General features: G+C 50.3%; 49 protein-coding genes (2 of these 49 running past the window's edge). 29 read left to right on the top strand and 20 right to left on the bottom strand.

What is annotated here, in order from left to right; genetic code table 11:
- From thiH to JIN82_RS14150, 3 genes are all read left to right on the top strand, one after another.
- Nucleotides 1–394: the end of a 2-iminoacetate synthase ThiH gene (thiH, locus tag JIN82_RS14140; protein ID WP_200312311.1), read on the top strand. Its footprint begins 761 nt before the window's first position; the window shows 394 of its 1,155 coding nt (coding positions 762–1,155); the start codon falls outside the window, past its left edge; it ends in the stop codon at nucleotides 392–394.
- Complete coding sequence (gene thiS / locus JIN82_RS14145) at nucleotides 391–594, top strand: sulfur carrier protein ThiS (protein WP_200312312.1); 204 nt, start codon at nucleotides 391–393, stop codon at nucleotides 592–594. Before thiH ends, thiS begins: the two co-directional genes overlap by 4 nt.
- 185 nt (nucleotides 595–779) lie before the next feature.
- Nucleotides 780–2,222: a nitronate monooxygenase gene (locus JIN82_RS14150; protein WP_200312313.1), complete on the top strand. Its 1,443-nt coding sequence runs from the start codon at nucleotides 780–782 to the stop codon at nucleotides 2,220–2,222.
- A 467-nt stretch (nucleotides 2,223–2,689) separates the two neighbouring features.
- Here JIN82_RS14150 and JIN82_RS17345 read toward each other — a convergent pair whose 3' ends face one another.
- The gene (locus JIN82_RS17345; RefSeq protein WP_234042047.1) at nucleotides 2,690–2,938 is read right to left on the bottom strand and encodes a hypothetical protein; all 249 of its coding nucleotides are present in this window, start codon (nucleotides 2,936–2,938) and stop codon (nucleotides 2,690–2,692) included.
- A gap of 530 nt (nucleotides 2,939–3,468) precedes the next feature.
- On the opposite strand from JIN82_RS17345, the gene JIN82_RS14155 reads away from it, so the two are divergent.
- Entirely contained in the window at nucleotides 3,469–4,464 is a 996-nt protein-coding gene (locus JIN82_RS14155) for a M28 family peptidase (protein WP_200312314.1), read from the top strand.
- A gap of 221 nt (nucleotides 4,465–4,685) precedes the next feature.
- Nucleotides 4,686–4,901: a hypothetical protein gene (locus JIN82_RS14160; protein ID WP_200312315.1), complete on the top strand. Its 216-nt coding sequence runs from the start codon at nucleotides 4,686–4,688 to the stop codon at nucleotides 4,899–4,901.
- Nucleotides 4,902–4,981: 80 nt separating this feature from the next.
- Here the strand turns inward: JIN82_RS14160 and JIN82_RS14165 are convergent, their stop codons facing one another.
- Nucleotides 4,982–5,350: a hypothetical protein gene (locus JIN82_RS14165; protein ID WP_234042048.1), complete on the bottom strand. Its 369-nt coding sequence runs from the start codon at nucleotides 5,348–5,350 to the stop codon at nucleotides 4,982–4,984.
- On the opposite strand from JIN82_RS14165, the gene JIN82_RS14170 reads away from it, so the two are divergent.
- The 3 genes from JIN82_RS14170 to JIN82_RS14180 all read left to right on the top strand — a co-directional run bounded on the left by JIN82_RS14170 (nucleotide 5,349) and on the right by JIN82_RS14180 (nucleotide 7,374).
- The gene (locus JIN82_RS14170) at nucleotides 5,349–6,059 is read left to right on the top strand and encodes a ComFC family protein (protein ID WP_234042049.1); all 711 of its coding nucleotides are present in this window, start codon (nucleotides 5,349–5,351) and stop codon (nucleotides 6,057–6,059) included. The two genes, JIN82_RS14165 and JIN82_RS14170, sit on opposite strands and share 2 nt — an antisense overlap.
- A 62-nt stretch (nucleotides 6,060–6,121) precedes the next feature.
- Nucleotides 6,122–6,925, top strand: a complete 804-nt coding sequence (locus tag JIN82_RS14175) for an inositol monophosphatase family protein (protein WP_200312318.1) — start codon at nucleotides 6,122–6,124, stop codon at nucleotides 6,923–6,925.
- A 104-nt stretch (nucleotides 6,926–7,029) separates the two neighbouring features.
- Nucleotides 7,030–7,374 (top strand): zinc ribbon domain-containing protein YjdM, encoded by a 345-nt coding sequence (locus tag JIN82_RS14180; protein WP_200312319.1) that lies wholly within the window; start codon nucleotides 7,030–7,032, stop codon nucleotides 7,372–7,374.
- Nucleotides 7,375–9,147: 1,773 nt separating this feature from the next.
- Here the strand turns inward: JIN82_RS14180 and JIN82_RS14185 are convergent.
- Genes JIN82_RS14185 through JIN82_RS14195 form a run of 3 tightly spaced genes read right to left on the bottom strand, consistent with a single transcriptional unit; the run spans nucleotide 9,148 to nucleotide 14,208 of the window.
- Nucleotides 9,148–9,585, bottom strand: coding sequence for a 6,7-dimethyl-8-ribityllumazine synthase (locus JIN82_RS14185; protein ID WP_200312320.1), 438 nt, complete (start codon nucleotides 9,583–9,585; stop codon nucleotides 9,148–9,150).
- Nucleotides 9,586–9,594: 9 nt separating this feature from the next.
- Complete coding sequence (locus JIN82_RS14190) at nucleotides 9,595–12,054, bottom strand: BatD family protein (RefSeq protein WP_200312321.1); 2,460 nt, start codon at nucleotides 12,052–12,054, stop codon at nucleotides 9,595–9,597.
- Between the two features lie 48 nt (nucleotides 12,055–12,102).
- A complete protein-coding gene (locus tag JIN82_RS14195) occupies nucleotides 12,103–14,208 on the bottom strand; it encodes a VWA domain-containing protein (protein WP_200312322.1) in 2,106 nt (701 codons plus the stop codon).
- A 257-nt stretch (nucleotides 14,209–14,465) separates the two neighbouring features.
- On the opposite strand from JIN82_RS14195, the gene JIN82_RS14200 reads away from it, so the two are divergent.
- From JIN82_RS14200 to JIN82_RS14240, 9 genes are all read left to right on the top strand, one after another.
- Nucleotides 14,466–15,485 (top strand): lysophospholipid acyltransferase family protein, encoded by a 1,020-nt coding sequence (locus tag JIN82_RS14200; RefSeq protein ID WP_200312323.1) that lies wholly within the window; start codon nucleotides 14,466–14,468, stop codon nucleotides 15,483–15,485.
- A gap of 111 nt (nucleotides 15,486–15,596) precedes the next feature.
- Entirely contained in the window at nucleotides 15,597–16,214 is a 618-nt protein-coding gene (locus JIN82_RS14205) for an N-acetylmuramoyl-L-alanine amidase (RefSeq protein WP_200312324.1), read from the top strand.
- A gap of 392 nt (nucleotides 16,215–16,606) precedes the next feature.
- The gene (locus JIN82_RS14210) at nucleotides 16,607–21,121 is read left to right on the top strand and encodes an Ig-like domain-containing protein (RefSeq protein WP_234042050.1); all 4,515 of its coding nucleotides are present in this window, start codon (nucleotides 16,607–16,609) and stop codon (nucleotides 21,119–21,121) included.
- 286 nt (nucleotides 21,122–21,407) lie between these two features.
- Nucleotides 21,408–22,820 (top strand): lysophospholipid acyltransferase family protein, encoded by a 1,413-nt coding sequence (locus JIN82_RS14215; RefSeq protein WP_200312326.1) that lies wholly within the window; start codon nucleotides 21,408–21,410, stop codon nucleotides 22,818–22,820.
- Between the two features lie 9 nt (nucleotides 22,821–22,829).
- Nucleotides 22,830–23,933 (top strand): glycosyltransferase family 4 protein, encoded by a 1,104-nt coding sequence (locus JIN82_RS14220; RefSeq protein WP_200312327.1) that lies wholly within the window; start codon nucleotides 22,830–22,832, stop codon nucleotides 23,931–23,933.
- 86 nt (nucleotides 23,934–24,019) lie between these two features.
- Nucleotides 24,020–24,526: a septal ring lytic transglycosylase RlpA family protein gene (locus tag JIN82_RS14225; protein WP_200312328.1), complete on the top strand. Its 507-nt coding sequence runs from the start codon at nucleotides 24,020–24,022 to the stop codon at nucleotides 24,524–24,526.
- 78 nt (nucleotides 24,527–24,604) lie between these two features.
- Nucleotides 24,605–25,276 carry a DUF4230 domain-containing protein gene (locus tag JIN82_RS14230; protein WP_200312329.1) on the top strand — a complete coding sequence of 224 codons (672 nt, stop codon included), beginning with the start codon at nucleotides 24,605–24,607 and terminating at the stop codon, nucleotides 25,274–25,276.
- Nucleotides 25,277–25,335: 59 nt separating this feature from the next.
- The gene (locus JIN82_RS14235; RefSeq protein WP_200312330.1) at nucleotides 25,336–26,514 is read left to right on the top strand and encodes a cysteine desulfurase family protein; all 1,179 of its coding nucleotides are present in this window, start codon (nucleotides 25,336–25,338) and stop codon (nucleotides 26,512–26,514) included.
- 405 nt (nucleotides 26,515–26,919) lie between these two features.
- Nucleotides 26,920–31,374: a glucoamylase family protein gene (locus tag JIN82_RS14240; protein ID WP_200312331.1), complete on the top strand. Its 4,455-nt coding sequence runs from the start codon at nucleotides 26,920–26,922 to the stop codon at nucleotides 31,372–31,374.
- Nucleotides 31,375–31,394: 20 nt separating this feature from the next.
- Here the strand turns inward: JIN82_RS14240 and JIN82_RS17625 are convergent, their stop codons facing one another.
- Nucleotides 31,395–32,969, bottom strand: coding sequence for a S16 family serine protease (locus JIN82_RS17625; RefSeq protein WP_200312332.1), 1,575 nt, complete (start codon nucleotides 32,967–32,969; stop codon nucleotides 31,395–31,397).
- Complete coding sequence (locus JIN82_RS14250; protein ID WP_200312333.1) at nucleotides 32,951–33,691, bottom strand: SpoIIAA family protein; 741 nt, start codon at nucleotides 33,689–33,691, stop codon at nucleotides 32,951–32,953. The genes JIN82_RS17625 and JIN82_RS14250 overlap by 19 nt, the downstream gene beginning before the upstream one ends.
- A 218-nt stretch (nucleotides 33,692–33,909) precedes the next feature.
- Here JIN82_RS14250 and JIN82_RS14255 point away from each other — a divergent pair, with 218 nt between their 5' ends.
- Nucleotides 33,910–35,703 carry a chloride channel protein gene (locus JIN82_RS14255; RefSeq protein ID WP_200312334.1) on the top strand — a complete coding sequence of 598 codons (1,794 nt, stop codon included), beginning with the start codon at nucleotides 33,910–33,912 and terminating at the stop codon, nucleotides 35,701–35,703.
- Here JIN82_RS14255 and JIN82_RS14260 read toward each other — a convergent pair.
- The gene (locus tag JIN82_RS14260) at nucleotides 35,700–36,818 is read right to left on the bottom strand and encodes a DNA alkylation repair protein (RefSeq protein WP_200312335.1); all 1,119 of its coding nucleotides are present in this window, start codon (nucleotides 36,816–36,818) and stop codon (nucleotides 35,700–35,702) included. The two genes, JIN82_RS14255 and JIN82_RS14260, sit on opposite strands and share 4 nt — an antisense overlap.
- A 132-nt stretch (nucleotides 36,819–36,950) precedes the next feature.
- Here JIN82_RS14260 and JIN82_RS14265 point away from each other — a divergent pair, with 132 nt between their 5' ends.
- Nucleotides 36,951–37,874, top strand: a complete 924-nt coding sequence (locus tag JIN82_RS14265) for a transporter (protein ID WP_234042051.1) — start codon at nucleotides 36,951–36,953, stop codon at nucleotides 37,872–37,874.
- A 1,086-nt stretch (nucleotides 37,875–38,960) separates the two neighbouring features.
- Here the strand turns inward: JIN82_RS14265 and JIN82_RS14270 are convergent.
- Complete coding sequence (locus JIN82_RS14270) at nucleotides 38,961–40,247, bottom strand: hypothetical protein (protein WP_234042052.1); 1,287 nt, start codon at nucleotides 40,245–40,247, stop codon at nucleotides 38,961–38,963.
- Nucleotides 40,248–40,441: 194 nt separating this feature from the next.
- Here JIN82_RS14270 and JIN82_RS14275 point away from each other — a divergent pair, with 194 nt between their 5' ends.
- Complete coding sequence (locus JIN82_RS14275) at nucleotides 40,442–40,729, top strand: type II toxin-antitoxin system HigB family toxin (protein WP_343221747.1); 288 nt, start codon at nucleotides 40,442–40,444, stop codon at nucleotides 40,727–40,729.
- Between the two features lie 34 nt (nucleotides 40,730–40,763).
- Nucleotides 40,764–41,153, top strand: coding sequence for a helix-turn-helix domain-containing protein (locus JIN82_RS14280; RefSeq protein ID WP_200312338.1), 390 nt, complete (start codon nucleotides 40,764–40,766; stop codon nucleotides 41,151–41,153).
- A 104-nt stretch (nucleotides 41,154–41,257) separates the two neighbouring features.
- Here JIN82_RS14280 and JIN82_RS14285 read toward each other — a convergent pair whose 3' ends face one another.
- The 4 genes from JIN82_RS14285 to JIN82_RS14300 all read right to left on the bottom strand — a co-directional run bounded on the left by JIN82_RS14285 (nucleotide 41,258) and on the right by JIN82_RS14300 (nucleotide 45,029).
- Nucleotides 41,258–41,806, bottom strand: a complete 549-nt coding sequence (locus JIN82_RS14285; RefSeq protein ID WP_200312339.1) for a hypothetical protein — start codon at nucleotides 41,804–41,806, stop codon at nucleotides 41,258–41,260.
- Nucleotides 41,807–41,872: 66 nt separating this feature from the next.
- A complete protein-coding gene (gene rlmN, locus JIN82_RS14290) occupies nucleotides 41,873–42,925 on the bottom strand; it encodes a dual-specificity RNA methyltransferase RlmN (protein ID WP_325099521.1) in 1,053 nt (350 codons plus the stop codon).
- Between the two features lie 66 nt (nucleotides 42,926–42,991).
- Nucleotides 42,992–43,957 (bottom strand): hypothetical protein, encoded by a 966-nt coding sequence (locus JIN82_RS14295; protein WP_200312341.1) that lies wholly within the window; start codon nucleotides 43,955–43,957, stop codon nucleotides 42,992–42,994.
- A gap of 91 nt (nucleotides 43,958–44,048) precedes the next feature.
- Complete coding sequence (locus JIN82_RS14300; protein ID WP_200312342.1) at nucleotides 44,049–45,029, bottom strand: hypothetical protein; 981 nt, start codon at nucleotides 45,027–45,029, stop codon at nucleotides 44,049–44,051.
- A gap of 190 nt (nucleotides 45,030–45,219) precedes the next feature.
- Here JIN82_RS14300 and JIN82_RS14305 point away from each other — a divergent pair, with 190 nt between their 5' ends.
- The 5 genes from JIN82_RS14305 to JIN82_RS14325 all read left to right on the top strand — a co-directional run bounded on the left by JIN82_RS14305 (nucleotide 45,220) and on the right by JIN82_RS14325 (nucleotide 49,817).
- Nucleotides 45,220–45,648: a YchJ family protein gene (locus tag JIN82_RS14305; protein ID WP_200312343.1), complete on the top strand. Its 429-nt coding sequence runs from the start codon at nucleotides 45,220–45,222 to the stop codon at nucleotides 45,646–45,648.
- A 145-nt stretch (nucleotides 45,649–45,793) separates the two neighbouring features.
- A complete protein-coding gene (locus tag JIN82_RS14310) occupies nucleotides 45,794–46,741 on the top strand; it encodes a DUF2167 domain-containing protein (RefSeq protein ID WP_200312344.1) in 948 nt (315 codons plus the stop codon).
- 67 nt (nucleotides 46,742–46,808) lie between these two features.
- Complete coding sequence (locus JIN82_RS14315) at nucleotides 46,809–47,786, top strand: DUF2167 domain-containing protein (RefSeq protein ID WP_200312345.1); 978 nt, start codon at nucleotides 46,809–46,811, stop codon at nucleotides 47,784–47,786.
- Nucleotides 47,787–47,825: 39 nt separating this feature from the next.
- The gene (locus tag JIN82_RS14320) at nucleotides 47,826–48,683 is read left to right on the top strand and encodes a hypothetical protein (RefSeq protein WP_200312346.1); all 858 of its coding nucleotides are present in this window, start codon (nucleotides 47,826–47,828) and stop codon (nucleotides 48,681–48,683) included.
- A gap of 87 nt (nucleotides 48,684–48,770) precedes the next feature.
- Nucleotides 48,771–49,817 (top strand): DUF2971 domain-containing protein, encoded by a 1,047-nt coding sequence (locus JIN82_RS14325; protein WP_200312347.1) that lies wholly within the window; start codon nucleotides 48,771–48,773, stop codon nucleotides 49,815–49,817.
- Between the two features lie 6 nt (nucleotides 49,818–49,823).
- On the opposite strand, the gene JIN82_RS17355 is transcribed toward JIN82_RS14325, so the two are convergent.
- Nucleotides 49,824–49,997 carry a hypothetical protein gene (locus JIN82_RS17355; protein WP_234042053.1) on the bottom strand — a complete coding sequence of 58 codons (174 nt, stop codon included), beginning with the start codon at nucleotides 49,995–49,997 and terminating at the stop codon, nucleotides 49,824–49,826.
- Nucleotides 49,998–50,602: 605 nt separating this feature from the next.
- On the opposite strand from JIN82_RS17355, the gene JIN82_RS14330 reads away from it, so the two are divergent.
- Nucleotides 50,603–51,631: a restriction endonuclease gene (locus JIN82_RS14330; RefSeq protein WP_200312348.1), complete on the top strand. Its 1,029-nt coding sequence runs from the start codon at nucleotides 50,603–50,605 to the stop codon at nucleotides 51,629–51,631.
- 142 nt (nucleotides 51,632–51,773) lie between these two features.
- Here JIN82_RS14330 and JIN82_RS14335 read toward each other — a convergent pair whose 3' ends face one another.
- From JIN82_RS14335 to JIN82_RS14360, 6 genes are all read right to left on the bottom strand, one after another.
- On the bottom strand, nucleotides 51,774–52,043 hold the full coding sequence (locus JIN82_RS14335) for a hypothetical protein (RefSeq protein WP_200312349.1): 270 nt from the start codon (nucleotides 52,041–52,043) through the stop codon (nucleotides 51,774–51,776).
- A gap of 650 nt (nucleotides 52,044–52,693) precedes the next feature.
- Nucleotides 52,694–53,152 (bottom strand): rhodanese-like domain-containing protein, encoded by a 459-nt coding sequence (locus JIN82_RS17360; RefSeq protein WP_200312350.1) that lies wholly within the window; start codon nucleotides 53,150–53,152, stop codon nucleotides 52,694–52,696.
- 81 nt (nucleotides 53,153–53,233) lie between these two features.
- Complete coding sequence (locus JIN82_RS14345; RefSeq protein ID WP_200312351.1) at nucleotides 53,234–53,911, bottom strand: DUF1573 domain-containing protein; 678 nt, start codon at nucleotides 53,909–53,911, stop codon at nucleotides 53,234–53,236.
- A 127-nt stretch (nucleotides 53,912–54,038) separates the two neighbouring features.
- Nucleotides 54,039–54,575, bottom strand: a complete 537-nt coding sequence (locus JIN82_RS14350; RefSeq protein ID WP_200312352.1) for a hypothetical protein — start codon at nucleotides 54,573–54,575, stop codon at nucleotides 54,039–54,041.
- Between the two features lie 27 nt (nucleotides 54,576–54,602).
- The gene (locus JIN82_RS14355; protein ID WP_200312353.1) at nucleotides 54,603–55,208 is read right to left on the bottom strand and encodes an anti-sigma factor; all 606 of its coding nucleotides are present in this window, start codon (nucleotides 55,206–55,208) and stop codon (nucleotides 54,603–54,605) included.
- Nucleotides 55,192–55,851: an RNA polymerase sigma factor gene (locus JIN82_RS14360; RefSeq protein ID WP_200312354.1), complete on the bottom strand. Its 660-nt coding sequence runs from the start codon at nucleotides 55,849–55,851 to the stop codon at nucleotides 55,192–55,194. The genes JIN82_RS14355 and JIN82_RS14360 overlap by 17 nt, the downstream gene beginning before the upstream one ends.
- A 189-nt stretch (nucleotides 55,852–56,040) precedes the next feature.
- On the opposite strand from JIN82_RS14360, the gene JIN82_RS14365 reads away from it, so the two are divergent.
- The gene (locus JIN82_RS14365; RefSeq protein ID WP_200312355.1) at nucleotides 56,041–56,652 is read left to right on the top strand and encodes a UvrB/UvrC motif-containing protein; all 612 of its coding nucleotides are present in this window, start codon (nucleotides 56,041–56,043) and stop codon (nucleotides 56,650–56,652) included.
- Nucleotides 56,649–57,671, top strand: partial view of a protein arginine kinase gene (locus JIN82_RS14370; protein ID WP_200312356.1) — the 5' portion only. 99 nt of this gene lie beyond the right edge of the window; the window shows 1,023 of its 1,122 coding nt (coding positions 1–1,023); the start codon lies at nucleotides 56,649–56,651; its stop codon lies beyond the right edge, outside the window. The genes JIN82_RS14365 and JIN82_RS14370 overlap by 4 nt, the downstream gene beginning before the upstream one ends.

Genomic DNA, 57,671 nt, shown 5'->3' on the forward strand with positions numbered 1-57,671 from the left:
CCTCGACGATCGAATGTTCGTGCAGCTGATGTTTGCTTTCCGCATTTGTTTTCCGATGGTGGGCGTGGTGGTGAGTACCCGTGAGCCAGCTGCGATGCGCAATGCTATCATGCAGTTGGGGCCTACGCAGATGTCTGCTGAGGCGAAGACAAACCCAGGTGGATATACTGGCGCTGGCGCGGATGATTTGCACCTCACTGTGCGTGGCAAACGCAAGGAGCTGGAGGAAAAATCTGCCTGTAGCCAGTCGACTGAGCAATTTACCATCGACGATACGCGATCAGCCGCTAGCATGGCCGCAGAGCTTAGGAATCAAGCCTACGAACCGGTCTGGAAAGATTGGGATAAAGCGATTCTTGAGAACTCACCAAAAGCGAAAGAAATTTCATCATGACCATCCAGCTTAACGGCAAAGCTCACTCACTTGACGAACAAACCAGCTCGGTATCCGATCTGCTCGCATCGCTTGGATTAGCTGGAAAGCCAGTAGTGGTCGAACTCGACAAAGTAGCCCTATTTCCGCGCCAATACGCGGAGAGTCAGCTAGTTGAGGGGTCCTGTGTTGAAGTGATTTCCATAGCGGCGGGTGGCTAAGTAAAAAAATTTAGTATTCAATTGCTGATTTCTTGACTATGCCCCTTGTCGAAATACAAGAAACCGCGTGCGGTTGCGTTAATGATTTAGCGTGCTAAGATGCGGCCACCGGCCCCCGCACGGGAGCCAACAAACCAAACCATAAAGAGATTAGATCGCAGCTAATTGACAACGAAAACGAATCTATGAGTAGTACCACAACATGGCCTAAAATTATCCAAGGCGGCATGGGCATCGGCGTTTCCAACTGGGTGCTTGCGCGCGCTGTATCGATGAAAGGCCAGCTTGGCGTGGTCTCCGGCACCGCAGTAGACTCGTTAATCGCACGCCGTCTGCAAGATGGCGATCCGGAAGGACACGTGCGCCGCGCGATCTCGCATTTCCCATGGACAGACATGGGCAAGCGCATCCTTGATAAGTACTTTGTAGAAGGCGGCAAGCCAGCTGACAAAAAGTACAAACTTATCCCAATGGCGACGCAGAAGCTGAAGACCGCCACCGCGGAGATGCTGATCGTATCCAACTTTGTGGAAGTTTTCCTCGCCAAAGAAGGCCACGACGGCGTCGTTGGTATCAACTACCTGGAGAAAATCCAGCTGCCTACCATGCCCTCCATTCTTGGAGCTATGATGGCTGGCGTAAACTACGTGCTGATGGGCGCGGGTATCCCTACAGGCATCCCTGGCATCCTTGACGGACTCGCTAAATGGCAACCCGTCAAACTCAAACTCAACGTGGAAGAAAACCCAGAGCAGCTGGATTTCTACCAAGATTTCGACCCCGCTGAATACGGTGAAATGCCAGAAGGCGGCATCGGTCGCCCACTTTTCCTTGGCATCATTTCTTCAGAAATCGTTGCCAAAACCATGGAGCGACGCGCTACTGGTGAAGTCAACGGATACATCATCGAAAACCACACCGCCGGCGGCCACAACGCCCCGCCACGTCGTGTGCGTGGAGCTGATCCAGACGCGCCACCAGCTTATACCGAAAAAGACATTCCCAACGTCGGTAAAGTAGCTGCCATCGGCAAACCATTCTACCTCGCTGGTGGATTTGGTTGCCCAGAAAAACTTCAAGAAGCCATCGACATGGGCGCCCAAGGCATCCAAGTCGGTACCACCTTCGCTTACTGCGATGAATCTGGCATCACCCGCGAGATCAAAGACGAAGTGCTAGACCGCTGCGCCAACGGCACACTCAACATCGTCACCGCATTCAAAGCCTCACCAACTGGCTATCCATTCAAGCTCATCGAGCTGGACGAAGAAAATGACGTACCAAGCCGCCGCAAGCGTATCTGCGACCTTGGTTACCTGCGTCACATGTACCTAAAGGACGACGGCAACCTCGGTTACCGCTGCCCAGCTGAACCAGTCAAAGACTTCGTGCGCAAAGGCGGTACTGAAGAAGGTACCAACTGCAAACAATGTCTGTGCAACGGCCTCATGGGCACCATTGGCCACGGTCAGGTGCGCGACTTCGGCGAAGAGCCAGCCATCGTCACGACAGGTGAAGATTTCTCTGTGATCAAAAAGCTCATCGAGCCAGGCAAGCTAGTTTACCACGCATCTGACGTCGTCGACTACTTCCTCACCGGCAACTACAAAAAAGCCGAGCAAGTTTAAAGAGTGAAGAGAAAATAGAGAAGAGTGAATTCCAGCTAGCGGAAACCATAGGCCAGCTGGAGCCACCTCCTCAACCTAGCTAGTGGGGGGAAATTTCCAGCTAGCTGAAAGCAATCAGAGCGTCTATTCTAGGCGCTCTTTTTTATTGCTCGTGAGCTGGCTAGCTGTGGGATTTGTGAGTCTCTAGCTGAGCGCATATCCTAGCGCATTGAGGTTATGATTTGGGTTAGACCCGCTTGTCTTTCCTCCTGCCGAAGGCATGGTTAAATGCCAGCCCCGTGCGATGGCGCAGCCATCCCACGGGGAGAGAAATATCACGGAATCGCGTGCTGAAAGTACGCCGTGCTTGATTAGAATTCCAGCTAGCTGAAACAATAAGCCAGCTGGATGCTCCTCATCAACCTAGCTAGTGGGAAAATTCCCAGCTAGCTGAAAGCAATCAGAGCGTCTATTCTAGGCGCTCTTTTTTATTGCTCGTGAGCTGGCGAGCTGTGGGTTTGTGATTCTCTGGCTGATGCATATCCTAGCGCATTGAGGTCATCATTTGGGCTAGACCCGCTTGTCCTTCCTCCTGCCGAAGGCATGGTTAAATGCCAGCCCCGTGCGATGGCGCAGCCATCCCACGGGGAGAGAAATACCACGGAATTGCGTGCTGAAAGTACGCCGTGCTTGATTAGAATTCCAGCTAGCGGAAACAATAAGCCAGCTGGAGCCACCTCCTCAATCTAGCTAGAGGGAAAATTTCCAGTTAGCTGAAAGCAATCAGAGCGTCTATTCTAGGCGCTCTTTTTTATTGCTCGTGAGCTGGCGAGCTGTGGGTTTGTGATTCTCTGGCTGATGCATATCCTAGCGCATTGAGGTCATCATTTGGGCTAGGACCGCTTGTCCTTCCTCCTGCCGAAGGTATGGTTAAATGCCAGCCCCGTGCGATGGCGCAGCCATCCCACGGGGAGAAAAATACTACGGAATCGCGTGCTGAAAGTACGCCATGCTTGATTAGAATTCCAGCTAGCGGAAACAATAAGCCAGCTGGATCCACCTCCTCAATCTAGCTAGAGGGAAAATTTCCAGCTAGCTGAAAGCAATCAGAGCGTCTATTCTAGGCGCTCTTTTTTATTGCTCGTGAGCTGGCGAGCTGTGGGTCTTCTGGACATTATGGCTCTGGCTAATTTCTTTCTAGCTAGCCAAAGTGGAGCAGTCGTTAGTTTGCCGTTGCATCCTAATCTAATCTAGTGAAGCTGGCGGCATGAAATGGTGGCAAAAGAAATGGGTGAAGTCGATCTTCCGCATCGCACTGGCATTGATCATCCTGTTTTGTGGCATCTGGTTATACATTGCTCAGCCGAGCTTCTCTAGCAACGACCCTAGCGAACGCACTGCCGATCCAGCTAGCCTGCGCCAACACGTCGATTATCTCGTCACTGATTGTTACCCGCGCACTGCGGTGAAAGGTGGCAAGCTGGCCAAAGCAGCCGACTACATTGAGGCGCAATTTCGCCAATTCAGCCAGCGTGTTGAGTCGCAGGAATACACCATTTACGACTGGGAAGAGCACCGTAATATCATCGCCAGCTTTGGCCCAGCTGAGGGGAAAAAATTGATCATTGGCGCGCACTACGACGCCCACGATCATACCCCAGGTGCCGACGATAATGCCAGTGGCGTGGCGGGATTGCTAGAGCTGGCGCGGTTGTTGGAAAATGAATCCTTAGACATGCAGATCCAGCTGATAGCTTACTCTAGCGAAGAACCACCATATTTCCGCAGCAAGGACATGGGCAGTAGAGTGCACGCCGCTAGCCTAGAAGATCAAAAAGATGACATTACCGGTGTCATCGTGCTCGAGATGATTGGTTATTTTGACGATAGCTTTGGCTCGCAGAGCTACCCGCTGTACACGCTGCACGCTTTCTATCCATCGCGTGGCAACTTCATCACCGTGGTGGGCAATCTGTCTCAGCGCGCATTCACCAAGCAGGTCAAGGTGGGCATGAAAGGGGCCACTGAGATGCCGGTCTATTCGATCAATGCACCCAAAGCGATGCCGGGTATCGACTTCTCAGATCACGCCAGCTACTGGCAGCATGAAATGACCGCGGTGATGGTCACCGATACCGCTTTCTATCGAAATCCCCATTACCACGAAGAGACTGATACGCTGGACCAGCTAGACTTCGAGCGCATGGCCCAAGTGGTCACCGGCGTGCACGCTGCCGCGCTGAAAATCGCCAACGGCAAGTAGCTGGGGCATTTGTAGATTTCTTAGAATGATCGATCTCAAACCAGCTAGCCGGAATGCACAAAAGCCATTCCAGCTGGCTGGATTTTTCTTGTACCTACGGCTGCAGCCAGTTGGGTGAATGATGGCAAACTAATGTGCCCATTAATTTGACAACTGGCGAATGCTCGTTAATTTGGATTATTCATTTGGCCAAAGCATTCTGGCCATAGCTCAAAAAGATCATGGATTCGCTCACGAAAATCAAAATTGTACTCACGCTATCATTTTTCATGTCACTGGCAGGCATCGCCCTGATGAAGGTGACTGACGCGAGCTACTTTGGATTGGCCTTGAGCGGTGTATTCTTGAGCTTCATCACCGCCTACGGGTACATTTCGCGCCCACAGCAGCAGCCAGCTCGCCAGGAAGCAAAGGCGCCGCGTCGCCGTGATGACTAAGACCCTTTTTTCATAACAATAAGAAAGCCAGCTGGATGCATGTCCAGCTGGCTTTTTACTTTTCCCGGGCTAGCGGAAAATTACTTTTGATTTTCTTTAGCGAGGATCTTGTCGATCTTCTCGATGAACCCCCACGGGCAGCGGCCACGTTGGTATTTGTTCCACAGCATGTCGCGGATTTCTTGCCATTCTTCTGGCTGGATTGGATCGGACTGCGTCCACTCGTCTTCGCCGCGCATTTGCGTGGCATAGGTCCAGCGGCCACCGTGATGGGTGGCTCGGAAGAATTTGGTTCCCTCCTCAGTTTCCTCGCGCCATGTGTGCTTTTGCATGAGCACTGTATAAACTGCATTGGCTGAGGAAACAATCGCAATTTGGCAAACGAAAATCCACTCGATTATGCCCCGTCCTGTGGCATATTGGCGGGTGATGTGGCGTGAGAAATTCATGCATAGCCTGTACCCACCAGTGTGTTTGGCCTGCCACTGGCCATTGGTCGGGCGCCGTGCATTATGTGCTAGCTGCAATGATCAACTGACACGCACTCAGCCGCCAAGCTGCGCGACTTGCAGCGAAACATTCTCCGGTGAGATCAATGTGGCATCATTTGATTGCCCGAACTGTCGCGATCAAGAATTTGCCTTTTCCTTTAACCGATCGGTCTGTGTGGGCGACGAGCTGGCGCGCAAAATGGTCCACGGGCTGAAATATAAAGGACAACTGTGGATGGGCGTGGAAATGGCTATTTTGCTCGCTGAAGCGCTGTGGGATACACGCTTTGATGCCAGCTGGCGGCAGGCGATTGTGGTGCCGGTGCCACTGCACTGGCGGCGGCAAGTCTACCGGCATTTTAACCAAGCCGACGAGCTGGCGCGTCCCGTGGCACGGAGGCTTGGGCTGACGTATCTACAGGCGCTGCGGCGCATTCGCTATACCACCACGCAGACGCTGCTCAGCCGTGCGCAGCGGCAGAAAAACCTACGCAATGCCTTCATCGTGCCACCACGGCTGCGGCGGTCTAGCCAGCTGGAGGGGAAAAAGATCATTCTGGTGGATGATGTTTTTACCACTGGCTCGACGGTGAACGAGTGCGCGCGCATATTGAAAAAACAAGCCGCCGTGGAGGAAGTTGCCGTGATTACCTTCATGCGCGCATAGCGGGTGGATTCTAACCACTAACTTGCATTTACTATTGGCCATTCGCTGGCTACATTTCTGCCATGCAAATATCTAGCGACTTGATGAATGCCTGTGGCCAGCTGATGCGCCGCGTGGGGGAATTTCAGATGCAGCACTTCCGCGCCATGCCAGCTGGATCGAGCTCTAGCAAATCACTGCGCGAGACGGTTTCATTTGTTGATGTGGAGAGCGAGCGCATGCTCATTGACGGGCTCACGCCCTTAGTTGATGGCGCTGGATTTTTTGGCGAAGAAAGCGGCCAGTCAGGATCGCAGCAGCTGGTGTGGATTATTGATCCGCTAGATGGCACCACTAACTTCCTCAGCGGGCTGGATCATTTCTCTATCTCGGTGGCGCTGGTGAGTGATGGCCAGCCATTGCTCGGTCTGGTTTTCAAACCCTACACCGGAGATCTTTACTCCGCCATGCGTGGGCAGGGCGCTTATTTTAATGGCAAGCTGCAGCAGCTTGCGCAGCCGGATTTGCCTATCAACGAAGCGCTATTCATGACCGGGTTTCCTTACCGATCTGCCGATCTAGCAGAGTCGTTTTTTCAAACGGCTCCCGAGGTGCTCACGCTAGGCCTGGGCATTCGCCGCTCAGGCAGCGCCGCGCTAGATCTAGCCAATCTGGGCATGGGCTGGATTCAGGGGTTCTGGGAAAGCGACTTGCAGCCGTACGACTGCGCCGCTGGTTTGCTCATCATGGAGGAAAATGGCATCGTCTGCTTTAACGCCGCCGGCCAGCCATTTGATATGATGAAAGATCGGATTATTGTAGCTGGCCTAACGAATGTGCAACCCGCTTTGCTAGACATCGTTGCCCGCCATTACGGCGATGCTTAGCCACTGATTTGCAGTCCGCTCGCAGCTGGCTGGAGGGTGAAACACTCGTTGTGGCTGCTAGAGCGAAAGCTTGCGCCAGTGGGACTCTCGCGGTACTTTGCCGCATGGAAAAAACAATTTGCCCACTGTGTGAGATGGACGATGTACTCGACCATGCGGATAAATACGAATGCATGGTTTGCGGCCACGAGTGGGAAAAAGAAGAAGCCGAGGAAGATGATGCGCCAGAAGAACGCATCGTCAAAGACGCCTACGGCAATGTGCTCGAGTCCGGTGACATCGTGCAGATGATCAAAGACATCAAGCTCAAGGGATCGTCTAACGTGCTCAAGAGCGGCACCAAGTCACGCCCAATCCGCATTGTCGACGGCGACCATGAAATCGACTGCAAAATGAATGGCATCGCCATCGCGCTGAAAGCGTGTTTTGTCAAAAAAGTTCAAAGTTAGGAAGCTGCGGGTAGTGGGTTCGGCCTGCGGCCTAAGGTGCGCTCCGCTGCAGGTACGGCCTGCGGCCTAAGGTCCGGGCTTCGCCCTAAGGTGCGCTGCGCTGCAAGTACGGGCTTCGCCTTGGAAGTTCTATCAAGTGTGCGGCATCTAGAGTGCGCGTGCTTTAGCACCGCTTTCAGCTGGCGAGACGGCTCCAGCTTTCTAAGGTTCGGGCTGCGCCCTGCAGGTGCGCTCCGCTGCAGGTACGGCCTGCGGCCTGCAAGTTCTCCCGCATTCGCGGGATGCAGGTGCGGACTTCGCCTTGGAAGTTCTATCAAGCGTGCGGCATCTAGAGTGCGCGTGCTTTAGCACCGCTTTCAGCTGGCGAGACGGCTCCAGCTTTCTAAGGTACGGGCTGCGCCCTGAAGGTGCGCTGCGCTGCAGGTGCGGCCTGCGTCCTGCAGGTTCTCCCGCATTCGCGGGATGCAGGTGCGGACTTCGCCTTGGAAGTTCTATCAAGCGTGCGGCATCTAGAGTGCGAGTGCTTTAGCACCGCTTTCAGCTGGTGAGACGGCTCCAGCTAGCACTCTACGTTCTAAGGTGCGGGCAGAAGGTACGGGCTTCGCCCTAAGGTGCGCTGCGCTGCAGGTACGGCCTTCGGCCTAAGGTCCGGGCTGTGCCCTGAAGGTGCGCTCCGCTGCAAGTACGGCCTGCGTCCTGCAGGTTCTCCCGCATTCGCGGGATGCAGGTACGGGCTTCGCCTTGGAAGCTCTATCAAGTGTGCGGCATCTAGAGTGCGCGTGCTTTAGCACCGCTTTTAGCTGGCGAGACGGCTCCAGCTTTCTAAGGTACGGGCTGTGCCCTAAAGTCCGCTGCGCTGCAAGTACGGGCTTCGCCCTAAGGTGCGCTGCGCTGCAGGTACGGCCTGCGGCCTAAGGTACGGGCTGTGCCCTGAAGGTGCGCTGCGCTGCAGGTGCGGACTTCGTCCTGCAAGTTCTCCCGCATTCGCGGGATGCAGGTACGGGCTTCGCCTTGGATGCTCTATCAAGTGTGCGGCATCTAGAGTGCGCGTGCTTTAGCACCGCTTTCAGCTGGCGAGACGGCTCCAGCTAGCTCTCTACGTTCTAAGGTGTTGCGGGCAGAAGGTACGGGCTGTGCCCTGCAGGTGCGCTGCGCTGCAAGTACGGCCTGCGGCCTAAGGTACGGGCTTCGCCCTAAGGTGCGCTGCGCTGCAAGTACGGCCTGCGGCCTAAGGTTCGGGCTGTGCCCTAAAGTCCGCTGCGCTGCAAGTACGGCCTGCGGCCTAAGGTGCGGGCCTCGCCCTGAAGGTGCGCTGCGCTGCAAGTACGGCCTGCGGCCTAAGGTACGGGCTTCGCCCTGAAGGTGCGCTACGCTGCAAGTACGGCCTGCGGCCTAAGGTACGGGCTTCGCCCTGAAGGTGCGCTGCGCTGCAAGTACGGCCTGCGGCCTAAGGTACGGGCTTCGCCCTGAAGGTGCGCTCCGCTGCAAGTACGGCCTGCGTCCTGCAGGTTCTCCCGCATTCGCGGGATGCAGGTACGGTCTAGCGGTCTAAGGGTACACAGCGCTCTATGGTTTTGGCGTCTATCGCCTGATACTAACGCCGCAGGCGTATCACAGCCTAGCCTTGGGTAAGGCAGCCCAGAATGGGCAACGCAACCCAAGGGAAAGCGCAGCGCAAAAGGCACTCTGAAAGAGTGCGTCAGCCGAGCGGTGAGGGAGTTAGTGAAGATTAGATACCTTCTCGCTGCCGCCTAGACATTCGACCTATTTAGCTCAAATGCTCCTCAGCGTATTGATAAAACTGAGCGCTGAGCTGGCGACTTCTTTGCCTTTCACCTTGAGGTGTTGGGCAAAGAAATCGATGTGATCTTGATGTTGGTGGAAATGGTGTGGGGTAAGCACTGCAGAGAATACCGGCACGCCAGTATCTAGCTGGATGCGCATGAATCCATCAATCACAGCCTGAGTGACAAACTCGTGTCGATAGACACCAGCATCTATCATCAGGCCAAAGGCGATGACGCCATCGTAGCGGCCAGTTTCAGCCAGCTTTTTGGCCATCAGAGGAAGTTCGAGACAGCCGGGAACTTTGAAATAGTCGACTTGTTGATCGGTATTGATTCCCTGAGCAGAGAGTTCGGTGAGGCAGCAATCTCTGGCTGCATCTAGCAGCTCAGCCTGCCATGAGGCGCTGATGATGGCGAGTTTCATGGGAAATAGTTAGTTTGAAGTTGATTCTAGCATGAGCAGTTGGTCAGCTGGAATCCAGCCAATTTCGCCATTCGCCAGTTCCACATAATTCCATTCACCGCGCTGGGTGATGATTTTCACTAAGCTGGCAGCCGGCGCGTCAATCTGCGTACGTGCCGATTGGGCAAAGGGCTGGCTAAATAGACTGGCTGTATCTGCCAAAATGGCTTGCTCAGAATAGCGAGCTAGCTGGTGGTCGTCTGGGAAATAATGGTAGCTAGCTGCTGCGGCCACTGCGATGGACGGGCACAGGATCATCAGCGCCAGACAGGTATTGGTTTTCCAGCCGCCAGGACGGTAAGCAAAACGAATGAAGGCCGCAATCGCGGTGAGCCAAACCATGGCAATAGTTAGGGCGAGGTAAACCTGTGGGGTGAGCCGAGTGAGCTCGTTAGTAAATGCGTGGTGGCTGGGCACGATGGCTTCTTGTTGGTGCTCGAGGTACTTCAGGTTGTGCCTCGCTTCGCGGTAGTTAGGGGCGATGTGTAGTGCGCGTCGCCACGCCAGCGCTGCCTGAGCTGGTTGCTCTAACCTGTAGTGGATGTTGCCAATTTTATAATAAAGCGATGCCAGTTCAGCGGGTTTGTTAGTTTCAGCAAGCTGCTGTTTGGCGGTCTCTAGCGCTTGGTTGAATTGTTTTTCTTGGTAGCTAGTATCGATGGTATTTTCACTAGCTTGCAGCTGTGGCTGGCTGATACCGAAGGCAAATAAAATGGCGCCGGCGATGAGCCCGCGCTGAATGGCACGGTTGATCGTTTTGATGATTTGGCCTTTTTTGGCGGCGTCTACTGGCTGATCTTCTTGCTCTAGCTGGAAGCATAGCAGGTCGCGCTGTTGGATGATTTCAGCCAGCTCTTGGTTAGCTTCCTCAGCTAGCTGCTTTGCATCTACCTTGGTTTCGATGATGCGGGCGGCCTCGCGGTACAGCTCGGCTTGCTTATTCAGCTTGCCTAGCTGGCGCATGTTTTTTTGCAGCGCTCTGGCTTCGCTTTGGTTGAGCTGGTACTGTTGGTATTTTCTAGCGGCGATGCCGGCGGCAAGTACGAGCACGACAAGCAGTGGCGCGATGTTCCACCACCAGCGCGGCTGGATGATGAGCGGGGCGCTGGCGGAGATGCTGAGGATGTCGCGTAACTCACTGGCTGGCGTGCTAAGATCGCCAGTTGGTACAACGATCTGTGGCGCTTCGCCGAGTAATGAAATAGGAATTTCTGGCGCTAAGGCAGTGTGATAGTTTTTTGTTTCTGGATCAAAATAATGCAGCTGATAGGCGGGGATGGATTTGACTAACTCTAGCGGACGCATCAGCTGGCGGAACTGGCTGTGACCATCTAGCTGGCGGCGTTCTTGGTTGCGCTGGGTGCGTGAGCTATCGATGACATTCCAGCTCTCACCGTCGAGTTGCTCTGGGCATTTGATTGAGTCTAGGTTGCCTTCACCGCTGACGATGATGTCTACGGCAACGGTGGCATCGCTGTTATAGACTTGCTTGGGGGTGCTGGTCTCGATGGAAAATCGGCCAACGGCACCGCTGAAACCATCTGGTGCGCCAGCTGGAAGTGGCAGCACGGTGAACTCTAATGGATCGAGAGCGTATTCGTTAGTGACCTCTGTGCTGCGCAAAAAACCTCGCCCGTCTCTGTAGCGGTGACGGGTGATGACCTTGAGCTCGGATGGCCCAAAGGTGGCCTTGCCCGGCTGGATGCCTTGCACGTTAGTGTGAAACTCTATGGTATTGTAACGTTCATTGTCGTAGATCAGCTCACTGATTTCTGACTGGCGAGATTGGCTGAAGCGCCATGCGGCACAGTTTTGTTTTTCGCCGGTTGGTGGCTCCAGTGCTGCCATGCGCAGGCTGCTAGGTTTGTAGAGCTTGAATGTTAGTGGTGAATACTCGCCTTGGTAGAGTTCGTCTTTATCCAGAAACATGCCCGCCAAGATGGCTGGACCATCTGCTGGGGTAGGGAAGGAGACCAGCTCTGAGCCATCGTGAACGGTGAAGTTGATAGATGGTGTGGCTAATACCTGACCGGTGCTCTGCAGCTGGAAAGGTGGTAGCGTATAGTCTCCCGGTTCAACCGCAGATATAGTGTAGACGAGGTAGTGGGTGGTGGTGAATCCGCCAAAACCGCCTGAGGTCTGGGTGCCTACGTGTTGGAAGTTGATGGCTAGGCCGTCGACTTGTGGTGTGGCTGGACGACTTTGCAGGCGGCCATTTTGCACGCTGAGAAATAGATAGGCGCGCTCCCCGGGAATGAGGTGTTTTGTTGTTAGGTTGGCGGTGGCAAATGGCTGTCTATCTTTGGCCACGGCGCCAGCAGCTAGGATGAGGCTGATTGCGCAGATTATCAGCGTTGCTAGCTGGCTGGAAAATGGCGACAGCTGGTAATGGTTAGCCTTGGCTGGTGTGTGTGCGGAAATCAATGACATAGCATTTTGTAAAAAAAAATAATGGATGGCTGGAGCCGGCTGGTTATTTTACCAGTCTTGTTTTGGCTGGCGCTGCCATCGGTTGCGTCGTCTGATAGGTTTGGTTTCTAAATCAGAGTTGGCCTCGAGTATTTGCCGAGCATGCTCGCGGGCGGCTTCCATTTCTTGCTCAGAGAGCTGGCGCGCCTCCATGCCTTGCTGACCGTCTTGTTGTTGGCCTTCTTGCCCTTCTCCCTGCTGCTCTTGGCCTTGTTGGTTTTGTTGTTGCCCCTCTTGTCCTTCTTGTTGCTGGCCGTCTTGTTGTTGTCCCTCTTGGTCTTCTTGCTGATCGCCCTCTTGGCCTTCTTGTTGATCTTGATTCTGTTGATCTTGATTCTGCTGATCTTGATTCTGCTGATCTTGGTTCTGCTGATCTTGATTCTGTTGATCCTGATTCTGCTGATCTTGGTTCTGCTGATCCTGATTCTGTTGATCTTGATTCTGCTGATCTTGGTTCTGCTGATCTTGATTCTGCTGATCTTGGTTCTGCTGATCTTGGTTCTGTTGATCTTGGTTCTGTTGATCTTGGTTCTGTTGATCTTGATCCTGCTGATCTTGAGGGTTTTCCATCTCCTCTTGAACCTTGGTATTTTTAAGCAACTGCAGCCATTTTTCTACCTCTTTGGCATTGGTGGCAGCGGCGCTGTGGCTGGCATTTAGCTGGCTGGATTGTTGGTATTGCTGCAGCGCGCTCTCCCATAGGCCGATGAGCTCTTTGGTGCCTTCGCCCTTGTTGTCCTTAGCATCTTTGGTGACAAATTCAGTGAATGCTTCAGCTGGTTTGCTGAGGTCTTTGACGCCAATCCTCTGCCACCCCTGAAGGAAGAGTGTATTGCCGAGGTTGTAATAAGATTCGGATTGCAGCTGATTATTCTGGCTGAGCAGTGATCTGGAAAATGAATCTGCGGCGGATCGTAAGTCGCCTAACTTGTAGTGAGCTGTACCCTCGGCAAAATCAATCTGCGCACGGCGCTCGGCGTTGCCTAAGTCGTTAGCTTCAGCTAGCAGGCTGAGCGCTAGCTGGTAGTCTTGTTTTTCTAATGCGGCTTTGGCGGCGACGACTTTTCCCGCAGCATGGGCCGGCTGGCTAGTGGCTGCTAGGGTGATGCCTGCTATAGCCAAGGCGCTGAGAATTGGCTTTTTGTTAGCTTTTCTGGCTGGCTGGGCTGGTGCGTCTGGCTGGCCGCGACGCGCGAAGCTCATAGTGGCGAGCACGGAGAGGAAAAGCAGGATGACGGCGGGCAGCAATGCCCATTGGTAGCGCTCTAGCGGGATGGTGCGCACACGGTCTTTTTCTTCTTCGGCATCAATGGCGGAGATTGCCTGAGTGATTTGTTTTACCGTATCTGCAGTGGCTCCCATGAATGGTCCACCAGAGGCGGCGGCGAGTTCATTGAGTGGGCTAACTTCCATTTTACTGAGTACTGTCTGGCCACGGAAATCGCGGAATTTACCATCGCGCTGGCGCGGATCAGGAATGATGCCACCGCGCTCGGTGCCTACAGCCACGCTGCAGATGAGGTGTGAGCTCTCGCGGATTTGTTTGATGGTGGAGTCGATGTTTTCTGAGTAATCTTCCCCGTCGCCAATGATGACAAGCGCATTGCGCGAGTGGCCGGATTTTTTAAAACTATCCATCGCCATTTCTACCATGCGGTCCATGTTGCTGCCGCCCATCGGGATGTAGTCGGTATCTAGCTGGCTGATGGTTTCGCGCACCGCATTGTGGTCGATAGTGAGCGGCGCAATGATCATGGACTCGCCAGCGTAGACCATCACGCCAACACGATCTTGTGGGCTGGCGGCTAGAAGTTCTAGGGCGATGGCTTTGGCGGCTTCCAAACGATTTGGCGAAACATCTTCCACGAGCATGGACCGCGATGTGTCGATGCTGATCATGATGTTGCGCGAGCGCGTGGTAGATGTGACTTCCTCGTGACCGTGGAATGGGCGTGCCATCGTTAGGCAGAGCAGGGCAAATCCACATAGCGCAAGGGTGAATGCTAACCATTTCATGAAGGGGGGCCGGCGTTTGACCAAACGGTCACGTAGACGCGGGGCGACGAGTGAGAGCCAGGCTTTGCTTTGTTTGCGCGCAGCGATGACCGCGACCACGATGATCAGTGGTATGGCTGCTAGCGCGATAAACCAATTGGGCTCGGCGAATTGTATATAGGTGCTATCGATGGGCGGAAAATAGAACCCATTTGGCAAAATGCCAAAGGAGAAATTTGTTTTGCTAGATATTTTCTTCACCACGGCTAGCTGGAGGCGCTGAGCGGTGCGGCTAATGAGTTGACCAGAGCTGGTGTGAGGGCTAGTTTCGCCCACCTGTCAGCCGGCCCATACAGCTGGCAGGCAACTAGCTGAAAATGATAGAAATACCAACACATACCAAGGGGGGGAGAAAGATCTCGTGGCCGAAGCGACAAAGGCTGAAGGGCGAATGGCTAGGGCTTCATGCGCTGGTAGCTATCGGTGGAGCATTGCCATTTTGGGCGCTCAAACCAGTGGCTGATTTCCTCGGAGGCATTGGTTATCGTGTGGATCGCCGGGGCCGTGAGCGTGCGCTGGAAAACCTGCAAGTCGCCTTTGCCAATCGTTTTGATGAAAACGAACGTAAAGATATGATTTTGCGCAGTTACCGCGAGTTTGCGCTGACCTTTTTGCAGCTGTTTTGGTCGCCTAATGTGACCCACGAGAATTATCAAAAATACATCGATATCGAACTGGAAGATGAAGCGGCGACACAAAAGGCGCTAGATGAAGGGGCCATCTGGATGACCCCGCATTACGCTAACTTTGAGTGGACGGCTCTGGCAGCATCTTGCATGGGAGCCAAACTAACGATCATTGCGGAGGATTTTAAAAACCCTAGCCTGACAGATATTTTTAAGAACGTTAGGCAGAGTTCTGGTCACGAAATTATTTCCCAAGATAGAGCCATGATCAAGCTGCTGAAAACTCTCAAACGTCACGATCATTGCGCCTTCCTAGCAGACCTTAATGTGCCAGTAAATAGCGCGTCAACCATCGTTGAGTATTTTGGTTTGAAAGTGTCTGTGCCGCTTTTACAGGCATTGTTAGCTACGCGCACAGGAGCTCCAGTAGTTCCATCTATTTCGCGATTTGACGACACCGGGCGCAACCAGCTACTAGTGCTGAAACCGATGTATTTTGCCAAAGGAGCGGACCTCCAGCAGGTCACTCAGCAGATCTGGGATGTGCTGGAACCACATATTTCTCAAGATCCAGCACCGTGGATGTGGATGTACAAACATTGGCGCTATCTATCCAAATGGAAAAGTGATTCATACCCGAGCTATGCTAGGCGGAATGATGATTTCAGCGCCAAAGAAGAAGAAATCTTTGGCCAGCCAGTCGACAGCTAACTAGCTGGTAATGACGCATAAATCGGTGGCATCTGTCAGCATGACGTAAATTACGCATTGACGTAATATTGACATCATTGGACTATGGTCTAGCTGTGGGCTCGATTTAACATGAATTTCTATCACTCCATTACTTATTCGATTTATCTGGCACTGGCCAGTTTGATGCTAGCATCTGGGCAACTGGACGCTCGCAATTTTGATCGTGTGATTCTGGATCCTGGCCATGGCGGCAGTGATAAAGGCTGCCTGTGGGGCGGCGTGCGTGAGAAAGAAATGACGCTCAAGCTGGCCAAAAAAGTGGAGTCTCGGCTCAAGGCTAACGGCGTTCCCGTTGTGATGACGCGGCGCAGTGATCTATTTGTTTCGCTCCAGCGCCGTGCTTACATTTCCACTCGCTATCGCAATGCTATTTTCGTTAGCCTTCACTACAATGCCCATACCAATACTTCAGTCTACGGATTGGAGTCGTTTTACTACAGCCCAGAAGGGAAAAAGTTAGCCACACCAATTCACCGTGAGCTACAAAAGCGATTCAACCTCAAGGATAGAGGCATTCGCAAAAAAGATTTCTACGTGCTGCGCAAGACTGCTTGTCCTGCCGCATTGATAGAAGTCGCCTACCTCAGCAATCCTGCTGAGCGCCGCCGCTTCAGTTCAGAAGCATTCCAGTGGCGTGTTGCCCGCGCCATCGCTTATGGCATCCTGCAGTATCGTAAGATGCCTTAGTTAGATTGTTGGAAATCAAGTTATCTGTTTGAAACAGCGAGGCTAAATCGTTTTTCCTTAGCTAAGCACTCTGCCCAACGATGTAGAGCTTTATCAATCTCGGGGTTTGTTATTGCCTAACTAGTTGATGTAAAGCTGCTTGAGGTGATTGCTCTGGTGAACGCATCGAGCGATTCTGTCAGCTTCCGTTAGAAAATGCAGCATGATGCATTTTTAGTATTTTCGCTTTAATTGTTTGCCTGCTAACTGACTTTCGTTAGTGGGTTTATTGTATCTATTTGACACCCAAACGGCATATCTGTATGTCAAATTTTACTAGTATTATGGATAGGATATTTACATCTGTAATCAGCAATTCTTCCTAACAATCAGGGGGGTAAAGAGACAGATCTATGAAACACATGATGATGAGAGGTTCGATAGCATATCGACAGGTGGCGAGTTTAGCTGCGGCAATGGCTCTAGCGAGTAGCCATGCGCTGGCCACTGAGGTGGCCAGTACGATTGATACGGGTACCAGTTTAAATCAATATCTAGTGGGGGAGACTCCTCAAGATGGAGTGAATTTGTTAGTCAATGAGGGGTTTGAGCTACCAGTTGGCGCGACAGCCATATCGGCCAGCGGTGATTGGTCTGAGCAGGGCAATCGGCAGCTGATTCAATCATCTGCTTGGGCGCGTCACAGCGGTGATCAAGGGGTTTGGTTGCAAGCGTGGCAGGCAAATACAGCGAGTTCATTCTATCAAGATGTAGCGATCGTTGGTGGCGGAGAATACAATCTCGGCGGCTGGTTTAAGTTTGAGCAAAACTTTAAGCGCAATGGCTCGGCGGTAGAAATGGCGATGATTTGGCTCGATGATGCTGGGGTGGAAATATCTAGAGCTAGCCAGAACATTGAGCTGAGCTCGGTTTATAGTTGGGAGTTAGTAGACTTCGCACAGGTGGCGCCAGAAAATGCGGTGACCGCTAGAGTCATGGTTTCTTGGACGACTGGGAGTGAGATTATCAGTGGTAGTGCATGTTCATGTATGATTGATGATATGACTTTTTCCTATGTACACAGAAATTCACCACCTATTGCTGAAGATGTTACTGGCATCGTCACTATAGAAAACCAGCCAATTTCTATAGATGTAATGGCTAACGATAGTGATCCAGATGGTGATGAATTGACGATCATTGAAGTAGCTGCAGCCAACTTAGGCGCAACATCTACTGATGGTCAGCTGGTATCCTATGTTCCCAATACGGGCGCTGTGGGCGACGATAGCTTCAGTTATACGATCAGTGATGGTAACGGCGGCACCGCTTCGGCGACTGTGAGCTTGACGATTGAGGCGGCTAACAAACCACCTGAATTTGGCGAAGATTTGTACGTGATGGCTGGGGGCACTGAAAATGCACTTTATAGCGAAAGCATTGCTTCCTTTGCTACTGACCCCGATGGTGACCCACTGACCTTTTCTAAACTATCAGGTCCGAGCTGGTTGTCGCTAGCTGGTGATGGTAGTCTATCTGGTACACCTAGTTCATTTGATCTCGGGCTCCATCGCATGGAAGTTCAAGTATCTGATGGTAAACTCACTGATACGACTATGCTAGAAATTTCTATCAGCGCGGTGACCGGTTCACTGCCATATCTCAGCTGGAACCACCAATTTGGAACCAGAGTGAGCGCAGTAGCCGCAGCTCCCTATGCGGGCCTGTATGCCCATGCTGAGCGGGTGAGTAATTCTGTGGTCATCAATGACATTGATGGCAATGAACTTGCTCGGATTGATGCCGCTGCCATGAAACAAGCAGCACCATGGTTAGATTTCTCTGGTGATGATTATGGTCCAGCTGGCATGGCTTTCACAGCCTCTGGTCGTCAGCTATTCATTACGCTGATTGGGAGCCCGAGCTCCTCTAATGGAGGGGAGCCAAAAGATGCTATCCTTGCCTACAATCATAATTTGAATGAATTGCGACTGTTTGCCCAAGTTGACCTAGCGGATGAGCTGATGTACGATATTGGAGTGCCTGTTTGTCACGTGGGGGGGGAACTTTTTGTAGGCACACAGGACAACCAAGTACTTAGATATCTTGCGCAAATGAACGATGTCGAAGGTACATTTGTTGAATCTATCAATGTAGCTGGAGCAAATGGTGTTACCGGCCTAACTGCTGATATTGCTAATGATCAGCTATATGTTTCTACTCAAACGGTATTGAGTCGTCTCGATCTAACTAATGATTCTGAATTAGTAGCGCAAACCTTGATGTCATGCCCAACAACTAAGGCAATTACCTTTGCTAGGGTGTTTGGAGCTGAGGGCGACGAAGGGTTATATTTGTTGCAGATGAACGGCGATATTCAAGTGGTGCCGATGGCAGATTTGCAAGCTGGAGGAGAAATTACCAACCAGCAGGTTTACGAATCTACAGGGACTTCTCTGAGTATTGATATCTCCGCCACGGCTTGTGGACGATTAATGTTAGCTTCTACTGCGCCATACATCATTAGCGCGGCAGCAGATGAAAGGATGGATTTTGATAGCTGGCTGGCGGATGAATTTAATCAATACATCAACTTGGCGAAAACATTGTGCTGGCCCGATGGCGAGCCAGAAGGCTGGGTGATAGATGCCCAAGTTCGTGATGGCAGAAATCGATTTCATCCACCTTCAACGGATACTGCCAGCTGGGCGGTATTGATGCTGATGTTAGCTGATGAGCTGAATGGTGACGATGATGCCGAGCAATTGGTAGAAAAAATTCTCGTGCGCTGGGCTGGCCTAGCTGCTGATGGCATTGTGGCTGAAACAACGCCAGATGGTGAGTTCCACCATTGGTATGATAAAGATACTGGTGCGCCAACATGGAGTGGTGATGATCCATTTACCAACCCGTTTTCTACTCAGAAAATCGTGGTGGCGGCACTGCGCGCGGGAGAATATTATTCTTCTAACGAAAGGATTGTAGCTGCTGTGCAGAGCATCATTGGCAGACAGAAGAATAAACGTGAATACGTCTTTTCTCGTGGCATGTGCGGACCTCTAGCAGATGACCTTGGGCCGCGCAATAACGGTGGCTGGGGACCAGGAGTGGAAAACCACGGCTATGCTGAGCTGATGGCTGCGCTGGATCCAATGACGGCGCATTCATTTGAGTATTATTGGCGTGATAGAGAAAATAATCAGTATGACCACTATCTAGCTGATGAGCCAATTTTGCATTCGGGTCATGCGGCCTTTATTGGCATGTACCCGCGTCAGCTAATGACGGTTTGGCGCAATGATCCATTGTGGAAGCAAGATTTCAGCAATACACTGGCAAGCTTCAATGCATGGACTGACGATAATGCACCTGCCTATTTAACGGTATTTTCAGCTGGGGTAAATACTAGTGGATACAATGCAGATGATCTGAATAGACATCCAGATACAGTGAGTCATTTCCCTGCTCTCTTAGGGTTCTCCATGCTGGATCAAAATACGATTCCAGCTGTGGCAGCATACATGGCGTACCGCGATGGTCGCCGCCAGCTGCTGAGCGGCTCAGATGCATTCCCAAATGGCGCTAACATTGTGACTAGGTATTCTAATGAAGTCCCATCATTTGTGATGGGGGATATCGCTCTGCCAGATTCAGCCTTCGCTATGTTTGGGCTGGCTGAGTTGCTAGAACCAGGGGTGGTAGACCGCGTCTTTGCTAGAGAAACTTATAAAGACCTAAGTGTAGGAACCGGTGTAAGCGGTGAAGTGGAGTTAGATTATTCTGAGCTGATCTCGCGCCGTGTATTGGGCTCTGATGACGGCTGGGAGACATGGACATCGTACGGCTTCCAGTATGCACCGTTTAGCTTTGAATACGGTAGATCACATGCTGAGTACACCTTGGCTGAACCAGAGGGCCGGTTTATCCCAATCCCTAACCATAATGCGGAAGGCGTGTGGAACCACTGGACGCGATATGGTGGTTATGCCTCCTACTGCGGCAATGGTGAGTTCCTCAACCTAGTGGGCCGGAGCTTTATGATGAACCTGGCGCCAGGTGAAACAGTGACCGAAGGCGGAGCCTATCAGACCATCGAGCTTTCTGACGAATGGGATGAGACTGCCTTTATCATTGGCGCGCTGGGTCGCGTGCAAGATGCTGCTAATGGTGAAGCATTCATTGCCATTGAATGGGATAATGATGCTGATCCAACAAATGGCATCATCGGTGAGAGGATTGAAAGTGAAAACCGTGTTAGTGTCTTAAACCCTAGAGATGAATTTGAAATCAGCACGCTGCGACCAGCTGGCGCGACTCATCTTCATATTTATATGGTGCTCCAGCTAACAGGAGAGACCCCAGTTAAGACCGAACGATATGCTTGGGATGAATTTAGCCTAGTTAGAGTGGGAGCTGAAGCTGTGATGGAAAATCAGGGTTTTGAGCAAGGTTCTTTAGCTCACTGGGGTACCTATTCACCTAATGGAAGTAGCTGGGCGATCACAGATGAGGAGGATTTGGTTTGCGAAGGAAACTTTGCCGCTAAGCTGACTCTACCAGTGACAATGACAGGAAAGGCTAATATTCAGCCTCAATATTTGGACATTTCACAGGATCCAATCGGTACTCGTTATGTATTGCGAGTGGATGTAGCTACTAAAAACCTAGAAGGTTCGATGGCTAACATCTATGCGCGTATGGATGACGACGAAGATGAATTTCCTTATACCTATATCAGACAGGTTAATGGTGATAGCTTGGAAATAGCCAATACCAAGCAGCAGCTGTATTTGGCATTGAGAAAACGTGATGTTAAGGAGACGAGATTGCGCATTTTCTGTGCCGGAGAACGTCTAGATAGCTCTGCGGTGACTGCCGATGAGGTGATTGCATTTGATAATATTCATCTCACTAGAGAGACACCATGATCAGATCATGAAGCATGAGTTAGCTGGTTTAATCTTCAGCCAGCTGGCTCATGTGAGGGCTCATTTTTGAGCCATGATGGGGGCACGGGCGCAGCTAATTGCGCTGGTGCCCCCATTTCATTTACTGGCAGAATGCTTGCCGAGCTAGCTGATATACGTGGTGCTCTGTTGCGGTTTGTTGGCGGAATTGGAATCGCCAGTTCGAGCCTTCTTGCGTGACAGCTATAGGTAGGTAAGTGTATGCTGCGCCCACCCGCGGCAGGATGCCAGCCGGGTTGTCAGAGTTGTGAGGAAAAAGTACCCATGGATAAAAAGGCTGAGCTGGAAGTTTGAATACGTTGTTATACGTATTTTAGAATTCTTTCTCAGTTTGATGAAGCTTGAGACGGTGTTCAAGCTCGGCCTCGCGCTGGGCGGGATCAGCTGGCTAGTTTTGCCGAAACGTAGGCGCAATGTGTTGCGTAACCTGCGCATTGCTTATTGCCATGAAATGGATGAATCGCAGATCAAAGACCTGTCGATAGAAGCCTTCCAATATACGGGGGCAAATATGTTAGCGTCGATGAAAACCGCGCTGATGACGATAGAGCAACTGCGGGAAATTGTCGAAATCGAAGGGGTCGAACATTTTGAAAAAGCCCAGGAAAAAGGTACTGGCGTGATTTTATTTCTCAGCCATATGGGCAATTGGGAAATCCTCGCTCAGCTGGGTGCCATGCTGAGCCCTGAGACTAAACCTGGTGCGCTCTATCGCCCGCTCAACAACCCGTACATGAACGAGCTGATCAAGCGCCGCCGCTCACGCAAGGGCACGGTGGTTTTTGCTAAGGGCGCAGCGCTCTCAGCGATGACTGATCACTTGAAAGAAGGTGGAATGTTAGGCATTCTGGCGGATCAACGCGGTGGCCACCATGGCGTGGCGGTATCATTTTTCGAAAGACTAACATCAGTGAGCCCGCTGCCAGCCGTGCTTCACAAACGATCAAAAGCTGCCATGGTGGCACTCTCGCTAGAGACCACTGAAGATGGCATGTGGAAAATCAAGTTCCAGCCGCCGATTGATGCTGAGGGCAAAGGAATCCGTGAGCTGAGCGCTGAAATGGGTAATGCTGTGGAACAATCTATCAGAGTTTCGCCTAGAGATTACTTCTGGCTGCAAGATAGGTGGAAGTTAGACCGCTGGTTGCCGCTTGGTCAGTACAGCAAGCGCGGCATGTTTATCGCTAAGGATGCGGTATTGCAGCCATTTCACGTTTATCTATTTCTGCCAGCTGATAGATCGCAGCTGGAGGCAGCCATGCCAGCTGTTGCGGAGATGAAACATTTCCGCCCAGACGCTTGTGTGCATTGTTTGGTGCAGGCTGAGCACGTCGAGTGGCTGCGCAGATACGATGCCGAGTTAGATATTTTTCCATTAAGCAATCGGGCACTTCAGGACAGAGACGAGCTGGAGTCATTCAGCAAGCGACACGTTGAAGGTGTCGAGGTTATTTTGATGTTTGAGCCCCGCGCTGATTATGCTCGTGTCTTGCGAGACGTGCTGCCAGATACGAAAATCTGTGGCTATGATGACCCAACAATGCGTGAGTTTCTCAGCTTCCCGCATCCTCCTAAGCCAGAAATCGCCTTCGGTTCTGAAGAGTATTATATCGAGCTGTGCACGCGCAATGGCATGCGTCATCAAACCAAAACTAATTGAATTTCATAGATGAAGGTATTGCAAATATTGCCAGAGTTAGAATCTGGTGGCGTCGAACGTGGAACGCTCGAGCTAGCAAAGTATCTGGTAGGCCGAGGCGATGAAGCTCTAGTAGTTTCTAACGGCGGAAGGTTGGTCGACGAGCTGGAATCATTTGGCTGCCGTCATATTCAGCTGCCAGTGCATAAAAAATCGCTCAGTTCACTCACCCAGGTGAAGGTGATGCGTAAGCTGCTAGAGAGCGAGCAACCAGACATTGTGCACCTGCGCTCACGTGTGCCAGCATGGATTACCTATCTAGCATGGCGCAAGATGGATCCAGCTAGCCGGCCACGTTTGGTGAGTACGGTGCATGGCTTCTATTCGGTCAATGCCTACTCTAAGATCATGACCTGCGGTGAGCGGGTCATCGCTGTCTCTGATAGCGTGAAGGAGTACATCCTAACGAACTACCCTAAAACTCAGTCTGAGTTGATTCGTGTGGTGCATCGTGGCGTGGATCCAACGGACTACCAGTTTGGCCATTTACCTGAAAAGAGCTGGCGCCACCAATGGTATGCTGATTTTCCTGAGACTAAGGGCAAGGTACTACTCACCTTACCTGGCCGCATCACTCGCCTCAAAGGGCATAGTGATTTTTTACAAATTCTAACTCAGCTGAAAAAACGTCACTCAGCCGTTCACGGAGTGATTGCTGGCGGGGCTCATCCACGCAAGCAAGCATACCTCGATGAGCTCAAGCAGATGGTCGCTCAGGCGGGTCTATCTGAATCGGTGACCTTCACTGGTCACCGTTCTGACTTGCGAGAGATTCTCGCCATGTCGGACGTTGTGCTCTCGTTAACATCGCAGCCAGAGTCATTCGGTCGTACGACTCTAGAAGCGCTGTGTTTGGGAACGCCTGTGCTGGGATACGAACACGGTGGTGTTGGAGAAATCTTGAGTGCCATTTTTCCAGCTGGAAAATGTGCCTCTGGTGATGCGAAAAAGGCTGCCCAGATGATAGATGGCTGGTTGATTAATGGTATGCCCGCGCTGGAGGAGAAGAATCCATTCACGCTAGAGAGAATGCTCAGCCAGACGGTCGAGGTTTACAACGAGTTGTTAGCCTAGCTGGAGGTTTTATTTTCTAGCTAGACCAAACGCTTGGCGTGCCTTTAGGCTTGAAATTGTGGGAGATAGTCCGCATGAAATGAGTCATGAAATGGTTCAGACTTTTGCTCATAGCTGTGATGGTTCCTCTTTTGTTAGCATCTTGCGGAGGTGGATACAATGGCTACATGCAGCGTCCATATACGATCAAAGGCGTGCGCTATCAGCCGATGAGTGTGGATCAGGCACTACGTTATAAAGAAGAGGGCATTGCTTCTTGGTACGATGAATCTAGCTTCTTAGGGCTCAAGCGCGGCAATACCTCGATAGGTGAAAAAGTCTATCCGTGGCACGTTTCCGCAGCCCACAAAACACTGCCGCTTCCAGCTGAGGTGAAGGTAACTAACTTGCAGAATGGTAAATCGCTGAAGATGCGTGTTAACGATCGCGGGCCATTTATCAAAGGGCGCATTATCGACCTAACGCCACGTGCGGCCAAGAAGTTGGGATTTCATAAAGATGGTCTAGCTAGGGTGAGGGTGGAAACTGTTAGCGTGGGCGACGGCAAGTACAAGCGCAAGGTGAAGAAGAAGTGGTTCTTTGGCCTGTTCTAGGATGCGAGCCAGCCAGTTAGCGGAAGATCGGTAGATTTTAGACGCGACAGCGGCGGTGATTTTAGTCAAATTACCATCATGGCAGATTATGAACAAACTGAGAAGAGTGAGTCTCGACGGTCACCTCACACGGTGATTTGGTCGCTCTGTGGTGGCGTCGCGCTGCTAATGGTTGTTGGATTTTCCTGCTTCCACTTTTTTGTTGCCAAGCCAGTGCATGATAGTGCCAGCCGCGGGATCAGCTTGATAGAAAAGGCGGCCTCTGCGATGGGTATCGTGTTTAATGAGAAGGTAGAGATCAAGGGGAATACCGCCGTTCTAGCAAAAGCAAAGATCGAAGAGTTAGCTGTCTGCCAGCGCAAGACGCAGGTGATTGTGAAATACAAAACCCAGTGGTGGGGCAGTGAGAAAATGCTTATCGTTAGGGGAGACTTTCTTGTCAAAGCTGGATTTGATCTCAGCGCGGGCGGCCAGTGGAGCATTATTGACGGTCGCATGAGTGGAGATTTTCCCGAGGCAAAAGTGCTCAGCGTCGAGCCTGTTGGAGATTTTGAAATCTACTACTCACAGGGTGGCATCATCAACCAGCTATCTAGCGAAGACCATTTGCGAGCCTTTAATGCGTTGAAAAACCAAGCCCGCCGCGATGCTGAAAACAGCGATATTATGGACGAGGCTAGCGGTATCTTACGGCAGAGATTTCGCGATCTAATGGATGGCCAACTGCTGTGGGAAGAACAGCTACCATAAGCGAAGCCGTCGGCCTAATGGCACTGGAAATTACTAGCTGGCTGTGTTATTGATCAGCCGTGATTTATCTAGACTCCAACGCAACCAGCCAGATTCACCCAGAAGTGGTGGATGCCATGCTGCCCTATTTGCGCGATCACTGGCACAATCCATCTAGCGGCTATGCGGCTGGTAAGCTGGTAAAGCAGGCGCTCAGCCAGGCGCGTGAGCAGGTGGCTGCTTTGATCAATGCCCAGCCAGACGAGATAGTTTTCACCGGCTGTGGTACGGAGTCTAACAATGCAGCGCTGGCATCTCTGATAGACATGGCGGGGAAGAAAAAACGCTTGGTGACCAGTACGATTGAGCACTCTGCGATCTTGCGACCATCTGAGTACTACGCCCAGCTGGGTTACGATGTGGAGAAAGTTGCCGTTGGCCATGACGGGCGACTCGATTTGTTAGCTTATGAAGAAAGTCTGCGCGCCGGCAATGTGGCGCTCAGCTCCATCATGTGGGCTAATAATGAGACAGGTGTGATACAGCCGATGGATGAAGTTTCTGCGCTGACGCGTGAGCTCGGCGTGCCGCTGCATACCGATGCCATTCAGGCGGTGGGGAAAATGCCCGTCGATGTGCAAAAAACACCAGTCGATATGTTGTCGCTCTCGGGACATAAATTTCACGCACCCAAAGGCGTCGGCGCCTTATATATTCGCCGTGGCGTCAGGTTTCAGCCGATGCTGCGTGGTGGCGGGCAAGAAGCTGGCCACCGTAGTGGTACCGAAAATGTGGCTTCTATCGTTGGCCTCGGCAAGGCTGCTGAGATTATGAAATCCCGGCTGGATAATGACCAGCACGCTGGTGTTCGCCAGCTGAGAGATCATTTTGAAAGTCGTTTGTTAGCCGAGCTAACTGGTGTGCGGGTTAATGGCAGTCTTGAGCACCGTGCAGTGAGTACCTCGCATCTATCATTTGAGAAATGTGATGCGTCAGGTTTGTTGATTTTGTTAGAGGAATACGGAGTACTTTGCTCAGCTGGAAGTGCCTGCATGACGGGGAAAACCAAACCGTCACACGTGCAGACGGCGATGGGCCTGAGCTCCGCTCAGTCTAAGAGCAGCTTGCGCATTTCGTTCTCTATCTTTACTGAGAGAGAGCAAGTGGACGCCGCTGTGGAAGCGGTCAAAAAGGCCGTTAATAAGCTACGCTCGGTGCAGGGTGGGAGTGGTGTCGGGCCAGTGATTGTGTACACATAATGCAGCTGGAATCTGGCTATAAGTATTTGTATACGGGTAGCGTGAGGTGCTCAAAACTCATGCGTTTTCTGCCGGACGTCAATCGTTTGTTTTTCGAGCGCGTCTCCTAACACTTCTGTGTAATGGGCAACTGAAGCCTTTAACATCAGGCTTTTCAGCGTCATCTGACAGGGGTGGTGTTGAAGAATGGGTTGAGTTCGTTTGCACGCTGAGTCATGATGCTGCTTTCGCCTATGGCTATCATCTTGATATCTTTGCGTGAGTTGATTAACAAGGCTCTAGGGTAGATCTAGACGAGATCCAGCATCTTCTAAAAAAGTCAGATGTCATGTTTGAGGAGGCATGTTTGCAGCTGCTGAAGAAGTCATTTTTATCCTGCAAAAATGACTCATATTGCGCATGTTCATGGTGAAAAAAAATACAAATTATCTTTGTGCTCTAGTGGCTTTGTTTAGCTCTCTAGCAATATATGGTGTGTTGGCGTCACCGCCGGAGTATTATGATATTAATACGGCTTCGGAGCTCTCTAACTCGACCACATTATATGGATTCGAAGCAGAGGAGATTGCTGGCGTAGAAATAAGTATTGGAGATGGGCTAGAGGCTCGACTTAGCCGCAGTGAGCATAGTGGAGCACCCTACGTAGCGGAAGGGGATTACAGTATGGTGTTGAGCTGGCAGGCCGCTGGCACGTACGAGATCAGCATTGATTATATTCGCGATCTCATTCCCTTTGCCAATGAGCATCGACTGCAGCTGGATTGTTATATTTTTAATGAGGGGGTTATTCCTCAGCAGCTTAGCTTATCACACGATAGACTAGGAGAATTCTCCAACATCACAGGTTTGAAAAGCAACTGTTGGAATACACTAACATTCCGCACCGAGACCGTAAGTGATGAAGTGGCGAATGGTAAGTTTATTATCCGTTTTACAGCTGATGCGGCAGGCTCGCTGGCCTTAGATAATTTCAGAAATACCTCATTGCGACCGAAGATCTATCAGGCTAGCGGACATGAAAAGCGTTGTGATTTAAGATGGAGTAACGCTCAGACTACTGGTTTTAGCCGCTATAATGTTTACCGAGCGTCGGTTGGTAGCGATGACTTTGAGCTGATAGAAAATAACTACGTAACTGCAATCATACCAGCTATCAGTGATCATGTGGGCGAGAATGACGTGAGCTACGTCTACCGTGTTGGTGCATTGATCAATGGTATTGAATATCTATCCGATGATTGGACGGTTACGTCGAGAGCTGAGACAGATGATGAGTTTCTTGAAGCAGTTCAGGTAGCGACTAGCGGAAGTTATTGGATTAATAGTAACCCGAGAAGTGGACTATCTAATAATTACCAAATGAGCTCGGTGAATATTGGTGCTAGCGGGTTCACTCTTGCCTCCTTGCCGGTGATGGTGGAGCGTGAATATATCACACGTGAGGCTGCTGCTAGAAGGGTGTTAACAGGAGTGCGTTTTCTAAGCTATCAGGCGGAACGTTACCAAGGTTTTTTTGCCCATATTTTAGATTCCAATACGGGACAACGAATTGGCGGCAACTACGATGTTAGTGAAAACTCCTTTCTCGTTCAGGGTTTATTGACCGTTTCTAGCTATTTTAATGGATCTTCCGCTGAGGAAGTAGAAATTCGCCAGCTAGCTGATCAAATCTACCGTGATATCGATTGGTACTGGGCACTACGTGCGGAAGAAACGGATGCTCGTCGCTTATGGTGGGGATACAATGAGACTGATGGCTGGAATATCACGATCGGTGGCTATCACGAATCATCTGGTTCCTATTTGCACGCCATTGCTTCGCCTACCCACCCAATCCCTGCTGAGCGCTGGCACGATGGCTGGGGGTCCTACAGAAATGGTGCAAAAATCTACGGACATCGACATTGGTTTTCTAGCCTGGAGAGGGCATTGTTTTACGATTACATGACGCTCCTAACATTGGATCCGAATTTTTCTGACAATAACGGAAATTATTTCAATAATGCTAGAAATGTGACGTTGGCGCACCGTGAGTACCATATTGAAAATCCATTTGGCTTTCCTAACTATGGCGAAAATGAATGGGGGCAAAATGCCGTAGTTCTCAATAATACCTATTTTCATAACCGTCCATGGACTAACGATGTGGGTAATATTTCTCCTTATGGCGTACTAGGAATGCTGCCATACGCCCCAGAGGTTTGTTTGCCTGCGATTAGGCATATGTACGATCAACACAGTGAGAAGATCTATAACTCTTTGGGTTTCACCTTTGGCTATAATATTCAAGAGGGATGGTATAACATGAATGTTAGTAGCATCGATGCTTACATGCTGACAGGAGTGATAGAAAATTATCGGACTGGGTTAATATGGCAATTGTACATGAATAACCGATCAATTCACGATGCTATGGAGCGTATAGGTATGAGCCAGCATGCCGAAGCTGGGCTTAAGCTGAAGCTCTATCATGATCCAGGAAGCTGGACAAATGAGTTTCCCGATTTGGATAGTTTAGTGCCTATTGATGAGGAGGTAGTGCCAATACCCTCAAAGCGTTGGCGCAACCAAGAGGAAGATTTTTGTCAACGCTACGAGGGACATTTGATGATCCACACGGGTGGTGTCTATACGCTCTCTTTAGACCTCAAACGTGCCGCTGTGTTGAGCATTAATGGTGAGGTAGTGATAGATGAAAGTAGTTTTCATGCTTCGCTTAGAACCGTTACGGTTGAGTTAGACTTGCCAGCTGGCAGCCATGAATTCCAGCTAGATTATTTCAACAAATACCATTGGGGCTCAAGCGAATTGAAATTGCATTATCAGGGGCCTGACTCAGCGGATGAAATGCAACGTATCCCGGTGACTGCATTTCGCCAGCCGTCTTGGCAAAACTCTGCGCCACAATGGCATGGAGCTAATGTGTCGATGGCTAGAGTGGGTGAATCATTTAGTGTGGAGCTGCTAGCTACTGATGCAGATGGGGACAAGATGACCATTTCAAGCCATGACTTACCTAGCTGGCTGGAGTTGATAGACCGCGGTGACGGGCAGTGTGAACTCATCGGTACAGCGAGTGCAGATGATGTTGGAGATTTGCAGATTGATCTGCTAGCTGATGACGGCAGTGAGCAGAGCAGCAAGTCATTTTCATTGCAGATTCTTCCTTTGGTGGACAGAGATCCAGCTATCATCCAGTTAGCCGAGGCCTCGCCAGGGACGGTTTTTGAAGGCGAAACTACAAGCTTATCCGCGCTAGCGGTAGATCCTGATGGTGATGCTATCAGCTACCATTGGGAAATGGTTAGCGGCGTGGGTGAAGTGCATTTTCCTAATGGTCCCAATGGATCTGAAGTTCTAGCTAGCTTCAGCAAACAAGGCGACTACGTGATGGAAATGAGCGCGAGCTCAAACGGCAAAACCGTTCGCACTCGCTGTGTGGTTGAGGTCATCGACCATGATGTAGACCTTTATTATGACTTCAATGGCAGCCAGCCTGGTTTTGGCATTGATGAGACCAATCTTTTCGAAGTTAGTTTATTAGAGGATACTTGGACTGCTGACATTAACGGTCTAACGGGTCATGTGAATCCAGGTAATTATGATCATCTTTATTTTGTGCTAGAGGGGTCTGGCAGTAATACCTTTAACTTTAACAATTACGGCCAGATCAAGCTATCAGGAATCACTACAGACCGAAAAGAGGGCAGCAATGCTTCTATAGGTCGCCTGCAAAAGACTTCAGGTGGTGAGGAGTCTATCTTGTGGTCAGAGGGGGCTAGCTTCACATGTAATATTGAGACTGGTTTGTGGTGGAATCTAACTACAATAGGTGATTTTGATAAACTGGGGCCAGCGGCGCTTACGTTAGGTGACTCACATGTGAAAATCAACGGCAGGGTATCCGTGCGCGAGGGAGATCTTAAAGTGAGAAGCGTAACGACAGTAGGTGAGACATCACATGTATCTTTGTATGGTACTAATCTGCTGCTGTGGGATCGAATTGATGACAATGGACCGGTGGTATTGAGCATAGGAACTATCGGAGGTAGTGGCTCGGTAGCGGCGTATGGCGATACGGATATGGACCTCAGCCAGCTAACATTCACGACCACGGGGTTTGATTTTCGCAATTCGTATGCCGGTGATGTATTGCTGCTAGACGGCACTTTTTCTAGTCAGCTAACGGCAGGTTCACATAGTTACTTCGAGCTGGAAAAAACGATGGGGGAAACATCGGCTGACCAAGTGAAGACAATAGCTGGTCTGCCTGAAATCCAGCTGGCTGGAGCGATGACGGCTAGCTTGTTAGCTGGCAGCGATTCATTGCAAGCGGGGGATCGTTTCACATTATTCTCAGGTGAGCTGAGCGGTGGATTTTCGCAAATGAACCTACCTCCTTTGATTAGCTGGTTGGCGTGGAATAGAGATGATTTTTCTAGCAGTGGTGTGCTAGCAGTTGACTGGACGGAGGCATCCGATCCTTATCGAGAGTGGTCTGACGAGCACGGTCTGGAGCTAGGCCCCGATGGTGACGATGATGGTAGCGGGGTAAGTAACTTGGCGGAATACCTATTTGGTGGCGACCCTAATAACCCTCACGATAACGGCAAAATGCAGCAAGTGGATGTTGTTGACGGGGTCATTGAGTTTACTTTTTTCGAGCGCATTAACGACCCAAGTGTTCGCTACTCATTCAGCCAGAGTAGTACATTGGAGTTAGACTCTTGGTCTGAGATCAAAGAGCTCAGCCGTAGCGCAGGAGAAATCGACGGTGATTTTCAAGAGGTCACCTATCGATTTGCCATGGATGCTAACGAGAGCCGTTTGTTTATCCGCGTAGTTGCTGAGATTTTCTAATGGCAAATTGAATGCGCTGCTTATTCAAGCATGAGCTCCTCGCGGATTTCTTGGTTGTTGAGCAGCTTGTTGCGCTCGCTTTGTAGCTGGCTGATGATTTGGTTGATCTCGCGGGTTTTACCTGTCGTTAGCTGGCGTCTATCAGCATTGCTGCGGAGCCACTGAGCGAGTTTGATATAAGCGTTACAGTAGTCGTTAGTGCGACGATCTAGCTTAGCTTTAATGCGGTTGAGATCGTTGATGATGCCAAAGGTATCATTGCAGATAGGGATGCCATTAGAGCTTCCTGACGTATCTTGTACGAGCTCAGCTGCTTTGATTTCAATAGCATTCAGCGAGCCGGCGATGGACAAGCGGCTAGGTGCACGGCCTCTGGCTTCGGCGAGTAGAATTTCCGCAGAAACACAGTTAGGCGTATTGGCTAGAACTTCTTCCAGCTTCTCGATGACCTTTGGATGTTTGATGTTGTTGGGGTTTTGGCGCAGAGCTTTGGCAACTAGTGCAAAGTCATCAATTGACTGTCTGACTGCTGGAGATCGCTCAAGGCGTGCAATTTCCAATGCTTCGTCAAACTTCTCGACGGTGAAGATTTGAATATCGTAAATCGCATTTTGCCCTTGGTTGATGTAGGCGTCGATGGCTGATTGTTTATTGATGTTGGGGATGGTGGCTATTGGCACACCTTGGTGGCGAGCGCCGCGTAGCTTAGCCTCTATACCACCAACTTTTTGCACTTCACCAGTGGCCGTCATATCGCCAGTACAGGCGAAGTTAGGGTCTAGCTTAATTCCGGTAACAATGGATTCACACATCAAGGCGCATGCCACGGCTGCTGATGGGCCGTCTTTTCCTGAGTACTTATCGGCAAAGGCGAGTTCGATTTTCACCCCTTGAGGAAGGGTACTTTCATGGCGGATGTGCATGAATTTTTGCACTTCCTGAGTGGCGGCATCCATCATGTCGCCGACTTCTTGGTTAAAGATTACTGAGAGACTTTTGCTGCTGTCTTTCACGACCGTAGCGTTCATTTGCGATGCGCTTCCTGCTAGGCTGTTATTTTTCAAGGTGACTACTAGCAGGCCTTTGATGCTTGATTGTGATAGCTCAGGTTCAGCTGGCGTAAAACCTGCTGAGGCAGCTGGTTTTTGTGCGATTGCTGATGAGGTCGCGGTGGCTGGAGTGGCTGTGTCTACGCCATCTTTTTTCAGCTTGGCGAGTTCCGCTTCGAGGTCTTTTACCTGTCGGCGCAGTTCGTTGTTAGTCTGCAGTAGTGCGCGGTAACGAGCGTAGATATCAACTTCTGATTTATTGTCGGATTGGGCCAAAATGGCCTGTGGGCTGAGTGCTGCAAAGCAGACGCAGCTAGCGAGAGCGGTGGTGAAATGATGCTTCAAGGCCATGATGAAAATTGCGTTGATTGGCTGACGGGCGCGATCTGCCTGAAGCATATCGGCATCTGCTGCTGATGGGAAGCGTGGAGTCTGTGTGCGCACGCTGAGCTCCGCGGTGCAGACAGCGCGGAGAAATGCGCTGTTTGCTAGGAGCTGGCTGGAAGTAGCTTGCTGCTTGCGTTTCTCTATTGGTGTGATGACCACTTCCAGGCTTCTTCTAGCTCCCTGCGCTCAAAGAAGCGTATGTCAGCGCCGTCTTTTGGCAGGTGGAAATCGGGCATGATTTTGGTCCAACTGGTTGGTAGCACAACAGCAAGCCGGTCGATGTTGTGGTATTGGTCGATGCCAAATTTTAGATCCTCCCACATGGCGCCAAACTCAATGCCTTCGAGTAATTTGATCTCTACCAAGTAGTTTGTTTTGTGATTGTTGTCGAGCTGACCTTGCAGGTCGGCTAACATTTTCAGATAGGCATCGCGGGTAATTTTGCCGTCGACTTTAATCCACATGACATTTGGTTCTCCGTAGAGTTTGCAGCGGATGTCTACAGCCGCTGAGTTTGGCGACTCAGTGAGCCATGCTGTGGCGCTATCTTGTTGTCCTGCGGCAAATGGTTTGAGCTCGCATGAGACAAAATGTTTGAGCAAATGTGGCGCAACGCCGAGAAGATTATTGCTAGTGAGGATGGCTAGGCGGCGGATTTGATGATGGTGGTTTTGGACAAACTTTAAATGAGTTGTTAGCCCTTGAAAGTCTTGCCATCCTGAGAAATCAGAGGCGTCGATGAGCACGCCATTAAGTTGATTGTTTTCAGCTAGATAGGAATCGACGTCCTTAACCAAGGGGGCAAAATCTTCAGCTGAGAGTTTACCGTCAGGTCTAATTTCTAAGATACTAGAGTGCGCATGGAGATGATAGTAAATCATGATAGATTACTATGCACCTGAGCGCTGGTGAGGTCAAAAAAAATGGGCCGCAGTGGGCATTTTTCTAATTATCTAGGCGAGCTGGAATTCGCAAAATCACTAGAGCCATGGCTTTTTTGGCAGCGCTTAGCGGTAGAAGTGATGATATTTTGATTAATAGTCAGCATTATGAGTTGAGACTGGTAAAAAGTAACGGATGTTATACGAGCATTTTAGTCATGACACGTAAGCAAGCTCATTTTATTGCCGATTGGATGCGCTCTCGGTTTAGTGACCCACAGCGCTTTCTCATTCTGTGTGTGACTTGCGGGTTGCTCTGCGGTCTAGCAGCAGTGGCGTTCCATTTGTCGATTCACGGCTTATTCCACGCTCTGTGGGAGACCGCTGAGTCATTGCCGCAGTGGCAGTTTATTTTGTTAATGCTGGCGGCACCTAGTTTTGCCGGCTTGGTGGTGGGTGTGGCTACTTGTTATTTTGCTCCTAACGCAGTGGGCAGCGGCATCCCGCAGACGAAAGAAGCGTATTATAACTACGGCGGGAAAATTCTATCAGCCAATGCAGGTTGGCGATTTATTTTAGGATCTATCTACTGTGGTCTGGGTAACAGCCTGGGTCGTGAGGGGCCAACAGTACATATGTGTTCGGCGATTGCATCACGCCTCGGGCGCATGGCATTTCGCAAACCAGAGCGAGTGCAGGCGATGATTCCTGTGGGCATGGCGGCAGGGATTGGTGCGGCATTTAATGCTCCATTGTCAGCGATCACATTTGTTTTTGAGGAATTGCTAGATAACTTTTCCATGAAGGCGCTGGGTGGCATTGTCATCGCAGTGGTGATAGCAGCTGCGGTATCGCGGACGATTTTGGGTGAAGAACCCGTTCTCTCTGGCCATCTGGCCCAAGATTTCCAAACCTCCCTGTGGATGCTAGTGGCGATCCCATTAGGTTTGATCGCCGGATTACTCGGCCATGCATTTGTCAGCTCGGTGGTTTCTGTGCGTGGTAAAATCAAGCAGTCGAAAGTAGTGGTGTGGATTCGCCCTGCGATTGGTGGGTTGATCTGCGGTATGTTAGGCTTGGTGGGTTTTTACCTAACTGGAGCGATGGGCCAAGAGCAGAATACTGTATTCTCGATCGGTTATGAGAGTTTGAACCTCGCCTTCGAGGCTGAATTGGTTGTCGGTATTTTGATTGCTTTGTTAGTGCTGAAATTTTTTGCAGTGATCTGCAACTACGCGACTGGCGGTAGTGGTGGTTTGTTTTCCCCTACTTTATTTCTCGGCGGCATGTTGGGAGGCATCGTTGCCTATGGATTGATGAAAGTTCACGCTTGGTTTCCTATCTACGGCATGCCGGACTCGAAGGAAGTCATGGGAGGCTGCGTTTTGCTAGGGATGGGCGCTATGTTTGCTGCGGTGATCCGCTGCCCCTTCACTTCACTGATTATCATTTTTGAAATCACAGGCAACTACTCACTTATTCTGCCATTGATGGCGGGTAACATGTTAGCCTGGCAGTTAGCTAAGCGCTTCCACGAGATGCCACTTTACGATCGCTTGCTCGTGCAGGATGGCGTTTGCCTGCGCCAGTTTAATGCCTACCGTGGCGAGCAAGATTACGCTCACATGTCGGTCAATGCGATCATGACAAGTGAGCCGTACACCCTGTATGCAGCTGGAACAGCGGGTGAATCACGCCGCTTGATTAAGCGCTTGGATTATTGTTATCACGGTTACCCAGTGCTCGATGCTTGTGGCGACCTGATGGGGATTGTCACCCGCCACGACCTAGAGGATGCGGAGGCAAATGCTGTGTTAGTAGAACTAGTAAGGGGGCAGGATTTGCTAACGATCACTCCGGAAACATCGATCAAGCAAGCGGCTAACAGCATGATAGCCAGACACATTTCTCAGGTGCCTGTAGTTGCCGAAGATAATCCCAAGAAGTTGATAGGCCTGCTTACTTTAAGTGATATTGCTCGCCAGCAGAACGCGCAGAACGAGATCTTCTAGCAATCTGCTACTTGCAGCTGGAACTTACCATTGGCAACGACTTTACCGTTGAGAATGATCTCGAGGTGATGCTCGCCAGGGTAGTATTTGCGGGTGGTAATGAGCTTAAATGAATGTGATTTTTCTAGCTGGATGACTTGGCCTTTCTGGGCATCTACTACTTTGCCTTTAAATACTTTAGCGCGTCGTTGGCCATTGGCTTTGACAAAATGAATGGCGTAGTCGAGCGCAAGTTTTTGCTCAGCCATAGACTTGGCGGAAAACGTCATCTGGACGGCTTCACCGATACGTATTGATGTTGGCTGGATATCTAGCTGGCAATGGCTAACATCTGGCTGGCTGGAAAATCCAAGTAGCGAGAATACCTCTGGGTGGCCTTGTTTGATGAGGCTACGCATGCCATGTTTGACGATCCAGCTTGAGTATTTAGAAGGGTTGTTAGTGGTCCAATCACGAGCAATTTGCAATGCTGTGGCGGGGTGATCTTTGCTGATGTCGTTGAGGTGGTTGGCTACTGATTTTCTAACGTAGAGCGAATCGTCGTGGCGTAGAGCATTGAGAATGTAAAGGCATTTTTGTGGATCTTCAATGTGTGGTTTGAGCTGCTCACCCCAAGGTAGACGTGGCCGCGAGCCTTCGCTGGCGAGTCGGCGGATGTGCTCGTTGTCTGAGTGAATCCATTGCTCTAACTTTTGATGGGAAATTTCAGCATGTTGGAGGATGAATGGACGAATGGCAAATTCAGCGGTGAACATCTGGGTGAGCTCTGCTAGAGTATCTAGCGCCAAGCTTGGTGAGTGGAGCCCATAGCTGGCGTGATAGTCTATCAGCGGCCAAGCTGCAAATGGGCTATAGTTCCAGGAATCATCTGCGGTCCAGTGATTAGGTAGCTGGATCATTAGCTGAGCAGCTTTTTCGTAGTCAGCTGGTAGATGCTGGTGAAGTGCTCCAATGATGTGATGAACACGCTGTTTGAGGCTCAGTGGCTGCAGGCCAGTTAGTGCCTGTGAGCGAAACGAGTCGGCTTCGAATTGAGGGTCGCAGCTGGTCAGAGCAAGGGCGATGCGATCGATCGCTTCTGCTGCCAGTCCATCTTTCATGAGTAAGGATGCCATGGTGAATTGGTTCAAGCTAGTCTACCTGATTGATAATGAAACCGAAATTAGAATTAGATCAAAGGCTTGTTTGTTGATTGGTGATTGGTTAATACGCGGCAGGGCAGATAGCAAAAAGGCAAAACGATGAGTATGAGCAATCAAGGAAAGAAATGGGTCTTAGTGGGGTTAGTACTGGCCATGGTTACTAGTTGGTGTGCTGCGCAAGAGCTTGTGCCACGGAGATGGAGTCATTTGCCGATCAACAAAAACTTTGGTGGTGTTGGTTATGTTTATACGGAAGCGGATATTTATTTAGACCCCGTATTATTAGCTGAGGATGTGACGATGAACCGAAACTCGATGGCTATTTCCTACATCCGTAGTTTTGAGTTGTTAGGCAAGTCCGCGCGAGTTGATTTCACCCAAGCCTATCATGATGTGCGCTGGCAAGGGCTTGTCGATGGTCAGCCAACTACAGTTAGGCGTAATGGTCTCGGCGATACAGCTTTGCGCATGGCGGTGAACCTCTACGGCGCGCCGCCGCTAGAAGGCATGGCTTACAAAAAATACCGTGAATCAGTGTACGACTGTGAGACGGTCGTAGCGTGTGGTCTAGCGGTGCATCTACCAACGGGCCATTACAATGAGGACAGACTGATGAATATTGGTTCCAACCGCTTCACCTTTCGCCCTCAGTTAGGTATTGTGCATCAGCGTGGACCATGGTCATTTGAGACGACGGGCTCCTTATGGTTTTACTCAGACAATGATGATTTCTGGAATGGGAATGAGCTAGAATCGGATCCACTTTTTGCCGTGCAAGGGCATGTGGTTTATACCTTCAAGCCGGGCTTGTGGACCAGTGTGAGCTGCGGCTACGGTTATGGCAGTGAGGCTACGGTAAATGGGATAGAGAAAAACAATACGGGCAAGAATATGCTGTGGGCGTGGAGCGTTGGATATTCATTGACGCGCGAGCTGGGAGTGAAATGTGCCTATGTTGGCAGTGAGACATTAACCGAGCATGGATTTGACAGCCATAGCTTTGCTGTCAGCTTGTCTTATGTCTGGTGATACTTGTTAGCGTGCACAATTTGTCGCCATTGGGATTTCTTTCAAAATCCACAGAAAAATAATCTATCGCATTGAATGTTTGTTTGATATTTGAAACTCCTCTATTCTTAAACGGTTTAGTTAACGACTGGCTAACATGACAAACGTTCAATAATGGAATGTCTACAAGCCGCTATGCATGTTAGTATTTGCTTACGCAGAATTTTTTGTCTATAAAACATGCAACAGCCTGAACGGCACGGTACAAAAAGGTTATGGGGGTTTCCTTTAGTATTACGCTGATCAGGCTGTTCTTTTTTTGCCTAGATGTCGGCGACTTGGATTGCCCATGAAGCCACTAGAATAAAGGTGGCCGCCTATTATTGTGAGCTATTTGGTTTTTGATCTAATTATGCCTCCTCTGAGAGCAAAGCGCATAGAAAATTGATCTGTTACTTTGAGTGTTTGTTTTGCATTTTGAATCGCCATAAGGATAAACGATTTAGCTTTAATTGGGCTAACATAACAGACATGTGTGAGAGGAATGATTACAAGGTGTGCTGAATTGTTAGTGTTGGCGTGAGCAGAACTTTTTGTCTATAACACAGTCAACAGCCTGAACGGCACGGTACAAAAAGGTTATGGGGGTTTCCTTTAGTATTACGCTGATCAGGCTGTTCTTTTTTTGCCTAGGTGTCTGCAATTTGGCTTACTAATGAAACCATTTAAATGCCAAAATCGTACATTAAGTGGCTAAATTATCGATTGATGTGACTTATTGGGGCATTTTTTATTCAATAATGAAATCGTCTGGAATCCGCTATTTATGCGGATCAGCAGCTTTTTAAGCAATCGTTTAAAAGAGGGGCTTGGGAGATTTCTGTTGAGCAATCATAGCCTTTTGACTACAAATCTTTTCAGCAGCCCGAACGGCACACTACTAAAGGTTATGGGGGTTTCCTTAAGTATGAGCCGATCGGGCTGTTCCTTTTTCCAGCTAGAGCATTTCTAGCGATCATATCGATTTATCAATGCAACGAAATGGCCAAGCAAATTTGCTTGGCCATCGTTGTGTCCAGCCATGAGCTGGTGGAGCTGTGAGAGTGCCTATGGTTTGAGCGGCGCTTCGATGACTTGCCAGCTGAAGGCCTCAAATCCGACTTTAGCAGCTGGGCTGAGGCGTCCAGTGATCACTGCACGATATGACTGCGGCGTGGCATTGGCTAGCTGGAGAAACTCTAGCAAACGCGGAGTCATAGAGATGTAGTCAGCTGGAGCTTGAATCTCCACACTGCCGTCGGCTTCCTTGCCAGCTGGTAGACGACCCACACTGGTTAGGGCGACAAATGGTCTTTCATGGTGACGTTTTGCTAGGCGCACTACTGATTGATAGAAAAAGCCAGCTTGCTCGCGGCTAGTACAGCTAGCCGCTACCTCTAGCATCTTTATCTGTGCTGGGCCAGCTGGCAGTGCGGCGAGTGCCTCAACGAGCCCATGACGTTTAGCTACGCTGAAGTTAGTATTGAGAAATACTTGCTCAATTAGCTGATTGTTAGCACCCATGGCAGTCATCGCCTCACGGTCGCGCAGCAGTAGCTCACCCGGTGTGATGTCGTAGATATCTTCTGGTAGGCCGACAGTTTTTGTAGCCGTTAGTGCCATGGAGGCACCACCTGAAACTGCTGCTGTGCCTAAGCGTAATGGAAGCCCGCCAGCAAAAAATGCCCAGGTTACCTTTTCGATTTCATCCTGTAGCAGCTGGTTGTCGGTATAAGGGTCGACGCTGAGTTTGCGGGCACAGTCGAGTTTGGCTTTATCAAACCCGGCAATGCTTTTGGCTGATCGGCCTAATCCTTTACCTGTTTCCGTTAGCATTTCATCAGTTTCTTGATCGGGGTCGCGGTTTTCCCATTTATCCTGCACCTTCTCTGCGCCGTGAGAAATAGATGAGCCTACTTTTTTGAAAAAATGGCCGACGGTAGCAGGAGCTTTTTTCACTGCGCCCCCTGGATCGTCAGCGATGTTTTTGACGGCATCGATGGGCGCTTCTACTGATTTTTTGAGTCCCTCAGCAAACAGATCTGTTTTGCTAGTTTCTACCAGCACCTTGATAGCTCGCAGCTCGTTGAGCCGTTCTTCCAGCTCACTTACTCCTAGACAGTCAATTTGGCCAAAATCTGAATCGACGGTGAAGTGGATCATGAAGCCGTCGGTCGGGCACGATTCCCGCACGCGGTGGAGATCGCTCTGCAGCATCTCAGGTGGCAAGATTTTGGAGGCTTGGAATACAGGTGCGGGCTCAAGTTTTACTTGGCTGGCATCTTGCGCGTAGACGATGGCGGGCGCCGAAAACATTAGGGCACAGGCAGTAGCTCGGGTGAAAAGTTGGGACATAAGTCACTAATAAATCAGAAAATAAAATCAAACAAGGATATTGATAGGGTAGAGGTAGTGGTCGCATCTAGCTGGAGAGTGAGCTATTAGCTGCATCCTCTGTTGAGTAATTTGCAGTATTACTGACAAGTTCCATATTTGGGAACTTTTTAACTTGTTTTTAGGTAAGTGGGTGATATAGAATCGCTTAATAGATGAAGGTGCTTGGTCAGACAAAGCTTGAGAAATTCATGCGAAAACACGCCCGGTCCAAGGCACCTCTCTCAGCTTGGCTGCAAGACGCCAAGGATGCTCAATGGCAAACAACACAAGATATTCGAGACCGATACAATTCAGCTGATTTCCTTAGTGGCAATCGAGTTGTGTTCAATATAGGTGGCAATAATTTCCGCCTAGTGGTTCTCGTTCGCTACCAGAATGGCATCGTTCTGGTAGATCGTATAGGTACTCATGCAGAATATGATAAATGGAAACTAGACTGAGGGGTGAAATGCCCAGAGTCGCAAATTAGGAAATATGATGACTAAGCTTATAAAAACAGAAACTGAGCACGAGCAGGCATTAACAAAGCTCGAACAGTTGATGATGATGGACCCATGTGAGGGGACGGCTGAGGCTGACGAACTTGAGCTATTAGCTCACCTAATCGAAGTCTATGAAAGCGATGTGGTCAATATCCCCGCACCTAGCCCGGTGGAGGCCATCAAATTCCGCATGGCCCAGCAGGGGCTGAAGCAAAAAGACCTGATTCCCTACATAGGTAGCAAAGCCCGTGTGTCAGAAATTCTTTCAGGAAAGCGTGAGTTGACGATGAAGATGGCTAGAAATCTGAGCCGTGGACTTGGTATTTCGGCGGCAATATTACTTGCTGTAAATCATCTTCCTGAGAAAACCGAACTGGTCTAATTTCATCTCCTGCTAGACAATCTGGGTTATGGTGACGGCGTTATGTGAGTCCTTCAATGGTTTAGTTGGAGAGGTCTTTCTAGGTCTAATTTTTTGCTGTTTTGTTATCTGAGTGTCTTTAGATTACGAGCTTGTTGGATCATAGGTAGTATTTCCCTCAGGTCTTCCATATTTTCGATGACAGCACGACTGTATGATCCCATCCCTTGACGAAGTACGGCGGGTGCGTTTTTGAATTTATCGGGAGTCCCGTAGAAGCTGACGCGAATCCCATGTTTTCTTTTCAGCAAAGCCTCGATTCGGACGAAGTTATCACGAATGTCGACTTCACAATTTGCGTGTTTACGTAGTTCCACAGTTGGGTCGACTCTCTGTACCTCTTTCAAAAATATCTCAGCAAAATGTATTGATTGCTCGGGGAAGTTAGGGAAATTCTCGCGAACATTAAAGTCGCTCGCATTTTGGGGAGCTGTAGCGGCGGAGTGCTTTGAAGACAGCTTTTGTTTCCGAGGCGTAGCGGTACCAGTCTCAGTGTCAAAATACTCGATTAGTATGGACGTGCAGAGGGCTGTGACGTCTAGACCCGTTGAACTAGCTTGTTTAAGAGCCCTAGCGTATGTTGAATCTGTAAGAGGGATTGAAATAATTTTCATGAGTCACTAATAGTTGAGATGTAGCTACTAGCGAAGAATTATTTTCAGGATGTGATGACGCTCCTGCTAGCTAGACTTCTTGCGTTTGGCCTTCAGCTGGCCACAGCCGGCGGCGACGTCGATGCCGCGGCGCTGGCGCACGGTGCTTGGTAGGCCAGCATCTATCAGTACTTGTTGGAATGCGTCGATTTTCTCAGCTGATGGTGCTTTACCGGAGAAATCATCTGTTGGGTTGAGCGGGATCAGGTTGACGTGGGCGTGCATGCCTTTGAGCAGTCCAGCTAGCTGGTGGGCGTGGTCGAGCGAGTCGTTGACTCCATCTATCAGCGTCCAGGCAAAGAATACCTTGGCGCGTTTGATTTCTGAATACTCACGGCAGGCATCGAGCAGCCGATCTAGCGGCCACTTGCGGTTGATCGGCATGATTTTCCCACGCTCCTCGTTAGACGAGCCATGAAGGCTAACGGCTAGCGAATATCGCTTAGGGTGACGCGCTAGCTTGAGGATGCCGTCGACGTGGCCTACGGTACTAACAGCAACACGCGGCTGGGCAATTTTCATGCCAGCGGTATCGGTGATGATATCGAGCGCCTCCATGGTGGCGTCGAAGTTATGCATCGGCTCACCCATGCCCATCATGACGATGTTGCGCAGTTTTTCGCCGTGAGTGTGCATGAGGTGGCGCTGCACGTGCTGCGCCTGCGCTACGATCTCACCGGCGCTGAGGTGGCGGGAGAATCCCATCTGGCCAGTGGCGCAGAAAACACAGCCCATGGCGCAGCCCACCTGAGTGGACAGGCATGCGGTGAAGCGGCCAGGGAATCCCATCAGTACAGATTCCACTTCCGCGCCGTCTTCTAGCTGGAGAAGGAATTTATTGGTCCAGCCATCGGCGCTGGGTGTGGCATCCACTTGTTCCAGCTGGCACAGCTTGGGTGTGGATTCCTTGGTCAGCCAGCGCTGCACTGGCGCGAGCAGGTCGGCTTCTTCGCTGAGCTCGGTGGCGAGCTTGCGGTGAATGGCCCCAAATAGTGCCTTGGCGTGCACTGGGTTCACGCCATCATCTGCAAGTCTCTGCTGCAGATGCGAGTAGCTCATTCCTTGTAAATACGCCTTCACCCCGCTGGTATTTCTGATCCCTCGCCATTGCGCAAGCGAAATATCCAGCTGGCTGGGCTGCGGAGCTTAGTCGCTGGTGATGTAGATGGGTTGTCTGTGTATATCGTACTGAATGATATCAATGATCTTTTTGAACAATTTGTCATCGAGCCCGTCATGCACATGGATGACGATCTTGGGCTCGAATTTCTCCTCAAGGCAGCGGTTTAGATAATTGTAGAGTTCGCTACATACATAACCGAGGTTTTGCACGCCCTTATTATTGGCATAATAAAAGGTCAGGTTTTTTGTTTCGATGTGCAGCGTTTTTTTCTTTGATAGATAGGGTGATGCTTTTTTGAAAACGAGCGGGGCTTCATTTGTCCAAGTCTGTTGACCCACACGGCATTGATCTTGTTTTTCCAGCACAGCTAGAATTTGTGGTGCCAGCGCTTGATCTGACCAGTCGACGACATCCGGAATTTGATCAGCGGGGATCAATTTCATCGGTGCATTGATAATTGATTGCCATTTGAAAATGGGATCGTATTTGATGTGCACTCTGATTTGGTCGTTTTCGTCTGTGAAGTAATAGTCAAAGGTGTCAGTTAGTTTGAGCGGAAGCCAGAGGCCTAAGACTTTTTCATCTGTTGAATCCCAGTCAACTGTAGTGATGGTTTCATTTGAGAGGTAGAAACTTTCTGTATACAATCTAGCTAATTTCACTTTGAGTGGAGTCGATTTGAATTCATCCACCTCTTGGTTATTTATTTTCAAATGCCATGAGCCGTCTGGGTGAAAATCGCCGATACAATGTAGCAGTATGCGCTGCTGTTTTTGGTCATGCAGAACAATCACGCGCTTGTAGCGTGAGAAGTGACAGATAACAAGTTGCGCCTCTGGACATTCTTCTGTGAGGGCGCTGAGCAGGGCCAGCTGGTTATCATAGGTATCGTGAGCGTAGACTTTTTCACCCGCTGCATTGATTTTGCTTTCAGCTAACAAATGTGTATGAAGGCCAATGATGGTGGCTAGAAGAAGTAAGGCGCGCATTTTCATCACGGCTTATTTCAGCAGCAAACTAACGAGCTAACAAGTATGAATTGAACCAGCTGGCGACATCCAGCTGGCTGGGCTGCGGCGCTTAGTCGCTGGTGATGTAGATGGTGTCTTTGTGTATTGCAGACTGAATGAGCTCAACGATCTTTTTGAATAATCTGTCATCGAGCCCGTCATGAACATGGATGACGATGTTGGGCTCGAATTTCTCCTCAGTGTAGCGGTTTTTATAATTGTTGAGTTCCCTGTATATATAAGCGAGGTTTTGTACGCCCTTATTATTGGCATAATAAAGGGTCAGGTTTTTTGTTTCGATATGCAGCGTTTTTTTCTTTGATAGGTAGGGTGATGCTTTTTTGAAAACGAGCGGAGCTGAATTTCTATAACTCTGTTGACCCACACGGCATTGATCTTGTTTTTCCAGTACAGCTAGAATTTGTGGTGCCAGCGCTTGATCTGACCAGTCGACGACATCGGGCAATTTGTCAGCGGGAACCAATTCCATCGGTGTATTGATAATCGACTGCCATTTGAAAATGGGATCGTATTTGATGTGTAAGCTGACGTGCCCGTTTTCTTCTGTGAAGTCTATATCAAGGGTGTCAGTTAGTTTGAGCGGAAACCAGTGGCCTAAGACTTTTTCATCTGTTGAATCCCAGTCGATTGGAGCGTTGATTTTATCTGTGGAGACTTCATCAAAGGGTAGCACTTCTACGAGGCCCACTTTAGCGACTTTCACTTTGAGTGGAGTTGGTTTGATAGGATCCACTTCTTGGTCATTGATTTTCAAATGCCATGTGCCGTCGGAGAAAAAATCGCCGATACAATGTAGCAGTATGCGCTGCTGTTTTTGGTCATGCAGAACAATCACGCGCTTGTAGCGTGAGAAGTGACAGATAACAAGTTGCGCCTCTGGACATTCTTCTGTGAGGGCGCTGAGCAGGGCCAGCTGGTTATCATAGGTATCGTGAGCGTAGACTTTTTCACCCGCTGCATTGATTTTGCTTTCAGCTAACAAATGTGTATGAAGGCCAATGATGGTGGCTAGAAGAAGTAAGGCGCGCATTTTCATCACGGCTTATTTCAGCAGCAAACTAACGAGCTAACAAGTGCGAATTGAACCAGCTGGTGACATCCAGCTGGCTGGAGGTGGGGGATTTCTGGCAGCTAGCTAGGTTTGGCCTGCTGGCTTGTCTATGTGCGTCTGCCGTTGAGAATGTGCTGGTATCGGTGGGCTGGCTTTGGTAGCAGGGGGCATGAGCGACGACAGAAGTGAAGCGGTATCAGAGAGACATGAATTGGATTGCCCATGCGGCAGTGGCATCAGCTATGCCCAGTGCTGCTTGAATTTCCTTAGCGGCCGCGCTAAGCCATCTACTGCTGAGCAGCTGATGCGCTCGCGCTATACGGCATTTTATTTCCGTAATACTGACTATTTATTTGGTACTCACCACCCAGATACACGTTCGCCAAGACTGCGCAAAGAGCTGCAATCGGTCGTGCACAACATCATGTGGCGCTCACTCAATGTGCTTGCTGTGGTCAAAGGCACTAAAGACGACAAAAATGGCAAGGTCGAGTTTGAGTGTACCTACCATCAAGATGGTGAGCTGCACGAGTTTTATGAAAAATCACGTTTCAAGCGCTACAAAGGCGATTGGAAGTACTACGACGATCGCGGTTAGATTGTCGCCTCAGTCTAAGTAACTGACCATCATGCTAGCCAGCTAGGCGCCGGCATGATGGAAAATAACAGTCTATCAGAAATTGCTAGATTGTTACGTTTTAGTGTTTGTCATCAGCTGGCATTTGGTCCATGTGTCGGCTGTTATGTTTAAACATTCACTTGCTTACATCTCTTCCCTCAGCCTAGCTATGATGCTAGCTGGAAGTAGCCACGCAGCTGATGAGTCAGCTGAAAAGACAACCAGCCTGCTAGAGCTCAGCTCACAAGAAGCTAATGCTGTGGCCGCTGCAGCCACCACTGAGGTAGATGAGCTGGACGAGGCTGAGCAGTTTCTAGCTAGCTTTACCTGGCAGAAAGAAGGGCCAGGAAGCTTGAACCAATGGGCGACGGTAGATTATCCTACAGGCTATTTATTCCTAGATGGTTCTGACGCAGCCAGATTTATGGAAGCGATTGGCAACCTGCCCGACGAGTATGTGGGGTTTGTGGCACCTGAATCATTAGATTGGTTTGTTCTATTCCAGTTTGATGATTGCGGTTATGTGGAAGATACAGACAAGAGTGATCTCGATGCAGATGCCTTGCTGGAGTCACTGCAAGAAAATGATGCTTTTTCTAACGATGCTCGTCGTGCTCAAGGAATCTCCGAGCTGTTTACTGAAGGTTGGGCGGTGCCACCACGTTATAACGAAAGCACTAACAATCTAGAATGGGCGCTTACATTACGTGATTCAGAAGGCAATAAAACCGTGAACTACATGACAAAACTGCTAGGTCGCGATGGCATCATGCACGTGACTTTGGTTTGTGACCCTGAAGATTTACAATCTGTGCTCGCTGACTATCAGTTGATCGTTAGCGGCCACAAGTATAGGGCTGGCAATAGCTACGCTGAATACGTAGAGGGCGACAAGCTAGCTGGCTACGGGCTCAATGCTCTAGTGGCGGGTGGCGCGCTCTACGGAGCATCAAAGTTAGGATTGCTAGCTAAGATTGGTCTATTTTTCAAAAAAGGCTTCAAGCTGATTATTGTTGGGGTGATCGCTGTTGGAGCTTTCTTTAAGCGCCTCGTCTTTGGCCGCTCGGAGTAGAGCGCACTAGATCGCTTCGATTTGGTGTTTGTGATTAGTAGGTATTGTCTCCATCTTTTCGATCGTCATGTTTAAACATTCACTTGCTTACATCTCTTCCCTTAGCCTAGCTATGATGCTAGCTGGGGGAGTTCTAGCAGCTGATGAGCCGGCTGAGGAAACATCAGGTTTTTCTCAGTTATCGGCTGAGGAAGCTTTTGCTTTTGAATCTGGGCTGGTGAGTTCCCCCTTGCCGGACTCACAAACTAACTCGTCTTCTTCGCCGCAAAATGATCGAGCACGCTTGCTGAATAAGTTCGCTTGGCAAAGAGATGGCATCGGGCATTTGGGTGAGTGGTCAAAAGTTAGATATACTAGCGGCTACCTATTTCTCGACGGCAAGGAGGCGAAAAAGTTCATGAAGGAGATCGACAACCTACCGGGTAATCCTGTTGGTTTGCTTGCTCCCAGCTCACTAGATTGGTTTGTGATTTTTGATTATGAGCCCTGTGGTTATGTGAATGATGACGACCAGGGTGAGCTCGATGCTGATGCGCTACTAAAGGCGCTGAAAGCTGATGATAAGCGGGCTAACGCCCAGCGTCGAAGTATGGGGATCCGCGAACTCTATACAGAAAGTTGGGCATTAAAACCGAGCTATAACGCACAGACTAACAATCTAGAGTGGGCTGTTATATTGCGATCTCCAGATGGTGAGAAGAGCATTAATTATATGACGAAGCTGCTAGGTCGTGACGGCATCATGCATTTGACCTTAGTTTGTTATCCAGAGGAGCTTAACTCACTGAGGAGTGACTATCAGAAGATCATTGCTGGGCACAGGTATAATGCGGGCAAGTCATACCAAGAGTACACTAAGGGCGACAAGCTGGCTGGCTACGGGCTCAGTGCTCTAGTGGCGGGTGGCGCGATCTACGGGGCATCGAAGTTAGGCCTGCTAGGGCAGATTGGCTTATTATTCAAAAAAGGCATCAAGCTGATTATTGTTGGGGTGATCGCTGTTGCAGCCTTCTTCAAGCGCCTCGTCTTTGGCCGCTCGGAGTAGAGCTTTATTTCTAGCTGGCGTTAGTTACTATCGATACAAGTGAGCGACGGGCAAACATTCTATCTATTACTGGCGGCATTCTACCTGCTAGAGTGCAGCAAATGGCTAGGTGAAAACCAGCTACTGTGGCAGGGGCGCTGGGTGCGTAAACATTGGGCGCTGCGAGCGAAGCGCCAGCTGGTAGAGCTGCATGGCATCAGCAAGAAGATATTCGCCACCTCGCTGGCGCCAGGGGTGAGCTTTCCCATCGTCTGCGTGGCTGGATCTTATGACCAGAGCCAGCCACGGGCGCGGACCATGCGCCGCTCAGTATCACGCTTCCTACGTGTAGCGCGTCCTCTGCGCTGGATGTCGACTTTGTTATTTCTATTATGTTTTGTCGGCTATCCAGCATTGATCATTTTGCAAAAAAACGAATGGTTAGTGATCTATGCCATTGCTAACGGATACTTGCTGCAGCTCTTCATTGCCATCGAGTACCGGCGATTGCAGAAGTTTTTAAAGCTGCCCGCGGGCATGGGCAAAGCGTGGTTGATAGAGTTTTTCTACAATGCATTTTTCCCCTGGCATGCGATGCGCGCAGCTGATCGGCTTGCGGTCTCAATGACCAGCCGCTGGCACGAACTGCCATTGTTGCTGGCGATGCGCCACATGCCTGCGTGCACCAGCCAGCTGAAACATTATTGGCGACAGGCGCATTACGCAAAAAATCCCACCTATCAGCTAGCTGAAATGAAGGCTGTGTTAGGTTGTGAAAAGATTGACGTCTCCAGCTGGCTGGATGTCGAGTTAGACGGCGATGCCGGCCCGCGCTACTGCCCTTGCTGCCTGACGAGCTACGGCGAAGCCACCGAGACCTGCGCCGACTGCGATGGTGTGGAGCTGCGCCATGTCTAGCAGCCCAGCTGGGCAATCGTAGCGATGTGAGTGAGATCCCGCATTCTGGTATCGTATCACCACCGTCTAGCCGCTAATACATAGCACATGCAACACTTATATAAGTACACGGATAAACCTGAACTTTTTTTGAAAGATGGTTATCTGCGTGCATCACAGCTATCAGCTTTGAATGATCCTCTTGAAGCAAGCTACAATAAAGCAACTCTTAATAAAATTTGCGAGGATTACGAGTTGGACGCTAAGGTTGTCCTTAGGGGAGTCGACGAATTAGGAGTCATTTGTTTAACGGAGAGTAAGGACAACCTGCTCATGTGGTCACACTATGCTAATTACCACGAAGGGGCTGTTATTGAGTTTAAGATAGAAACTAAATACAGGACATCCTGCATAGGTGATCTAGATTTGGACGAAACTTACAAGTTACTTGAAAAATTAGATAAAAAAGAAAGAAAGGCTATTATACCAGCATACAAAAAAAAGAAGATCGGCCTGCTTAGTGATTTAGTAGTATCAGGCCTATCTGAAGGCAATGAATCCCATAAAAGACTATTCACAGGAGAATGTTTGCCAGTCAGGTATCGACCATCTCCGATTTGTCACACAACTATGTCAGATTCAAATCTCGGGGATCTCGATTGGACGGGCAAAGAGGACAGATTGTCATTCGAGCTATTTCGCCAAAAAAGTGACGCCTGGAGCTACGAAAAAGAACACCGAATCACACTAAAGCTAGCACAGGCACATAGAGTTCAGATTGATAGCCAAGCTGAGCTAGATCGGCTAGTCCATGAATTCAAAATGAACGAGATGTTCCTTGAGGAACTTAATGCAATCGCTAAAAAGAAAAATGATGATCCCAAGATAATCTTCGACCTTGATGAGGTGCCCAATAAAGATGATAGAATGGCTTATGGAAGAACCCTTGCTAAACTTAGTAACAATGCCAAAAATTTATATCTGTTCAGAACAGATGAGCGTCATCTTTGGTCAATCTCATTTGGATGCAAGGCTTCGCCCGAGGATATCAATAAATGGAGCATCCTCGCTAAGGCTAGAAATAAAAGTATCGAGGAATATAAGGCTGAATTCCTTAGTAATCACTATGCTTTGAAGTTTGAAAAGAAGGCGTGAACCGAATCATCTAACCAACACAGTACTAGGCAACAGCGTTAAATTATCTAGCTGATCAATCAGCTGGGCTTTTTGTTCCTCGGCCTCGTGTTGGCTCGCCTGAGCGGCGGTGTACTGAGCCTGTAGGGCCATGATCTCGGGCTTGGTTTTCTCGCCCTTCTCTAGCGTTCTTTGCCGCATTCAGCGCAGCTAGCTTCGCTGCCGCAGCATCATTAGCGGCTTACAGCTTGGCATTACAGCTTGGCATTACAGCTTGGCATTACAGCTTGGCATTACAGCTCTGCCATGTTTTTCCACAGAGGGATAGTAGCGGTTAGTCCAATAGTTTAGCTCTTTGCCTACTCGTTGATATATATCGATAATCTCTTTATGAAATTCTTCATTAAAACCAATCAGATCTCTCCTATAGCACAGGTCAACGCGTCGAGGGGTGCGTTTAACTTAGAATTGTATATTTGTATAAAAAAGTTACTTGGTTCTAACGGAATTAGAAAAATATTTTCTTTATTTTGGGGCGTATTCACCTTGATTTCCAAGTTTTCCTACAGAGAAAAACTCAACTTACTCTATATGAGGGAGTTGAGTTTTTTGTGACGACGAGCGCTATATATTAAGGGTTTTGAACGTCCAAAACGGCCACTTTTGAGATTTTTCGCGTCAAAACTAATTCTGTAAAGACGCAAAACTAACTGATAGACGGAGTTGGACTTGAGATTTATCTTTCACTGTATCGTTAGCGTGCTAGGGCTTTAGAAGCCTTGTAGGCATGAACAAAAGAACCCGTTATGATCGTATTACTCAGAGCCAATAGAAAGCACATTCAGGAACTAGCAAATGAAAACCTTGTGGGATATGGGTGGTCCGACGCTAATTTCGAAGAATGTACCTCAGCGGATGAATGCCTGAAGAAAGTGATGGAGCTTGATTACACTGACCTAAGCGGTCGTCAGCAGGGCGTATTTCGTGGTCAATTTAGAATCCTAACTGATTTGAAAGAGGGAGACTATGTGGTCGTTCCTTCTTGGGGGGGGATCTACTTAGCCAAGGTCACTAAAAGTGGATTCAGTTACAGCCCTGCATACGGCAAGTACGACCAAGCAAACACTATTACGGTGGAATACCAAAAGAATGACGATGGTACTCTGCGTAATATTTCCCGCACTGAACTCACAGAAGGACTTCAGCGTCGATTAAAGTTCAAAGGAACTCTCAATCGACTCGCTGAATTCCAAGAGGAACTTCAAGACGTGATCGAAAACAAAACCCTTGATGATAAGAGAGATGAACAACTTCAGTCGGATCAAGAAGCCTTAAAAACTAACCTTATGGCCAGAATCCGTGGTGGCCGTACTGCTATGAAGAGTGGTGGCTTGGGGCTTGAAGAACTGATCAAAGAGCTGCTTGAGATTCAAGGGTATGACGCCAGAATACTGGGTAAGAAAACGTTCTCAGGTATGGGTGATGCTGACGTAGTGGCTGAACGTACAGATCCATATTTAGGTGACCAGAAACTACTGGTCCAAGTAAAACATCATCAAAATATTACAGGCGAGCATATGCTGAAGCAGCTGGTGCATATTCACGAACACGAAGCGGACGAATGGGGTGAATACAATCTAATTGCCATCACCTCAGCGGACGTAAGCGAAGAGCTCAGGAAGAAATACGAGGGAGTGGGCCAGCCGATTTCTGCAATCATAGCTGGCGAGCAACTAGCAGAAATGATCTACGAAAACATCAATAAATTCTCACCAGAAACGTTGAAAAAACTAGGCATCGTATTTGGTCCAAGATTACTCGGAAAAACTATCTAATAGACACAGTCTTATGTGGCTAGAGTCTAACTATCTAGCTGGAGATTCCATTTTCTCCCACGGCACGCCTTGTTAGTCTGCTGGGCGGTTAGAGGGATAGATGGATGAGCTGGAGATTTTTTGATAGATGGCTGGCGTTATTTCATGGGCCTTCGTTTGATGAGTTGTCTTCTTGTTGGCGTAAGGAGGCGTCATAAGCTGCTTTTTCTCTGCGATAGATCTTCACTGCCGAGTCGAAAAATTTCTCGGCGGGGATATGAATATTGGAAATTGCTGAGCTTTGCGCATGAGCCTTTGCCTGGGACCAAAGGCGTTCTAATGCCTCTTCTTCGCTCAGATGCACATAGGGGTGTGGTTGCGTAACCTTCGCTTCTGCTAGATACTTTCTGCGTAGTTTTTCTGCTCCTGTCATGGTTAGGGATAGGTGGGTGAAATCCTATATTCATCTAACCATGCCATTGGGAGGAGTTGAGGTCAATTAAGATTGTGATGGCTGTGGATGTCTAGCAGGTGGATTTAGATGCCGGGATGTTTTGGCGGCTGAAATGGGCAGCTAGCTGGCGAGCACGTAGCTGCTTTGGAGGAAACTATGGGGAGCCCATGCAGGGCTCGGGCATCGGGTGGGCTTTGTCCCCGCGGGATGGCTGCGCCATCGCACGGGGCTGGCATTTATGGATGCCTTCGGCAGCTGGAAGCGGGGCTGAAGTATTGCTTTGAAGATGTCTCGTTGGTGGTTTTGCGGGCTGGAGGGCACTGAAGTGCCTAGAAGTCGGCTGGTGGTCGGCTGGTGGTCGGCTGGTGGTCGGCTGGTGGGCGGTGCGCTGGGGAGATGAAAGCGGTGCTGAAGCACGCGCAGTCTAGATGCTGGAGCTAGCTGATGTGGGCACTGGAGTGCCTAGGTGTTAGCTGGAATTTTGGGCAAAAAAATGCCTGACCGCAGTTGAGACATATTGACTTCATCTCAAAAATGCTCGCGGTCAGGGTATTCAAAGCACTTAACTGTAAGCGCTTGAGATATAGTACGCTGGATGTGTGAATGTGCAAATTTTTCGCCTGATTTTTTTAATATCCGGCGGCTTGGAGTGCTTGCCAGCCACCGTGCAGTGCGTAGCAGTTGGGGTTCATTTGGTCGGCGATGAGTTTGTTGGCGATGGCTTTGGAGGTGCCGCAGCCGGTGGTTTTGCAGTAGATGACGACGCGGTCTGCGGTGATGATGCGTTCGGCGGCTTCGCCGAGCAGTGTTTCGTAGTCGTGTTCTTCGTCGTCGGTGCTGAGTAGGACGGAGTCTGGCATGCCGTCGGTTTGCCATTCTTTGTAGAGGCGTGCGTCTACCCAGAGGACGTTTTCGTTGGCCCAGTCGTTGATGACGGTTTGCAGGCAGATTTCTGGCTGGCTGAGGGTGGCTGGATCGCAGGGGATGGTGCGTTCTGGCTCGCCGAGGGTGAACCAGAGCGCGGCGGTGACGATGAGTGCGGCGATGGTGATGGCGCAGGCTTGGAGAATGGTTTTCACTGGATTCACGGAGCTGCTTTTGGTGTTTTGGAAAATGGGCCTGGTGGCTGGGCGGTCAGCTGGCTGGATGGTTCTGGGCCAGCGGGGAGATTATTTGGCGGCTTTGATGGTGCAGAATGCTTGCAGCCGCTGGAAGCGTGGGATTTTTGCATCGGAGTGGATTTTGATGGAGGCAAATCCAGGTTTTGAGCTGTCTTTGGGGGTGATGGCGAGTTGGTATTTTTTGCCGGCTTCGATGGTTTTGAGATCGAGCTGGAAGTTGTCGCTGGTGGTATCGACTTTGGTGATTTTGATGGGCTCTGGGTTATTGATGGTGATGTCGATGGTTTTGCTGGTGGCTTCTTTGCCGAGCTCCCAGAGTAGTGTGCGCGGTGTGAGCTGGACGATTTCTGGGATGTTGATGCGCGCGGTGATGGTCATGGATGCCTTGTGAGCGGGGTCGCCTTTTTTCCACAGGTAGATGGATTTGTCGACGGTGCCGGAGAATGTGCCGAGCTTGAAGATGCCTTTGATGATGCCGGATTCGCCGGGTTTGTAGATGAGTTTGCCGCCGGAGATTTGTGCGCTGAGGCACGAACATGGTGCGTCTTGGCGGGTGATTTCGATGATTTCGTCGGATTTGTTGGCGAAGGGGAACTCGATGATGACGGTTTTGGCGTCAGCTGGCGCGTCTACTTCTTTGAGTGGTTCTTCAAAGGTGAGCTCGGCGGCGGTGAGGGCGCTGAGGGTGCAGCAGAAGATGGCGGTGAGGATGTGGCGCAGGGACATGGATGTGGTGGCTGGCTGGAGAAGAATGGACGTGGTGCGAGGGGGGGAATTTTTTAAGAAAATGGAGGGGGAATGGGGAAAAAATGGGGGAAGACCGGAGGAGAAATAAGGGCGGGCAGCTAGCTGGCTATTGTTTGCTGGATTTTGGTGTTCTACGCTGGACGAGCTCGATGCAGATGATGACGTAGCCGTCGCGCCATTTGGGCCCGCGGACGTAGAATGGATGGTTCTTGTCTAGCTCGACGATGCCTCGCATGACGTTGTCGCTGCGCTGCCAGAGTTCTAGATCGAGGCGGATGCCAGCTTCGGTGGGTCCGAGTGTTCTGAAGCTGAGCATGATTTCTTCTGAGGGGTTGAGCGGGGTGGCCCAGCCAGCGAACCGGCGCGGGATGACGGGTGTATCTTGGCCGAGTAGGTGGTAGTTTTTGAATTTGAGTGCGTCGATTTTTTGCAAGGCATCGACGATGGATTTCTCAGCTGGTTTGGTATTGGCTACGGGTTCGCCGTTGGTGCCGTGGTAGAGGGTGACTTGAAGGCGACCGACTTCACCTTTGTCGAGCTCTGGGTAGGGTGATGGCTGCTCGGCGCGCGCTGGCATGGCGGCCAGGCAGATGAGCATGGCGCAGGCGACGAGTGAGCTGAGGTGACGGAGTGGCTGGAGCATGGCTAGCTGGGAAAAATGGGGTGGCTGTTATTGGCTATTTTTTGCCATGATGGCGTCGGGTTTGGGGCCTGCGTGGTATTGCACGATGTTGCTGTCGCGTGGGATTTCTTCCAGCCCGTCGATGACGACGACGGTGGCTTCTTTGGTTTTCTGGTAATGCGCAGCGACGTCTGAGTCTGGCGTGTAGAAGGTGAGCGGCACGGGTGCTTTGGCGGCTGGCTGGGCGTCAGCTAGTTCACTGCCTGCACTTTCTGGCTGGTTGATTTTGGAACCAGCGAGGAAGGCTACGGTCATGCCGGCGGCGATGGCGGGCACACGTAGGTAGCGCCAGATGGAGATGACTTTTTCTGGCTCGGCTGGGCTGGCTGGAGTGCTTGTTGCAGCTGCTGGGCGAGCTAGGTTTTCCTGCTCGATGGCGGCGAGGATGCCGGCATTGAATGAGACTGGGTGCTCGGGCTCGACGCTGCGAGGCAGCTCGCTACGGAGCTCTGCCTGCATGGCGCGGATGGCCTGTTTTTCCTCGAGAAGTTCTGGGTGTTCAGCTACCCAGGCGTTCATTTGCTCGAGTTCTGCGCCTGTGAGGTCGTCGTCGATCCAGCGGGTAATGAGGATTTCATCAGGATGGTTTTTCATGGCTGAGTAGAGATTGGAGTTTTTTGCGTGCGTGGAATAGCCGGCTCATCACGGTGCCCAATGAGCAGTCTGCTGCGCTGGCTATTTCTTTGTATTCCATGCCCTGGACTTCGCGCAGCAGGATCACTTCGCGGTGGTCGGTGCTGAGTTGTTCTAAGGCGTGGTTGATTCGCTGGCCGAGCTCGGATTTTTCCAGTGCTTGGTCTGGTCTGTCGTATTGACTAGGCCGCGTGCGTGCGCCGGGGTCGATACGCTCACCGCTGAGGTGTTCGTCGTCGAGTTCACCGTCGCTATGGATACGGGATTTTCTTTTGTAATCGTACACCGCGTTGTGGGTGATGCGGAATATCCAGGTGGAGAATTTGGCACGGTTTTCGAATTTAGGAAGCGCGCGCCACGCTTTGAGGAAGATCTCTTGGGCGAGATCCCAGGCGTCGGCGTCGTTGTGAATCATGTTCATGACCATGGCATATACTTTTCCCCGGTGGCGGGTAACGAGCTGGTCAAAGGCGGCGGTGTCGCCTGCTTGCGCTTTGCTTACCAATTCGTTATCGCTAGGTTCGTTGGGAGCGTGGCCGCCGGAAGTGGTGGGCGGAATGGCTCCCTGTAATAGCTTGGACGCGAATTGGTGGAGAAAATTCATAAGAAATGATGTGCTTTTTGACAGCGATCAAGTGCGGCTAGAGTGTGCACATTGCAGGTACGTTTGGCAAAGTGATTTGGTAAATTTGTGAGCGTGGGATGATTTGCGGTGGATCATTTGCCCAGCTGGGAAAAAAATGCTCAGAAATGATCTTTTCCTTTCGCATTTTGGTGGTGTGCCGCTAGGATCATGGCAGCGATGCAATGCAATTTTTGTAACAAAGAAGCGACGATCTTTTACACAACCATCATCAACGGTGTGCAGAAGAGCATGAAGCTGTGTGAATCATGCGCTGAGGAGCGTGGCATTACTGACGTCAACGAGCTGGCTGCTGGCCATGAGCTGATGGGGCTTCCTAAAGGGGAAATCTCACTGCCGGCGGCGGAGAAGATGGCGGCAAAAGCGGCGCAGTCTGTGCCGATGGAGGATGGTGCCGAATGCCCGAACTGTGGATTTGCGCTGGAGGATCTCAAACGTGTAGGTCGTCTGGGCTGCAGCCAATGTTACAGCACCTTCCGCGGTGAGATCGAGGGGGTATTACGCAATATGCACGTCGGTGGTCAGCACCACGGGCGTGTGCCTGATGGGCTGGAAGAGGCCATCGAGCTGGACGAAAAACTTGACGAGCTGAAGACGGCGATCAACCAGGCCATTGCCAATGAAGATTACGAAAAGGCGGCGGAACTGCGTGATGAAATCAAGCAGCTGGAGAAGAAATCAGACGCGCCAGTGAAAAAGAAGGCAGCTAAAAAAGCCGCCAAGAAGGCGAGCAAAAAAGGCAAGGGAGGGACGCAAAAATGATGCGCTTATCGACATTGTTACGCAATCCAGCTGACTGGATGACGGGTAAGGAAACGGACAGCGCGATTGTGCTGACTAGCCGCATCCGGCTCGCTAGAAACTTGGCCAATCATCCATTTCCTGGCTGGGCGCGCAAGACCCAGCGCATTGAGGCGATGGGTGAGCTGCGCAAGGCGGTGGAATTGCTGCCAGAGATGAAAGATGGATTTTCGCACGAACTCAGTGAGCTGAGCTCGGTGCACAAGCAGGTGCTCGTCGAGCGCCATCTGATCAGCCGCGAGCAAGCGGCGCGTGGTGAAGGTAGTGCGGCGGTGGTCAACCGCAAGCAGTCGCTGAGCATCATGATCAACGAGGAAGATCACCTGAGAATGCAGGCGATCACCGGTGGGCTGCATTTGAAAAAAGCCTACAAAGCGCTGGATAAGGTGGACCGCGAGCTGGAAAAGCAGCTGGGATTTGCCTACGACAAGCGTCTGGGATTCCTCACGGCATGCCCAACGAACCTTGGCACGGGGATGCGCGCATCGGCGATGCTGCACCTGCCTGGTTTGGTGATTGGCGATCACATCAAAGCCGTCGTCCACGCAGTGAATAAGCTGGGGCTGGCGGTGCGTGGGATTTTTGGCGAGGGCACGGAGTCGCTTGGCCACATGTTCCAGATTTCCAATCAATCGACCCTAGGTGAGAGCGAAGAGCAAATCATCGAGCGGCTGGAGCGCGTGATCACTGAGGTGCGCGACCAAGAAAGATTCGCCCGTGAGAAGCTTTTGGAAGACCAGACCAACGGACTGGCTGATAAAATTGGCCGCGCGCTGGGAATGCTGAAATACGCACATCTCATTGATTCTAAGGAGGCGCTGACATATATCTCGATGTTGCGCCTCGGTGGCGATCTCGGATTTTTCTCGCCAGAGATGCTGAGTATCTGCGATCAATTATTGATGGATATAGAACCTGCGCATTTGCAACATCACGCAGGTAAAAAACTTAGCGCCGAAGAACGTGACGTAATTCGCGCT

It is taken from the genome of Persicirhabdus sediminis, from assembly GCF_016595495.1.
GTDB lineage: Bacteria > Verrucomicrobiota > Verrucomicrobiia > Verrucomicrobiales > Akkermansiaceae > Persicirhabdus > Persicirhabdus sediminis.

Bases quoted from the DNA above. Each gene is read 5' to 3' on its own strand.
- thiS (WP_200312312.1), top strand. From the start codon at position 391: ATGACCATCCAGCTTAACGGCAAAGCTCACTCACTTGACGAACAAACC.
- JIN82_RS14150 (WP_200312313.1), top strand. From the start codon at position 780: ATGAGTAGTACCACAACATGGCCTAAAATTATCCAAGGCGGCATGGGC.
- JIN82_RS14155 (WP_200312314.1), top strand. From the start codon at position 3,469: ATGAAATGGTGGCAAAAGAAATGGGTGAAGTCGATCTTCCGCATCGCA.
- JIN82_RS14160 (WP_200312315.1), top strand. From the start codon at position 4,686: ATGGATTCGCTCACGAAAATCAAAATTGTACTCACGCTATCATTTTTC.
- JIN82_RS14170 (WP_234042049.1), top strand. From the start codon at position 5,349: ATGCATAGCCTGTACCCACCAGTGTGTTTGGCCTGCCACTGGCCATTG.
- JIN82_RS14165 (WP_234042048.1), bottom strand. From the start codon at position 5,350: ATGAATTTCTCACGCCACATCACCCGCCAATATGCCACAGGACGGGGC.
- JIN82_RS14175 (WP_200312318.1), top strand. From the start codon at position 6,122: ATGCAAATATCTAGCGACTTGATGAATGCCTGTGGCCAGCTGATGCGC.
- JIN82_RS14180 (WP_200312319.1), top strand. From the start codon at position 7,030: ATGGAAAAAACAATTTGCCCACTGTGTGAGATGGACGATGTACTCGAC.
- JIN82_RS14185 (WP_200312320.1), bottom strand. From the start codon at position 9,585: ATGAAACTCGCCATCATCAGCGCCTCATGGCAGGCTGAGCTGCTAGAT.
- JIN82_RS14190 (WP_200312321.1), bottom strand. From the start codon at position 12,054: ATGTCATTGATTTCCGCACACACACCAGCCAAGGCTAACCATTACCAG.
- JIN82_RS14200 (WP_200312323.1), top strand. From the start codon at position 14,466: ATGATAGAAATACCAACACATACCAAGGGGGGGAGAAAGATCTCGTGG.
- JIN82_RS14205 (WP_200312324.1), top strand. From the start codon at position 15,597: ATGAATTTCTATCACTCCATTACTTATTCGATTTATCTGGCACTGGCC.
- JIN82_RS14210 (WP_234042050.1), top strand. From the start codon at position 16,607: ATGAAACACATGATGATGAGAGGTTCGATAGCATATCGACAGGTGGCG.
- JIN82_RS14220 (WP_200312327.1), top strand. From the start codon at position 22,830: ATGAAGGTATTGCAAATATTGCCAGAGTTAGAATCTGGTGGCGTCGAA.
- JIN82_RS14225 (WP_200312328.1), top strand. From the start codon at position 24,020: ATGAAATGGTTCAGACTTTTGCTCATAGCTGTGATGGTTCCTCTTTTG.
- JIN82_RS14230 (WP_200312329.1), top strand. From the start codon at position 24,605: ATGGCAGATTATGAACAAACTGAGAAGAGTGAGTCTCGACGGTCACCT.
- JIN82_RS14240 (WP_200312331.1), top strand. From the start codon at position 26,920: ATGGTGAAAAAAAATACAAATTATCTTTGTGCTCTAGTGGCTTTGTTT.
- JIN82_RS14250 (WP_200312333.1), bottom strand. From the start codon at position 33,691: ATGATTTACTATCATCTCCATGCGCACTCTAGTATCTTAGAAATTAGA.
- JIN82_RS14255 (WP_200312334.1), top strand. From the start codon at position 33,910: ATGACACGTAAGCAAGCTCATTTTATTGCCGATTGGATGCGCTCTCGG.
- JIN82_RS14260 (WP_200312335.1), bottom strand. From the start codon at position 36,818: ATGGCATCCTTACTCATGAAAGATGGACTGGCAGCAGAAGCGATCGAT.
- JIN82_RS14265 (WP_234042051.1), top strand. From the start codon at position 36,951: ATGAGCAATCAAGGAAAGAAATGGGTCTTAGTGGGGTTAGTACTGGCC.
- JIN82_RS14270 (WP_234042052.1), bottom strand. From the start codon at position 40,247: ATGTCCCAACTTTTCACCCGAGCTACTGCCTGTGCCCTAATGTTTTCG.
- JIN82_RS14275 (WP_343221747.1), top strand. From the start codon at position 40,442: ATGAAGGTGCTTGGTCAGACAAAGCTTGAGAAATTCATGCGAAAACAC.
- JIN82_RS14280 (WP_200312338.1), top strand. From the start codon at position 40,764: ATGATGACTAAGCTTATAAAAACAGAAACTGAGCACGAGCAGGCATTA.
- JIN82_RS14285 (WP_200312339.1), bottom strand. From the start codon at position 41,806: ATGAAAATTATTTCAATCCCTCTTACAGATTCAACATACGCTAGGGCT.
- JIN82_RS14295 (WP_200312341.1), bottom strand. From the start codon at position 43,957: ATGCGCGCCTTACTTCTTCTAGCCACCATCATTGGCCTTCATACACAT.
- JIN82_RS14300 (WP_200312342.1), bottom strand. From the start codon at position 45,029: ATGCGCGCCTTACTTCTTCTAGCCACCATCATTGGCCTTCATACACAT.
- JIN82_RS14305 (WP_200312343.1), top strand. From the start codon at position 45,220: ATGAGCGACGACAGAAGTGAAGCGGTATCAGAGAGACATGAATTGGAT.
- JIN82_RS14310 (WP_200312344.1), top strand. From the start codon at position 45,794: ATGTTTAAACATTCACTTGCTTACATCTCTTCCCTCAGCCTAGCTATG.
- JIN82_RS14315 (WP_200312345.1), top strand. From the start codon at position 46,809: ATGTTTAAACATTCACTTGCTTACATCTCTTCCCTTAGCCTAGCTATG.
- JIN82_RS14325 (WP_200312347.1), top strand. From the start codon at position 48,771: ATGCAACACTTATATAAGTACACGGATAAACCTGAACTTTTTTTGAAA.
- JIN82_RS17355 (WP_234042053.1), bottom strand. From the start codon at position 49,997: ATGCGGCAAAGAACGCTAGAGAAGGGCGAGAAAACCAAGCCCGAGATC.
- JIN82_RS14330 (WP_200312348.1), top strand. From the start codon at position 50,603: ATGATCGTATTACTCAGAGCCAATAGAAAGCACATTCAGGAACTAGCA.
- JIN82_RS14335 (WP_200312349.1), bottom strand. From the start codon at position 52,043: ATGACAGGAGCAGAAAAACTACGCAGAAAGTATCTAGCAGAAGCGAAG.
- JIN82_RS14345 (WP_200312351.1), bottom strand. From the start codon at position 53,911: ATGTCCCTGCGCCACATCCTCACCGCCATCTTCTGCTGCACCCTCAGC.
- JIN82_RS14350 (WP_200312352.1), bottom strand. From the start codon at position 54,575: ATGCTCCAGCCACTCCGTCACCTCAGCTCACTCGTCGCCTGCGCCATG.
- JIN82_RS14355 (WP_200312353.1), bottom strand. From the start codon at position 55,208: ATGAAAAACCATCCTGATGAAATCCTCATTACCCGCTGGATCGACGAC.
- JIN82_RS14360 (WP_200312354.1), bottom strand. From the start codon at position 55,851: ATGAATTTTCTCCACCAATTCGCGTCCAAGCTATTACAGGGAGCCATT.
- JIN82_RS14365 (WP_200312355.1), top strand. From the start codon at position 56,041: ATGGCAGCGATGCAATGCAATTTTTGTAACAAAGAAGCGACGATCTTT.